Origin of the sequence: Alloalcanivorax mobilis (genome assembly GCF_002864685.1) — a bacterium.
In the GTDB taxonomy this organism is placed as follows: domain Bacteria; phylum Pseudomonadota; class Gammaproteobacteria; order Pseudomonadales; family Alcanivoracaceae; genus Alloalcanivorax; species Alloalcanivorax mobilis.
In genome coordinates this window covers 1-44,521 of the sequence record NZ_NMQZ01000043.1, presented here as the reverse complement: position 1 = coordinate 44,521, position 44,521 = coordinate 1, and the positions used below count along the sequence as shown (strand labels likewise).

The 44,521-nt window shown below is 64.7% G+C and carries 43 protein-coding genes; 19 read left to right on the top strand and 24 right to left on the bottom strand.

The window, feature by feature from the left end; all coding sequences use genetic code 11:
• Positions 1-107: 107 nt before the first annotated feature.
• Both clpA and clpS read right to left on the bottom strand, forming a co-directional pair.
• Positions 108-2,378, bottom strand: coding sequence for an ATP-dependent Clp protease ATP-binding subunit ClpA (gene clpA, locus CGS25_RS16635; protein WP_089032319.1), 2,271 nt, complete (start codon positions 2,376-2,378; stop codon positions 108-110).
• A gap of 24 nt (positions 2,379-2,402) precedes the next feature.
• On the bottom strand, positions 2,403-2,741 hold the full coding sequence (gene clpS / locus CGS25_RS16630) for an ATP-dependent Clp protease adapter ClpS (protein WP_089032320.1): 339 nt from the start codon (positions 2,739-2,741) through the stop codon (positions 2,403-2,405).
• A gap of 328 nt (positions 2,742-3,069) precedes the next feature.
• Between clpS and CGS25_RS16625 the strand changes: the two genes are divergently transcribed.
• Entirely contained in the window at positions 3,070-3,345 is a 276-nt protein-coding gene (locus CGS25_RS16625; protein WP_089032321.1) for a cold-shock protein, read from the top strand.
• 42 nt (positions 3,346-3,387) lie between these two features.
• Here CGS25_RS16625 and icd read toward each other — a convergent pair whose 3' ends face one another.
• Positions 3,388-4,650 (bottom strand): NADP-dependent isocitrate dehydrogenase, encoded by a 1,263-nt coding sequence (gene icd, locus CGS25_RS16620; RefSeq protein ID WP_089032322.1) that lies wholly within the window; start codon positions 4,648-4,650, stop codon positions 3,388-3,390.
• 109 nt (positions 4,651-4,759) lie between these two features.
• Here icd and CGS25_RS16615 point away from each other — a divergent pair, with 109 nt between their 5' ends.
• On the top strand, positions 4,760-5,380 hold the full coding sequence (locus tag CGS25_RS16615; protein WP_101676142.1) for a pseudouridine synthase: 621 nt from the start codon (positions 4,760-4,762) through the stop codon (positions 5,378-5,380).
• Here CGS25_RS16615 and CGS25_RS16610 read toward each other — a convergent pair.
• The 3 genes from CGS25_RS16610 to moaC are packed head-to-tail and all read right to left on the bottom strand — an operon-like array spanning position 5,304 to position 6,459.
• The gene (locus tag CGS25_RS16610; protein WP_089032324.1) at positions 5,304-5,750 is read right to left on the bottom strand and encodes a molybdenum cofactor biosynthesis protein MoaE; all 447 of its coding nucleotides are present in this window, start codon (positions 5,748-5,750) and stop codon (positions 5,304-5,306) included. The two genes, CGS25_RS16615 and CGS25_RS16610, sit on opposite strands and share 77 nt — an antisense overlap.
• Complete coding sequence (locus tag CGS25_RS16605; protein ID WP_089032325.1) at positions 5,747-6,025, bottom strand: MoaD/ThiS family protein; 279 nt, start codon at positions 6,023-6,025, stop codon at positions 5,747-5,749. Before CGS25_RS16605 ends, CGS25_RS16610 begins: the two co-directional genes overlap by 4 nt.
• Positions 6,022-6,459: a cyclic pyranopterin monophosphate synthase MoaC gene (gene moaC, locus CGS25_RS16600; protein ID WP_089034513.1), complete on the bottom strand. Its 438-nt coding sequence runs from the start codon at positions 6,457-6,459 to the stop codon at positions 6,022-6,024. The genes CGS25_RS16605 and moaC overlap by 4 nt, the downstream gene beginning before the upstream one ends.
• Positions 6,460-6,623: 164 nt before the next feature.
• Here moaC and CGS25_RS16595 point away from each other — a divergent pair, with 164 nt between their 5' ends.
• From CGS25_RS16595 to CGS25_RS16570, 6 genes are all read left to right on the top strand, one after another.
• Complete coding sequence (locus tag CGS25_RS16595) at positions 6,624-7,091, top strand: NUDIX hydrolase (RefSeq protein ID WP_089032326.1); 468 nt, start codon at positions 6,624-6,626, stop codon at positions 7,089-7,091.
• 59 nt (positions 7,092-7,150) lie between these two features.
• A complete protein-coding gene (gene mnmA, locus CGS25_RS16590) occupies positions 7,151-8,251 on the top strand; it encodes a tRNA 2-thiouridine(34) synthase MnmA (protein ID WP_101676141.1) in 1,101 nt (366 codons plus the stop codon).
• Complete coding sequence (gene hflD, locus CGS25_RS16585; protein ID WP_101676140.1) at positions 8,248-8,874, top strand: high frequency lysogenization protein HflD; 627 nt, start codon at positions 8,248-8,250, stop codon at positions 8,872-8,874. The genes mnmA and hflD overlap by 4 nt, the downstream gene beginning before the upstream one ends.
• Before the next feature lie 138 nt (positions 8,875-9,012).
• Positions 9,013-10,380, top strand: coding sequence for an adenylosuccinate lyase (purB, locus tag CGS25_RS16580; RefSeq protein WP_089032329.1), 1,368 nt, complete (start codon positions 9,013-9,015; stop codon positions 10,378-10,380).
• 39 nt (positions 10,381-10,419) lie between these two features.
• Positions 10,420-11,553 (top strand): JmjC domain-containing protein, encoded by a 1,134-nt coding sequence (locus CGS25_RS16575; protein ID WP_089032330.1) that lies wholly within the window; start codon positions 10,420-10,422, stop codon positions 11,551-11,553.
• 10 nt (positions 11,554-11,563) lie between these two features.
• Complete coding sequence (locus CGS25_RS16570) at positions 11,564-11,989, top strand: GNAT family N-acetyltransferase (RefSeq protein ID WP_101676139.1); 426 nt, start codon at positions 11,564-11,566, stop codon at positions 11,987-11,989.
• A 159-nt stretch (positions 11,990-12,148) separates the two neighbouring features.
• Here CGS25_RS16570 and CGS25_RS16565 read toward each other — a convergent pair whose 3' ends face one another.
• Complete coding sequence (locus CGS25_RS16565) at positions 12,149-12,838, bottom strand: class I SAM-dependent methyltransferase (protein ID WP_198588832.1); 690 nt, start codon at positions 12,836-12,838, stop codon at positions 12,149-12,151.
• A gap of 318 nt (positions 12,839-13,156) precedes the next feature.
• On the opposite strand from CGS25_RS16565, the gene CGS25_RS16560 reads away from it, so the two are divergent.
• From CGS25_RS16560 to CGS25_RS16550, 3 genes are all read left to right on the top strand, one after another.
• Positions 13,157-15,337: a hypothetical protein gene (locus CGS25_RS16560; protein ID WP_101676138.1), complete on the top strand. Its 2,181-nt coding sequence runs from the start codon at positions 13,157-13,159 to the stop codon at positions 15,335-15,337.
• Entirely contained in the window at positions 15,334-17,004 is a 1,671-nt protein-coding gene (locus CGS25_RS16555) for a toxin-antitoxin system YwqK family antitoxin (RefSeq protein ID WP_101676137.1), read from the top strand. The genes CGS25_RS16560 and CGS25_RS16555 overlap by 4 nt, the downstream gene beginning before the upstream one ends.
• 97 nt (positions 17,005-17,101) lie before the next feature.
• The gene (locus CGS25_RS16550; protein ID WP_101676136.1) at positions 17,102-17,845 is read left to right on the top strand and encodes a hypothetical protein; all 744 of its coding nucleotides are present in this window, start codon (positions 17,102-17,104) and stop codon (positions 17,843-17,845) included.
• A 97-nt stretch (positions 17,846-17,942) separates the two neighbouring features.
• Here CGS25_RS16550 and CGS25_RS16545 read toward each other — a convergent pair whose 3' ends face one another.
• From CGS25_RS16545 to CGS25_RS16535, 3 genes are all read right to left on the bottom strand, one after another.
• Positions 17,943-20,108, bottom strand: coding sequence for a malate synthase G (locus tag CGS25_RS16545; RefSeq protein WP_101676135.1), 2,166 nt, complete (start codon positions 20,106-20,108; stop codon positions 17,943-17,945).
• A 183-nt stretch (positions 20,109-20,291) separates the two neighbouring features.
• The gene (ttcA, locus tag CGS25_RS16540) at positions 20,292-21,149 is read right to left on the bottom strand and encodes a tRNA 2-thiocytidine(32) synthetase TtcA (RefSeq protein ID WP_089032336.1); all 858 of its coding nucleotides are present in this window, start codon (positions 21,147-21,149) and stop codon (positions 20,292-20,294) included.
• 14 nt (positions 21,150-21,163) lie between these two features.
• Positions 21,164-21,961, bottom strand: coding sequence for an SDR family oxidoreductase (locus CGS25_RS16535; RefSeq protein WP_101676134.1), 798 nt, complete (start codon positions 21,959-21,961; stop codon positions 21,164-21,166).
• Between the two features lie 198 nt (positions 21,962-22,159).
• Between CGS25_RS16535 and CGS25_RS16530 the strand changes: the two genes are divergently transcribed.
• Positions 22,160-22,873, top strand: coding sequence for a haloacid dehalogenase type II (locus tag CGS25_RS16530; protein WP_101676133.1), 714 nt, complete (start codon positions 22,160-22,162; stop codon positions 22,871-22,873).
• Positions 22,874-22,909: 36 nt separating this feature from the next.
• On the opposite strand, the gene CGS25_RS16525 is transcribed toward CGS25_RS16530, so the two are convergent.
• Together CGS25_RS16525 and CGS25_RS16520 are read right to left on the bottom strand one after the other, a co-directional pair.
• Positions 22,910-24,121, bottom strand: coding sequence for an acyl-CoA dehydrogenase family protein (locus CGS25_RS16525; protein WP_101676132.1), 1,212 nt, complete (start codon positions 24,119-24,121; stop codon positions 22,910-22,912).
• A 180-nt stretch (positions 24,122-24,301) separates the two neighbouring features.
• Positions 24,302-25,420 carry an acyl-CoA dehydrogenase family protein gene (locus tag CGS25_RS16520; RefSeq protein WP_232802453.1) on the bottom strand — a complete coding sequence of 373 codons (1,119 nt, stop codon included), beginning with the start codon at positions 25,418-25,420 and terminating at the stop codon, positions 24,302-24,304.
• Positions 25,421-25,801: 381 nt separating this feature from the next.
• On the opposite strand from CGS25_RS16520, the gene CGS25_RS16515 reads away from it, so the two are divergent.
• Positions 25,802-26,920 (top strand): GGDEF domain-containing protein, encoded by a 1,119-nt coding sequence (locus tag CGS25_RS16515; protein WP_232802452.1) that lies wholly within the window; start codon positions 25,802-25,804, stop codon positions 26,918-26,920.
• A gap of 83 nt (positions 26,921-27,003) precedes the next feature.
• The gene (locus tag CGS25_RS16510; protein WP_089032340.1) at positions 27,004-27,534 is read left to right on the top strand and encodes a YecA/YgfB family protein; all 531 of its coding nucleotides are present in this window, start codon (positions 27,004-27,006) and stop codon (positions 27,532-27,534) included.
• Positions 27,535-27,703: 169 nt separating this feature from the next.
• Here the strand turns inward: CGS25_RS16510 and CGS25_RS16505 are convergent, their stop codons facing one another.
• Both CGS25_RS16505 and CGS25_RS16500 read right to left on the bottom strand, forming a co-directional pair.
• The gene (locus CGS25_RS16505; protein WP_101676131.1) at positions 27,704-28,243 is read right to left on the bottom strand and encodes a hypothetical protein; all 540 of its coding nucleotides are present in this window, start codon (positions 28,241-28,243) and stop codon (positions 27,704-27,706) included.
• A gap of 21 nt (positions 28,244-28,264) precedes the next feature.
• Positions 28,265-29,833: a GMC oxidoreductase gene (locus tag CGS25_RS16500; RefSeq protein ID WP_101676130.1), complete on the bottom strand. Its 1,569-nt coding sequence runs from the start codon at positions 29,831-29,833 to the stop codon at positions 28,265-28,267.
• A 303-nt stretch (positions 29,834-30,136) separates the two neighbouring features.
• Between CGS25_RS16500 and CGS25_RS16495 the strand changes: the two genes are divergently transcribed.
• On the top strand, positions 30,137-30,376 hold the full coding sequence (locus CGS25_RS16495; protein WP_089034517.1) for a hypothetical protein: 240 nt from the start codon (positions 30,137-30,139) through the stop codon (positions 30,374-30,376).
• Positions 30,377-30,420: 44 nt separating this feature from the next.
• Here the strand turns inward: CGS25_RS16495 and CGS25_RS16490 are convergent, their stop codons facing one another.
• The 3 genes from CGS25_RS16490 to CGS25_RS16480 all read right to left on the bottom strand — a co-directional run bounded on the left by CGS25_RS16490 (position 30,421) and on the right by CGS25_RS16480 (position 33,563).
• Positions 30,421-31,293: a carbon-nitrogen hydrolase family protein gene (locus tag CGS25_RS16490; RefSeq protein WP_101676129.1), complete on the bottom strand. Its 873-nt coding sequence runs from the start codon at positions 31,291-31,293 to the stop codon at positions 30,421-30,423.
• 52 nt (positions 31,294-31,345) lie between these two features.
• Entirely contained in the window at positions 31,346-32,638 is a 1,293-nt protein-coding gene (locus CGS25_RS16485; protein WP_157933856.1) for an MFS transporter, read from the bottom strand.
• 154 nt (positions 32,639-32,792) lie between these two features.
• Positions 32,793-33,563 (bottom strand): nitrilase-related carbon-nitrogen hydrolase, encoded by a 771-nt coding sequence (locus tag CGS25_RS16480; protein ID WP_232802451.1) that lies wholly within the window; start codon positions 33,561-33,563, stop codon positions 32,793-32,795.
• Between CGS25_RS16480 and CGS25_RS16475 the strand changes: the two genes are divergently transcribed.
• Positions 33,475-34,632: a LysR family transcriptional regulator gene (locus tag CGS25_RS16475; RefSeq protein WP_232802449.1), complete on the top strand. Its 1,158-nt coding sequence runs from the start codon at positions 33,475-33,477 to the stop codon at positions 34,630-34,632. The genes CGS25_RS16480 and CGS25_RS16475 overlap by 89 nt on opposite strands.
• A 23-nt stretch (positions 34,633-34,655) precedes the next feature.
• Here the strand turns inward: CGS25_RS16475 and modC are convergent, their stop codons facing one another.
• The 6 genes from modC to CGS25_RS16445 form a co-directional block, all read right to left on the bottom strand.
• Positions 34,656-35,702 carry a molybdenum ABC transporter ATP-binding protein gene (modC, locus tag CGS25_RS16470; protein WP_101676125.1) on the bottom strand — a complete coding sequence of 349 codons (1,047 nt, stop codon included), beginning with the start codon at positions 35,700-35,702 and terminating at the stop codon, positions 34,656-34,658.
• A complete protein-coding gene (gene modB, locus CGS25_RS16465; protein ID WP_408608735.1) occupies positions 35,699-36,373 on the bottom strand; it encodes a molybdate ABC transporter permease subunit in 675 nt (224 codons plus the stop codon). The genes modC and modB overlap by 4 nt, the downstream gene beginning before the upstream one ends.
• Positions 36,373-37,095, bottom strand: a complete 723-nt coding sequence (gene modA, locus CGS25_RS16460; RefSeq protein WP_101676123.1) for a molybdate ABC transporter substrate-binding protein — start codon at positions 37,093-37,095, stop codon at positions 36,373-36,375. The genes modB and modA overlap by 1 nt, the downstream gene beginning before the upstream one ends.
• A 72-nt stretch (positions 37,096-37,167) precedes the next feature.
• Positions 37,168-38,106, bottom strand: coding sequence for an oxygen-dependent tRNA uridine(34) hydroxylase TrhO (gene trhO / locus CGS25_RS16455; protein ID WP_101676122.1), 939 nt, complete (start codon positions 38,104-38,106; stop codon positions 37,168-37,170).
• Positions 38,103-38,435 (bottom strand): BolA family protein, encoded by a 333-nt coding sequence (locus CGS25_RS16450; protein ID WP_101676121.1) that lies wholly within the window; start codon positions 38,433-38,435, stop codon positions 38,103-38,105. The genes trhO and CGS25_RS16450 overlap by 4 nt, the downstream gene beginning before the upstream one ends.
• Positions 38,436-38,699: 264 nt before the next feature.
• On the bottom strand, positions 38,700-40,223 hold the full coding sequence (locus CGS25_RS16445) for a carboxylesterase/lipase family protein (RefSeq protein WP_101676120.1): 1,524 nt from the start codon (positions 40,221-40,223) through the stop codon (positions 38,700-38,702).
• 210 nt (positions 40,224-40,433) lie between these two features.
• Between CGS25_RS16445 and CGS25_RS16440 the strand changes: the two genes are divergently transcribed.
• Both CGS25_RS16440 and CGS25_RS16435 read left to right on the top strand, forming a co-directional pair.
• Positions 40,434-40,745 (top strand): poly(hydroxyalkanoate) granule-associated protein, encoded by a 312-nt coding sequence (locus CGS25_RS16440; RefSeq protein ID WP_089032353.1) that lies wholly within the window; start codon positions 40,434-40,436, stop codon positions 40,743-40,745.
• Positions 40,746-40,919: 174 nt separating this feature from the next.
• Positions 40,920-41,975, top strand: a complete 1,056-nt coding sequence (locus CGS25_RS16435) for an AraC family transcriptional regulator (RefSeq protein ID WP_089032354.1) — start codon at positions 40,920-40,922, stop codon at positions 41,973-41,975.
• On the opposite strand, the gene CGS25_RS16430 is transcribed toward CGS25_RS16435, so the two are convergent.
• On the bottom strand, positions 41,917-43,062 hold the full coding sequence (locus CGS25_RS16430; protein ID WP_089032355.1) for an NAD(P)/FAD-dependent oxidoreductase: 1,146 nt from the start codon (positions 43,060-43,062) through the stop codon (positions 41,917-41,919). The genes CGS25_RS16435 and CGS25_RS16430 overlap by 59 nt on opposite strands.
• 204 nt (positions 43,063-43,266) lie before the next feature.
• Between CGS25_RS16430 and CGS25_RS16425 the strand changes: the two genes are divergently transcribed.
• Complete coding sequence (locus CGS25_RS16425) at positions 43,267-44,247, top strand: malate dehydrogenase (protein ID WP_101676119.1); 981 nt, start codon at positions 43,267-43,269, stop codon at positions 44,245-44,247.
• Positions 44,248-44,521: the final 274 nt, after the last annotated feature.

Sequence of the window (44,521 nt, the reverse complement as noted above, 5' to 3'; positions counted from 1 at the left end):
GGCGATGGGAAATGGATCGGCATTGAGTCAATTCCCGCTATTCCGCAATCAACCAAAAAAAGCCCGGCTTGCGCCGGGCTTCTTTAATAGCGGTTGCAACAACCCGCTTAGCAGGTGGCTTCTTCCGCCGAGGCATCCACGGTCAGCACCAGGCCATCCTCGCCGACGGTGATGTGCACCTGGCCACCGCCGTTGGCGAGTTCACCGAACAGCAGCTTCTCCGCCAGTGGCTTCTTGATCTGCTCCTGGATCAGACGGGCCATGGGGCGAGCGCCCATGTCCTTGTCGTAGCCTTTGTCCGCGAGCCAGTGACGGGCCTGGTCGTCGATGTCCAGGACCACCGCTTTCTCATCCAACTGGGCCTGCAGTTCCACCAGGAACTTGTCGACCACGCCGAGAATCACCTCGGCGCTCAGGGCGTTGAACTGCACCACCCCGTCGAGCCGGTTACGGAACTCCGGAGAGAACATTTTCTTGATCGCCTCGATGCCATCGGTGGACTGATCCTGATCGGTGAAGCCGATGGAGCGCTTGCTGAGCACCTCGGCGCCGGCGTTGGTGGTCATGATCAGGATCACGTTGCGGAAGTCCGCCTTGCGCCCGTTGTTGTCGGTCAGCGAGGCGTTGTCCATCACCTGCAGCAGGATATTGAACACCTCCGGGTGCGCCTTTTCGATCTCATCCAGCAGCAGCACACAGTGTGGCGTCTTGGTGATCGCTTCGGTGAGCAGCCCGCCCTGGTCGTAACCGACGTAGCCCGGGGGCGCGCCGATCAGCCGGCTCACGGTGTGCCGTTCCATGTACTCGGACATGTCGAAGCGCACCAGCTCCACGCCCAGCGCCCGCGCCAATTGCCGGCTGACCTCGGTTTTGCCGACCCCGGTGGGGCCGGCGAACATAAAGGAACCGATCGGCTTGTGGTCCGATTTCAGACCGGCCCGGGACAGCTTGATCGCCGCCGAGATCGCGTCGATGGCTTTCTCCTGGCCGAACACGGTCATCTTCAGATCCCGCTCCAGGTTGCGCAGCACTTCCTTGTCCGACGAGGACACCTGCTTGGGCGGAATGCGAGCGATCTTGGCGACCATCGCTTCCACGTCTTCCTGCTCGATGGTGACCTTGCGCTCATTTTCCGGACGCAGCCGCTGCCAGGCACCGACCTCATCGATCACATCGATGGCCTTGTCGGGCAGGAAACGGTCGTTGATGTAGCGGGCGCTCAACTCGGCGGCGGATTTCAACGCCGCGTCGGTGTACTGCACATTGTGGTGCTTTTCAAAGCGGCTCTTGAGCCCTTTGAGAATGCCCACGGTGTCTTCCACGCTCGGTTCCACCACGTCGATTTTCTGGAAGCGCCGGGACAGCGCCCGGTCCTTCTCGAAGATGGTGCGGTATTCCTGGAACGTGGTGGAGCCCATGCACTTGAGCTCGCCGGACGCCAACAGCGGCTTGAGCAGGTTGGAGGCGTCCATGACGCCACCGGAGGCCGCCCCGGCACCGATGATGGTGTGAATCTCATCGATGAACAGAATGGCGTTGTCTTTCTTGCGCAGCTCCGCGAGCAGATTCTTCAAACGCTTTTCGAAATCGCCCCGGTACTTGGTGCCAGCCAGCAAGGCGCCCAGGTCCAGGGAGTAGACCACCGCGTCCAGCAGCGGCTCGGGCACCTGTTCCTCGACGATCATGCGCGCCAGCCCTTCGGCGATGGCGGTCTTGCCGACCCCCGGTTCGCCCACCAGCAGCGGGTTGTTCTTGCGCCGGCGGCAGAGAATCTGCGCGGCCCGTTCGATCTCGAACGCACGCCCCACCAGCGGGTCGATGCGATCCGCGCGGGCCATTTCGTTGAGGTCGGTGGCGTAGGAATCCAACGCGCTGGCCGGCGTGCCCTCGGCGCTGGCTTCGCCCTCTTCAGCGCGCTGCTCGGCGGCCGGGTCGCTGTCCTGAACCTGGGAGGAAATGCCGTGGGCGATGAAATTGACCACATCCAGACGGTGCACGTCCTGGCTGTTGAGCAGATAAACCGCCTGGCTCTCCTGTTCATTAAAGATCGCCACCAGCACATTGGCGCCGGTGACTTCCTTCTTGCCGGAGGACTGCACGCTGAACACCGCGCGCTGCAGCACGCGCTGGAAGCCCAGCGTCGGTTGGGTATCCCGCTCGCCGTCTTCCGGCAGCAGGGGGGTGGAGTCGTCGATAAACTGAGTCAGGGCCTCGCGCAGTTCCTCCAGATCGGCGGCGCACGCGCGCAGCACTTCCACCGCCGCTTCATTATCAAGCAGCGCCAGCAGCAGATGTTCCACGGTCATGAATTCATGGCGGTGGGTGCGGGCATGATGGAAAGCCTCGTTAAGAGTCAGTTCCAGTTCTTTGCTGAGCATAGGCTACCTCACTGCTGTTGCCCGTCAGGCTTTTTCCACCTGGCACATCAGCGGATGCTGATGCTCGCGGGCGTAATCGACCACTTGCGTGGCCTTGGTCTCGGCGATGTCCTGGGGATACACCCCACACACCGCCTTGCCCCGGGTATGCACCGTGAGCATGACCCGCGTGGCCTGCTCCCGATTCATACTGAAAAAGGTCTCAAGGACCTCGACGACAAAATCCATCGGGGTGTAGTCGTCGTTCATCATCAACACTTTGAACATCGGTGGGCGCTTAAGTCGAGGCTTTGCTTCCTCGACGGTCACCTCACCCTGACGATCGGGGGATTCCGGCTTGTCCGGCCCCGATCGGCTTGCCATCCGTGTCTCCATCAAAGGGAGCGTCAGGTGGTGCTGCCTATTCATAACCTTCTCTAACGGTTGTATACCCGCGGGCGTCAGCGAGCAATGAACAAATGAGGGACATAACGCTGTTTTTCAATCCCGCCGTCCGGCTTGCGGCAAACCGACAGCCGATTAAATCCTGTCGCGATTCATGACGCGAGTCCATGCGACTTGACACCCCGCCGGCCATCAGGAACAGTTGCTCAAAAAGCGATCTATTGTAACCCCGGCCGGGGATCAAAGCTGGGGCCAAGGTAGCGGGAACACAACAACAATCATAGCCAGCGCCCAAGAGGGAAGGACTATGGCGACGGGAACGGTAAAGTGGTTTAACAACGCCAAGGGGTATGGCTTCGTGCGCCCCGATGAAGGCGGCGACGATCTGTTCGTGCATTACTCCTACATTCAGGGGGACGGCTACAAGACCCTGTATGCGGGGCAGAACGTGGAATACGAATGCCTGGAAGCCAGCAAAGGCTATCACGCGGTCAATCTCAAGCCTGGCGACAGCCCCGCCGGCGCCCGGCGGCAAAGGCCGCAGCGGCGACGTGAGCGGGAACGGGAAAGCAGCGCCCTCTGAAACAGAGGGCGCGCATTCCGAACCCAGGTAACGCCGGTCGGGTCAGAGCCCCATGTGTTCGATGACGGCGTCACCAAACTGAGAGCACTTAAGCAGCGTCGCGTCGGGCATCAGACGTTCGAAATCGTACGTCACCGTCTTCGCCGCGATGGCGCCTTCCACGCCCCGGATCACCAGATCCGCCGCGTCTTCCCAATCCATATGGCGCAGCATCATCTCCGCGGAGAGAATCAGTGAACCCGGATTGACCTTATCCTGGCCGGCGTATTTCGGCGCGGTGCCATGGGTGGCCTCGAACAGGGCCACGGAGCCGCCGATGTTGGCGCCCGGCGCGATGCCGATGCCACCCACTTCCGCCGCCAGGGCGTCGGAAATGTAGTCGCCGTTCAGGTTCAGGGTGGCGATCACGCTGTACTCTTCCGGACGCATCAGAATCTGCTGCAGGAAGGCGTCGGCGATCACATCCTTGATGATGATGTCCTTGCCGGTGCGCGGGTTCTTCATCACCATCCACGGGCCGCCGTCCAGCAACTCGGCGTTGAAGCGGTCGCGGGCCATCTGGTAGCCCCAATCCTTAAAGGCCCCCTCGGTGTACTTCATGATGTTGCCTTTGTGCACCAGGGTGACGGAATCCTTGTCGTTATCGATGGCGTACTGGATCGCCTTGCGGACCAGACGCTGGGTCCCCTCGCGGGAGACCGGCTTGATGCCAATGCCACAACCTTCCGGGAAACGGATCTGGGTGACGCCCATTTCCTCACGCAGAAAGCGGATCAGCTTGGTGGCTTCGGGGCCGTCGGCGGGCCACTCGATGCCGGCGTAGATGTCTTCGGAGTTCTCGCGGAAGATCACCATGTCGGTGAGTTCCGGATGACGAACAGGGCTCGGCACGCCTTCGAACCAGCGCACCGGGCGCATGCAGGTATACAGGTCGAGTTCCTGACGCAGGGCCACGTTCAATGAACGGATGCCGCCACCCACCGGGGTGGTCAGCGGGCCCTTGATGCCGACGGTGAATTCCCGCATGGCTTCCAGGGTCTCGTCGGGCAGCCAGACATCGGGCCCGTAGACTTTGGTGGCTTTTTCACCGGCATAGATTTCCATCCAGGTGATGCCACGTTTGGTACCGTAGGCCTTTTCGATGGCCGCGTTCACTACTTTGATCATCACCGGCGAGATATCGACGCCGATGCCGTCCCCTTCGATGTACGGAATAATCGGGTGGTTGGGGACATTCAGGGATAGGTCCGCATTAACGGTGATTTTGTCACCGTCTGCCGGAACCGTGATCTTTTGGTATCCCATCTACACTACTCCCTCTGAGAAAAACCGTAGAATTCGGTTGCCGGGCGAGTATAGCACTCAGGCGTTACCCTTGCTTGGCCTTGATACCCGCTCTAAGGCGAAAAACACCATGTCCCGGCTGATTTTGTTTAACAAACCCTTTCAAGTGCTCTCCCAGTTCACCGACGACCGGGGCCGGCGCACGCTCAAGGATTACATCGACACGCCCGGGGTCTATCCGGCCGGACGGCTGGACTGGGATTCCGAGGGTTTGCTGCTGCTTACCGACGACGGCGCCCTGCAGGCGCGCATTGCCAGCCCCCGCTTTCATCTGCCGAAAACCTATCTGGTGCAGGTCGAAGGCGAACCGGATGAGCAGCGGCTGGATGCCCTGCGCCAGGGGATAACACTCAAGGACGGGCGCTGCCGGCCGGCGCGCGTCAGGCGGGTCGACGCGCCTGATCTCTGGCCGCGCCAACCGCCGGTACGCACGCGGCTCACGGTAGCCGACCGCTGGCTGGAACTCACCATAGACGAAGGTCGCAACCGCCAGGTGCGGCGCATGACCGCGGCCATTGGCCATCCCACCCTGCGCCTGGTGCGCCGCTCAATCGGCGACTGGAACCTGGACGGCCTGGCGCCGGGCCAGTGGCGCGCGATCACCGTGCACGCCCCTAAGGCGCCCTCCAGCGCGCAGCCGCGCGGGCGTCGTCGTCGCGGGCCTCCACCCAGTGCCAAACGCCGCCGCTGAGCACCTTTTTCCACAATGGCACTTCGCTTTTCAGCACGTCCATCAGGAAGGCGCAGGCTTCAAACGCCGCCTGCCGGTGGGCGGCGCACACCGTCACCCGCACAATCTCGTCGCCCACCGCCAGTTCGCCAACCCGATGAATAATTTCTATCAGATTCACAGGCCAGCGCTGTTGCGCCGCCCGGGCGATGTTTTCCATGGCCGCTTCGGTCATGCCCGGGTAGTGCTCCAGGAACAACGCCTGCACCTTGCCCTGCTCATCGCGCACCTGCCCGGAAAACACCACCCGCGCCCCGCTGGCGCCGTCGTCGCCGAGCGCCCGTGCCGGGGCCAGGGGGCACGTTTCGATGGCCACGCGGATCGCGCTCACCCGCCGGTCACCGGCGGAAACAACGCCACCACGTCGCCGTCCCGGAGCGCGCTGTCCATCGTCGCCAGCACCTCGTTGATCGCCACCATGCGCCGTGGCGTGTCGCCCAGGGCGCGGCCCAGTTGCGGGGTCTGCCCGGCCAGCCAGTCACACAGCGCCGCCACCGACACCAGCGCCGGAGCCGGCGGCGTCACCGTCAGCCGGTCAACGCCGGCGCGCTCGCGCAGGGCAGCAAAAAACCGGACCTCGACGGTGGCGGCCGGCGCGGCGCTCATTGCGGCTCCCGGACAAAATCGCCACTGCGCCCGCCACTTTTCTCAAGCAGGCAAACCTGCTCAATGACCATGGCCCGGTCCACCGCCTTGCACATGTCGTAGACCGTCAAGGCCGCCACCGTGACCGCCGTCAGCGCTTCCATCTCCACGCCGGTGCTGCCTTTAAGGCGGCAATGCGCATCCACGCGCAGGGCATCGTCGCCATCCGGTTCCAGTTGCACCTCCACGCCGCCGAGCATCAACGGGTGACAAAGCGGAATCAGCTCCCAGGTTTTTTTCGCCGCCTGAATGCCGGCGATGCGCGCCACCGCCAGCACATCGCCCTTGGGATGCGCCTGATCGAGAATCATCGCCAGCGTGCGCGGCGCCATGCGGATGCGGCCACGAGCGTGGGCGCTGCGGCTGGTCTCCGCTTTGTCGGTGACATCGACCATGCGCGCCCGGCCCCGGGCATCCAGATGGCTGAACGATTCGCTCACGGCTTGTTATCTCCTCGGCAGACCCCACACCGGTCGGCGTGGGGGTGGCTGTCCCGGCGGGCGCCGGTGCGCTACCATCTGGCGCCCTCGCCCGCCATCTCCAATCGTCAGGACAGCGCATGAACAGCTTTGAACCGCACATTACTGTGGCCACCATCGTCGAACAAGAGGGCCGGCTGCTGTTCGTGCGTGAAATGCAGGCCGGCCAGGCGGTGCTCAATCAGCCCGCCGGCCACGCCGAATTCGGCGAGGATCTGCTGCAGGCGGCCTACCGGGAGACCCTGGAAGAGACCGCCTGGCGGGTGGAAATCACCGATCTGCTGGGCTGGTACATCTTTCAGCCGCACAAGGGCGCCGGCGTCTATTACCGCACCTGTTTCGTGGCCCGCCCGCTCGGTCACGATCCCCGCCAGAAGCTGGATCACGGTATTCTGGAGGCGTTGTGGTTGAGCCCCGAGCAGATCCGCGCGCGCCACGCCGAACACCGCGGCCCGCTGGTGAGCCGCTGCGTGGAGGATTATCTGAGCGGCCGGCGGCTGCCTCTGGATGCGATCTACCAGCACCCGTGGCCGCTGCAACAACGCTGATCGCCGCCGTATTGATCGACCCTGTATGGTGCCCGTGGAGACCCTGGCCGAGATGACCAATGCTTGATAAAGCCCCTGCACAGACCCGAGTGATCGTTGGCATGTCCGGCGGCGTGGATTCGTCGGTGGCCGCTGCCCGCCTGATCGACGCTGGTTACCAGGTCGAAGGCCTGTTCATGAAGAACTGGAACGAAGACGACGGCACCGAGTATTGCACCGCCCGCGAGGACCTGATGGACGCCATCCAGGTGGCCGGAGTGCTGGGCATGGAGCTGCACACCGCCAACTTCGCCGGCGAATACTGGGACCGGGTGTTCGAGCACTTTCTCGCCGAATACCGCGCCGGCCGCACCCCCAACCCGGACATCCTCTGCAATAAGGAAATCAAGTTCCGCGCGTTTCTCGACCAGGCCATGACCCTGGGCGCCGACGGCATCGCCACCGGGCATTACGCCCGCGTCGGGCATGGCGGCGACCGCGCCCGGCTGCTGCGCGCGGCGGACACCAACAAAGACCAGACCTATTTTTTGCACGCGGTGGGCGGCGACAAGTTCGCCCGCACCCTGTTTCCCCTCGGCGACATGGAAAAGCCCCAGGTGCGTCAACTGGCCGCCGAACGCGGTTTCCATAACCATAAGAAGAAAGACTCCACCGGCATCTGCTTTATCGGCGAGCGCCGTTTCAAGGATTTCCTGGAAACCTTCCTGCCGGCCCAGCCCGGTGCCATCGAAGACGACCACGGCAAGGTCATTGGCCGCCACCAGGGTCTGATGTATCACACCCTGGGGCAACGCCAGGGGCTCGGCATCGGCGGCCGCGCCGACGCCGGCGATGCGCCCTGGTACGTGGCCGGCAAGGATCTTGAGCGCAATGTACTGATCGCCGTGCAGGGCCAGGACCACCCCCTGTTGTTCAGCCAGGCGCTGACCAGCGCCGTGGTCGACTGGGTGGCGATGGCGCCGCCCGCCCTGCCCGCGCGCCTCACCGCCAAAACCCGCTATCGGCAAGCCGATCAGGCCTGCACCGTGGAAGAAGCTGGCGGGGGCCGGGTGCGGGTACACTTTGACCAACCACAACGGGCGGTGACACCGGGGCAGTCGGTAGTGTTCTATGACGGCGACATCTGCCTCGGCGGCGCCGTGATCGAGGAGACCCGATGACCCCCGAGCAGCAGCAACTCATGGCCCTGGCCGCGGTGTTCCAGGCCGCGGTGCTGGCCGACCAGGTCGCCACCCGTGGCGAATGCGACAACGCCGCCGCGGAAGCCCTGTTTGGCGGCGTCATGGCGATGAACGAGAGCGACTTTCCGGCCATCTATCCGCAACCCGCCCGCCTCCAGGACGGCCTGCGCCTGCTGCGTCGCAGCCTCGGCCGTGAGCAGAGCAAGGAAAACGCCCGCGCCCTCAATCACGCTCTCGCCTTGCTGCATTTGTCCTCGCGGCTGCGCAAGAACAGCGACGTGATCAGCATACTGCGCCACCGCCTGATTGCCCTGGAAGGCCAGCGCGCCCATTTCGACAACCTCGCCAGCAACGCCTTTTGCCACCGCCTGGCGGGCATCTACCTGGACACCCTGGGTACCTTCCGGTTTCGCATCCGGGTGCAGGGTGAGCCCGCCCTGCTGCAAGACGAGGACAACGCCGCCCGCATTCGCGCCCTGTTTCTGGCCGGCGTCCGCGCCGCTTTTTTGTGGCATCAGATGGGCGGGCGCCGCTGGCGCCTTCTGCTCCAACGGAAGCAGCAACTGAAAATTCTTAATAGTATAAAATTCAGTGAGTTATAACATTTTTCTATAAATAGCTTTAAAAGTGCGACGTACCTGAATGGCGCTGACGCCCGGCCACCGGCTGGCGAAGCGCCACCGCCGTCATTTTGCTGTATCATTGCGCCGCCTTCGGATTCCCCAGCAGGAGTTTGCCCCATGTCCAGCCCCAGTTCCCTGACCGCCATTTCTCCGGTGGACGGCCGCTACGCCGGCAAGTGCGACGCGCTGCGCGCCATCACCAGTGAATACGGACTGATCCGTTACCGGGTTCATGTGGAAGTGAGCTGGCTGGAGCAGCTGGCCCATGAAAAAGCGATTCCCGAAGTGCCGCTGATGAGCGGCAAGGCCGCCTGGCATCTGCGCGGCGTCACCCGCGACTTCGAGGAACAGCACGCCGAGCGCATCAAAGAGATCGAGAGCACCACCAACCACGACGTCAAGGCGGTGGAGTACTTCATCAAGGAATGCATGGCCGGCCACGAAGAACTCGACGAAATGACCGAGTTCGTGCATTTCGCCTGCACCAGCGAGGACATCAACAATCTGTCCTACGCCCTGATGCTGCGCGAAGCCCGCGAAGTGATGCTGCCCAAGCTGGATCAGGTGATCAACGCGATCCGCAAACTGGCCCACGCCCAGGCGGACCAGCCGATGCTCTCGCGCACCCACGGCCAATCCGCCTCGCCGACCACCGTGGGCAAGGAAATGGCCAATGTGGTGGCGCGCTTGCAGCGCCAGCGCGAACAGTTCGCCGCGGTGCAGATCCTCGGCAAGATCAACGGTGCCGTGGGCAACTACAACGCCCATTTCGCCGCCTACCCGGAAGTCGACTGGCCGGCCTTCGCCCGCCGCTTCGTGGAAGCGCTGGGGCTGACGTTCAACCCCTTCACCACCCAGATCGAGCCGCACGACTGGATCGCCGAATACTTCCACGCCCTGATGCGCTTCAACACCATCCTGCTGGATTTCGACCGCGACCTGTGGGGCTACATCTCACTGGGCTACTTCAAGCAGCGCACCGTGGAAGGCGAAGTCGGTTCCTCGACCATGCCCCATAAAGTGAACCCCATCGATTTCGAGAATTCCGAGGGCAACCTGGGCCTCGCCAACGCAATCATGGACCACCTGGCCGCCAAGCTGCCGGTGTCGCGCTGGCAGCGCGATCTGACCGATTCCACCGTGCTGCGCAACGTGGGCGTGGGCCTGGCGCACAGCCTGATCGCCTACGAAGCCAGCCTTAAAGGCATCGGCAAGCTGGAGATCAACAGCGCCCGCCTGGACGAGGATCTGGACCAGGCCTGGGAAGTGCTGGCCGAGCCGATTCAGACCGTGATGCGCCGCTACGGCATCGAAAAGCCCTATGAGAAGCTCAAGGCGTTGACCCGGGGCAAGGCGATCACCGAACAGGCGCTGGTCGAATTCATCGACACCCTGGCGATCCCCGAGGAGGCCAAGGAACGCCTCAAGGCACTGACCCCGGCTGGCTATACCGGCAACGCCGGCAAGCAAGCGCGCGCCATCTGACCCACGCCGGGCCAGCGGCCCCGCGTTAACGAGGCTTTCATGCACGACGAATCCGTTCTGCCCCGCTTCAGGCTGCCGATGACGCCGGAGGACTTCCTCCAGCGTTACTGGCAACGCGCCAGCCTGTTCATGCCAGGCAGCGCCAGTGGCCTGGAGCATCCAGACGCGGACACCCTGGCCGGGCTGACCCTGGAGCCGGAGGTGGAATCGCGGCTGATTGAAGGCGCCGGAAACGGCCCCTGGAACCTGCGTCAGGGGCCCTTCGAAGCGGGCGATTTCGCCAGCCTCGGCGAACGGGACTGGACCCTGCTGGTGCAGTCGGTGGACCACTACCTCACCGAAACCTCGCTGTTGCTCGACGATTTCGACTTTCTGCCCGGCTGGCGGATCGAGGACATCATGATCAGCTACGCCGCCGAGGGCGGCAGCGTCGGACCTCATTTCGATCAATACGATGTGTTTCTGATTCAGGCCTCGGGGCGGCGCCATTGGCAGCTCGGCCCACTCTGTGACGATGAAACGCCGCAGCGCAGCGACACGCCGCTGAAGATGCTCGCCGATATGCCGGTCATCGAAGAGCACATCGCCGAACCCGGCGACGTGCTCTATCTGCCGCCGGGCGTGGCCCACCATGGCGTCGCCCTGGACAGCGACTGCGTGACCTGGTCGGTGGGCTTCCGGGCTCCCGATTATCGCGATTTGCTCGCCGAAATGGTCGCCGAAAGCCTGGCTGACGTCGGGCCGGCTTTGTATCAGGACCCCGGGCGCACGCCCACCATCGATGCCGGCCACCTGCAACCCGCCGAGCTGAAAGGCATGCTTGAGCGGGCCTTTGACCTGCTCAACCGCGAGGCCGCCGCCAGCGCCGTGTGCCGCTGGCTAAGCACGCCCCGGCAAAGCGGGCTTGATTTTCTGATCGAGGCGGAGCAGATTCGCGCCGCCGATCCCGACACCGCGCTGGTGCGCCACGGCGGCGCCCGGCTGATCTGTCTGGACAACCTCATCTGGATCAACGGCGAACCCTGGCCATTGAACCCGGACCAGAAACCTCTGGCGAGCCTGCTTGCCCGCAAGCGCCGCTACCAACACGACGAACTGGCCGCCGTACTGACCGAAGGCGGCCGGGCTCTGCTCAACGACTGGATAGACCAGGGCTACTTTGCCGAGCTTTAACGAGAACGCCATGGCCTTTAGCATTATTGAAACCTCCTGGGACCAACACCAGACTGATCTGCGCGCCCTGCGCGAACGCGTCTTTATTGGCGAACAGGGCGTGCCCGAAGAGTTGGAATGGGACGGCGCCGACCCGGCCGCCCGTCACTTTCTGGCCCGTGATGGCGAGCAACGCCCGATTGGCTGCCTGCGCCTGCTGGGCAGTGGGCAAATCAGCCGGTTGTGCGTGCTCGAAACCCACCGCAACACGGGTGTCGGCCGTTCCCTGCTGATCGCCGCCGAGGAAACCGCCCGCGGCGCCGGCATGAACGAAATCTTCCTGTACGCCCAGACCCACGCCACCAGCTTCTATGAATCCGCCGGCTTCTCCGCCTCTGGCGGCGTGTTCATGGATGCCCACATCCCACACCGGCAAATGTTCAAACTGCTGGTCTGATGCCACCGCGCCCGCCCTCGCCGAGCGGATTCTCGCCTGCCGCCGCCGCTTATGGCCGCGGCGGCCGGCACTGGCCCGCCAGTTCGAGCAGCACTGGCAGCGCGCCCACGGCAACCCGGAGAGAGCCGCGCCAAGTGCGTCCGTAGCCGTTCACGCGCTTCAGGGCTGATCCGGCGGCGGCGTCAACGGCGCCACCAGTTCCCAGAGCCGGTGACCGCTGTGCCGATATTTATCCTCGAAATCGGTGAGCGGCTCGCTGCCGTCCTCAAGCACCGCCAACCGTGAAGCTTGCCCGGCCAACGCCAGAGCCTGGGCCATTTCCCGCAGATACAGCTCCCAGTTGCTGCGCAGCCGCAGAGTGCCGCCCAGAGTAAGCAGATCCGGGAACACCGGATGGCCATGCCAGCGGCGTTTCAGATGCGCGCTTTTTGGCCAGGGGTTGGGATAGAGCAGGTAATGCGCCCACGGCCGCCAACCGGCCTGCCCGGCCAGCCGCCAGAAGCCGGCGCAGTCGGTGCGCAGCAGCAACAGATTGTCGGGCAACGGCGAGAACCGCCGCCTGCCCCGCGCCAAGCGATGCTCGGACTGATCCAGCCCGAACACCAGCGCCTCGGGATAACGCAGCGCCAGACACACCGAGGAGCGCGCCGTGCCACACCCGGAATCGAGAATCACCGGACGGTGCGCGCCGCGCGCTTGCCGCCACCGTTGCGCCTCGACGAATGCCGCCCGGTCATGGTCCGCCAGCGGCGCCCGCCAGGGGTTGCGCTGATGCCGGCGCACGATGTTCTCCAGCCCCGGGTGCGGGTCCGTTTGGTTGGAGCTGACTGCCTCGCTGTTGCCGAACACCTTTGCGTCCTCTAGGGCCTGTTCACACTAATTATGATGGTCGCGTTGCTAACCCGAAGGGCCGGGGTCGTTTTCGCGCAATCCCGCGTTGCGGTTCGCTTGTGTGGCGGCCCACACCGCGCTCACCGCGCCTTGGTTTGCGCGAAAACGACCTCCGGCGCGACCATCAAATTAGTGTGAACAGGCCCTAAGCCGATTCACAGTTGTACCGCGCGGCGCCACGGATCATGAAAAAGCGGGCTTTTTCACAATTTTGCCGCCGCGCGCCCCATTCGGCCCGTGTCTTCGTTACACTTCCGCTTTCACGGAGTTGTAAGTATGCGTTTTTTTATCGCCTTTTTCTGCCTTTTTGCCTTGTCCGCCTGCCAGGATGACACCCCGCCCGCCGCCGATTTCGAAGACGAATTCCTGCTGCTCTCCCAGCAAACCATGACCAAGCTGTCCAGTGGCTATGACCAGGACGTGGCGCTCACCGCGCTGGTCCACAACCGGGTCGACGACAGCCAGGACGATGGCCTGTGGATTCGCACCACCCTGCCCTGGCTGCGCCTGGGCAACCTGGGCGAGCTGGATACCCGCCACCTGGAACGCGCCGGCAAACGCGCCGCGCAGATGAGCGAATTCCTCGGCAGCGGCACCCTGAGCCGCATCGAGGACGGCGAGGTCAAGGAAACCCGCATCGCCGACCCGGCGCTTTACAAGCAACTCAAGGAACGTTTCGGCGACAAAGTGGAAACGCTGCTCAATCAGTCCACCGCCACTTCGGTGCCGCTGCCCGACGACCCCCGCCCCGGCGATCATTGGAGCGCCAGCGCGGCGCTCTGGGGGCTGCCGCCGGTGAACGCGGAATACCGCGTTCTCGCCCGGCAGGGCGAGCGGGTGCTGATGGCATTGACCCTCGATGGCGACAACGTGGAGGGCCAGGCCCGCATGATCGCGCGCCTGCCCTCGGGCATGCCCGAGGCGTTGCGGCTGAGCAGCCGCATGACCCTGCCCGAGCAGGAAGTGGAAGTTGAGCAGCGCTTGATGCTGCTCAGCCAGCGGCATTACCCGCTGCCGGTGAACGACTGGGACCTGGACCCGGTGCGCGTGCAAATGTACTCCGATTTCTTTGAACGTCAGCTGCACAGCCCCAACTTCCATGAACCCCGCGACCCGACACGCTGGCGCGACCGCGCCGAGCTGAAGCGGCTGCTCGAGAGCCTTGCCGACAGCCTTTTCTACGAAATCGAGGAGGGCCGGGTGCTGACCCGGGGTGACTGGGTGCTGGCCAGCGAGCTCGGCCAGGTGAACCTGCGTTTCACCGGTTTCCACGGCGATCCCCCCGAGGCGCTGGTGCTCAACCGGTTGGCGGAAAGCGGCGGCCTGTACCGTCTTGCCGAACCGGTGGAAAGTCTCAGCGACCGGGATTTGCTGATTCCCCGCCCCGACACCCAGCCCGCCGCCGATGCCCCCTTTAAAGTCGACGCCATCGCCGAGTTGTGGCTGGCCGGCGAGCCGGTCACCGTGCGACGTGACGGCCAGGGGCTCCCCGAGGGCGTCAGCATCGACGATTGGAAAGACGGCCAGGTTCAGGTGCGGGTCAGCGGCGCGGCGCGGATTGCCGCCCAGCCCCTCGGCGAAGACGGCGAGCCCATCGCCTTCGCCATGGTCTCACGCCCGGCGAAGCAGGGCGACGAGTCGGCGAAGACGTTTGTCGAGCGCCTCACCCTGGGCCTGCCCGAGGAGGTGTTCGTGTACCAGAGCAAATCGCCGATCCGCGCCTTGCGGGTCACGCCGCTGCGCAGCGAAGAGCAACCGCTCACCCTTACCCTGCGGCCCACGCCCGAGCCGGGCAACGCGCAGCCACCGGGGGTGCGTCATGGTCTCTCCTCGATCCCGCCGCTGCCGGACGCCCCGGAGACGTTGATTGAGCAGATGGAAATCAGTGGCCTTCAGGACAACCGCCTGCGCGTCACCGGCCCACCCGGCCTGCGCCTGTGCACCCTGACACCGGAACAGGGCACCGACTACCACGGCACGCCCCTGCACTTTTCCTGGGTGATTGGCGGCGGCGATGATGACGATGCCCGCAGTGGCTTCGAGCTGCGCACCGAAGACGATAAAATCCAGTATTTCTACGGTCGGGACGTGGCCTTCCAAGTCAGTTGCCCGGCCCGGGTGCACACCGTCACCGCCACCCGCGAGCGGCCCGGATGCGTGGAATTCGTGGACCCGCACAGCGTGCGTGTGCCCGAACAATGCAACCTCGCCGGGTCGATCGGCTTCGATGCCCGCGACGCCACCGGGCTGGCTTTGCAGCCGCTGAACGACAGCGGCAACCGCGCTGATGACAACACCGGCGGTGCCGAAAACAGCACCACGGAGAACCGCGATCAAACCCAACCAGAGGCTCCGATTCACCGGTTCTGGGGAACGGTCCAGGAGGTGGTGTTCTTGCGCACCGAAGGCGAACGCACCCGGGAAATGAACGCCACCTTGCCGGGGTTACCACAATGATCGGGTATCGCATCCGCCTGGCCACCGCCGTGCTGCTGCTCGGTGGCGCCGTCTGCGGCCACGCCGACCGCCAGTACTTCAGCGCCTACGACACCCCCACGGAGCGGACTGACAAGGCCCTGTACTATCTGGACCTGCCCTTGCCCGAGAACCCGGATGGCCCCGGCTATCTTTATCGCGCCCATTACCGCGACGGCGATGCCCTGTATGGCGAAGGCGTGCGCGTCAGCGCGGACGGCGACGCGGACGGTGCCTGGCTCGGCGACTGGCGCTACCTGTACCCGAACGGCCAGGTCAAGGAGCGCGGCCACAGCGACGCTCAAGGGCGCCTGCACGGCGACCATGAGATCTTCTACGACAATGGCCAACTGGAACGCAGCGTTCCCTATCGCCATGGCGAGCGGCACGGCGTCGAGGAAATGTTCGACGAACAAGGCGCGAAACTGCTGGATGAGCCCTACCAAAACGGCCAGCGCAACGGCATGCACGTGAGCTATTACCCCGAGAACGGCCAGATCTATGAACAAAGACGTTACCGCGATGGCCGCTACGACCAGTTCTACAACCGCTATGATCGCGACGGCAATCTGATCGGCCATTCCGATTACACCGCCCCGGGGGTGCTGGAATCCTATTCGCGCAACTCCGACGGCGAACTGGTACGCCGCCAAGTCTATTATCACCGCGACGCCCAAGGGCACTATCGCAACGACGCCCCGGTGTGGCTGTACGTCATCGCCGATCACCGCGACGGCCAGGTCAGCCGTGTGGGATTGTCCTACCCCAACCAGGACACCCGCTGGCGGATCGATTTCACCGACGGCCGCGTCAGCGGTTTACGCCACACCGTTGATCGCGTCGAACAGGGCCGCTACGTCGCCACCAACCATCGTGGTGTGCGCCGCGAAGGGCGGATGAAAGACGGCAAGCCGACCGGTGTCTGGCACCAGTATCGCGGCGAGCGCCTGATCGCCGAGTACCACTATCAGGACGGCAGACGCCACGGCGAAGGTCGCGAACGCACCGGCCCCGACCAACAGTGGTGGAAGTACCTGCACTACCAGCGGGGCGAGTACCACGGCGACTGGCGCACCGAGAACGAACAGGGCCAGGTGGTGGAATCCGGCCACTATAAAATGGGCCAGCGCGACGGCGCCTGGCGCACCATTAAAGACGACGGCGTGGTCCACACCGGCCATTACAACAACGGCGAAATGGACGGCGAGCAGATCGACCGCAGCGCCGACGGCGAGCTGCTGGCCCGCCATGTTTACCGCGACGGCAAGCGCGCCGGAGTCTGGGAAGAGTTCAACAGCGACGGCGAGCCGACCCTGAAACTGCGCTTCGAAAACGGCCAGCGCCAGGGCGAAGCGCTACTGAGCGCTCCTTACGACAGCCACCTGATGCAGGTGCGCTTCCGCGACGACAAGCTGGACGGGCGATGGCGGAAAATCAGCCGCGAAGGTTACCCGTTGCTGACCGGCGCCTACCAAAACGGCAAGCGCCAGGGCCGCTTCGTCGAGTACGACGAGCACGGCCGGGTGCAATCGATCATTCCCTACCGCGATGACCGGCGAGAGGGCGAAGGTTACCTGCGTGACCGGGACGGCACGCTGATGCCCATGCGCTGGCACGACAACCAGCACATCGATGGCCCACGCCGCTGACAGGCCGCTCAGCACCGGATGCCCCTCCACCCGGCGGTGCTTACCAGCCACCGGGTGGACGGCTATCATGGGCCATCATCGCCACCGGACCCGCACTATGTCCCGCCTTCGTTCACCACTCGCCCTGCTCTGCCTGAGCCTGTGTCTGGCGCTGGCCACGCCGCTGCAAGCGCAGATGTCGATCCATATTATCCAGCGCAGCGATGCCGCCGCGCTGGTGCCGGTGATCGAACCGCTGGTGCCGGCGGACGGTTACGTCAACGCCTACCAGGGCAAGCTGATCATCCGCACCACCGAAGCCAACTTTGACGAAATTCTCGCCGCCCTGGGCGACATGCCCGACGCACCCCGCACCGTGGTGGTGCATTTTCGCCGCGTCGGCAGCACCGAGAGCAGCGCCGCCCGCGCCGGTATCCAGCAGGGCCGCATCACCCTGGGCGCCACCGGGCAACGCGGTGAACGTCAGGATCATTATCAGATCAGCACCCTCACCGGCCATGCCGCCGGCATCAGCCAGGGCACCCTGGTGGCCCTCTCGGGCACTTATTACCCGGCGCTGGTGAGCCTAAAACAAGGCATCCGCGTGACCCCGCAAATGACCGCCGACGGGCGCGTGCGCCTGAGCATCGAGCAACGCTTCGACGAGCCGCCCGACGCGCGCGGCCACGCCCGTACCCAGGGCAGCACCAGCACCCTGATGCTGACCCCGGGGCAATGGCAGCCGCTCGGCGCGATCAGCGTCAGCGAACGTGACAGCGCCGCCGGGCTCGGCTCGGTGCGCGTACAAACCCGCCAGGCGGAACTGCCTCTGGAGGTCAAGGTGGAGGTCAGGGGGTTGTAAGCTACAAGCTACAGGCTGAGCTTGCGGCTTGCGGCTTGCGGCTTGCTCCCACAAAAAAGCCCGCCGAAGCGGGCTTTTTTGATCACCACCAGAGCGGTTAGCCGCGTAGCGCCTTAAGCTCACGGCGGCGACGGTGCAGGACCGGTTCGGTGTAGCCGTTGGGCTGTTCACGGCCCTTGAACACCAGGTCGCAGCAGGCCTGGAAGGCGATGCTGGCGTCGAAGTCCGGCGCCATCGGCGTGTAGTCCGGGTCGCCGGCGTTTTGCTTGTCGACCACCGCGGCCATGCGCTGCATGGATTCCATCACCTGATCGTCGCTAACGATGCCGTGATGCAGCCAGTTGGCCACGTGCTGGCTGGAAATCCGACAGGTGGCGCGGTCTTCCATCAAGCCCACGTCGTTGATGTCCGGCACCTTGGAGCAACCCACGCCGGCGTCGATCCAGCGCACCACGTAGCCGAGAATCCCCTGCGCGTTGTTGTCCAGCTCCTGCTGGATTTCCTGAGTGCTGAGTTCACGGTCGAGCAACGGAATGGTGAGAATGTCATCCAACGAGGCGCGCTTGCGCTCGGCCAGCTTGTCCTGCACCTGTTGCACGTTCACTTCATGGTAGTGAATGGAATGCAGGGTGGCGGCGGTCGGTGACGGCACCCAGGCGCAGTTGGCGCCGGCTTTCGGGTGACCCGCTTTGTTGGCCATCATTTCGGCCATTTCGTCGGGCTTCGCCCACATGCCTTTACCGATCTGCGCCACGCCCTTAAGGCCGCATTCCAGGCCGATGTCCACGTTCCAGTCTTCGTAGGCGTTGATCCAGGGCATCCCTTTCATGTCGCCCTTACGCGCCATGGCGCCGGCTTCCATGGAGGTGTGCATCTCGTCGCCGGTGCGATCCAGGAAACCGGTGTTGATGAAGATCACCCGCTCACGGGCGACGCGGATGCACTCCTTCAGGTTCACGGTGGTGCGGCGCTCTTCGTCCATGATGCCGATTTTGAGAGTGTTGCGGGCCAGGCCGAGGGCGTCTTCCACGCGCTCGAACAATTCCACCGCGAACGCCACCTCTTCCGGGCCGTGCATTTTCGGCTTCACGATGTACACCGAACCGGCGCGGCTGTTGCGCGCGCCGCTGGTCTTTTTCAGATCGTGCATGGCGGCCAGTACCGTGACCATGGCGTCCATGATGCCTTCGGGGATTTCATCGCCGTTGTGCAGGATCGCCGGGTTGGTCATCAGGTGACCGACGTTGCGCACCAGCAACAGCGAACGGCCCTGCAACGTCAGGGTGGAGCCGTCCAGCGCGGTGTATTCGCGGTCGCTATTGAGATCGCGGGTCAGGCGCTTGCCGCTTTTCTCGAAGCTTTCCTTGAGATCGCCTTTCATCAGGCCGGTCCAGTTGCGGTACACCTCGACCTTGTCTTCGGCGTCCACGGCGGCCACCGAATCCTCGCAGTCCTGAATGGTGGTGACCGCGGATTCCAGCAGCACGTCCTTGACGTTGGCCGGGTCCTCGGCGCCAATCGGATGCTGATCGTCGATCTGAATTTCAGCGTGCAGATTATTGTGCTTGAGCAGCACGCCGGAGGGCCGCGCCGCCTCGCCCAGGAAGCCCTGAAGCTGGTTTTCATCCTTCAGGCCGCTTTCGCCGCCGCTCAGGCGCACCACCAGTTTGCCGTTGTCGATGCGGTAACCGGTGCTGTCCTTGTGCGAACCGCTGGCCAGCGGGAAGTAGCTGTCCAGGAAGTCGCGGGCGTAGGCGATCACTTTATCGCCGCGCTTGGGGTTGTAGGCGCCGCCTTTCTCGGCACCGCCCTCGTCGGAGATCATGTCGGTGCCGTAGAGCGCGTCGTAAAGGCTGCCCCAGCGTGCGTTGGCCGCGTTCAGCGCGAAGCGGGCGTTTTTCACCGGCACCACCAGCTGCGGGCCGGCGATGTGCGCGATCTCGTCGTCCACGTTGTCGGTGGAGACACTGAAGTCGTCGCCTTCGGGCAGCAGGTAGCCCAGTTCGGTGAGGAAGCGCTTGTACTCGCCCAGATCGAGCTGCTTGCCCTTGCGCTCCAGATGCCAGGCGTCGATCCTGGCCTGAATGTCGTCGCGCTTGGCAAGCAGCGCTTTATTGCGCGGCGCCAGATCGGCGAGGATCTTTTCCAGCTGCGCCCAGAAGTGCTCCGGGTCCACGCCGGTGCCCGGCGCGATCTCGTTGGCCACCAGATCATGGAGTTCGGCGGCGATTTCCAGGCCGCCCTTCTTAATGCGATCGGTCATGTGCTCCTACCCTTCTGGTCGAGTCAAAAACAAGGCCCCGGGCCCACTGCAGCCTGGCTGGCCGGAAAGCGCCGGTATTTTACCGGAAACGTCGCCGTGAATCATGTGATTGGCATGGAAAAGGCACCGGCAAAAACGGTACCGGGGACCTGGCTGAAGTGACGCGGCGGTCACACCGGGCGATCAGCCGAACAGGTTCAGCACGTCCAGCCGGTGCGCGTCCACGCCGCCCCGGTTGACACCCTCTTCCAGGCTCTCGAAATCGAACAGGCGGGTGTCGGCGAGCTGCGAGGGAGCGATGTTCTGTACCGCCGAGAAAATATTCTCCACCCGGCCGGGGAATTCCCGATCCCAGCGGTTGAGCATTTCCTTGATGTTCTGGCGCTGCAGGTTTTCCTGGGAGCCGCACAAATTGCAGGGAATGATCGGGAAACGCTTATACGCCGAGAAGCGGATGATGTCCTTTTCCCGGCAATACGCCAGGGGCCGGATCACCACGTTGCGGTTGTCGTCGCTGCGCAGTTTGGGCGGCATCGCCTTCATCTTGCCACCGAAGAACATATTCAGGAAAAGCGTCTCGATGATGTCGTCGCGGTGATGCCCCAGAGCGATCTTGTTGGCACCGATTTCCTCGGCGAACCCGTACAGGCTGCCGCGCCGCAGGCGTGAACACAGCCCGCAGGTGGTCTTGCCCTCGGGCACCTTCTCTTTGACGATCGAATAGGTGTCTTTCTCGAGGATGTGATAGGCGACGCCCTCGCGCTCCAGATATTCCGGCAGCACGTGCTCGGGAAAACCGGGCTGCTTCTGATCCAGGTTCACCGCCACCAGTTCGAAATCCACCGGCGCGGAATGCTGAAGATTGCGCAGAATCTCCAGCATGGTGTAGGAATCCTTGCCCCCGGACAGGCACACCATCACCTTGTCGCCATCGCTGATCATATTGAAGTCGGCGATTGCCCGCCCCACTTCCCGCCGCAGCTTCTTCTGCAGCTTGTTGTAGCGGATACGGTGCTTGTCCTGGGTGTCGGTGCTGTTCATAGAAGGATCAGGGCTCAGGTGACTTTGATCTTGCGAATCAGGCGGCGGTACAGGCCCGGCGCCCAGCGCTTGAGATAGATGCCGGCGCCTTCGCGGCCCGCGATGATAACCTGATCGCGGCCACGCTGCACGGCCTCCACCAGACGCCGGGCGCACTCCGCCGGGTCCATGCCGTTGGCCTGAACGTCGTCCATGGCGCCGTGAGCCTGGCCCTCGCCGGTCAGCGCATTGACCGACACCTGGGTGCGCACGAAGCCGGGCAGCACCATGGTGACGCGCACCCCGGCCTGATGTTCCTCCGCCCGCAATGCCTCGAAGAAACCGTGCAGCGCATGTTTGCTGGCGCTGTAGGCGGAGCGTTTCGGCGTGGGCAGCTCCCCCACCAGCGACGAGATCACCACGAAGCCGCCGGCGCCCTGCTGGCGGAACGTGGGCAGCACCGCCTTGGTCAGCGCCACGGCGCCGAAAAAGTTGACCTCCATGATGCGCCGGTCCACCGCCAACGCGGTGTCCCGGGCCAGGGCCCGCTGGGTGATGCCGCCGTTGTGCACCACCCGGTCGATGCGCCCGAAACGGGCCAGCACCTGCTCCACCGCCGCGGGCATCGCCTCGCTGTCGGTGAGATCCAGCGGCAGCACCAGGTGCTCGTCGGCGTTCACCAGGTTCTCGCGCACCCGCTCAAGCTGCTCCCGGCGCCGCGCCGAGAGCACCAGCCGGGCGCCGTAGCGGGCGTATTCCGCCGCGACCGCCTCGCCAATCCCGGACGACGCCCCGGTAATCCAGACGACGTTATCGGCCAGGGAATCGGACATAACGGTGTTCTCCCACGGGCTTTTGATTGAGCGTTGATGCTAGCAGATTTTCGCGGGTATTCTTATTGGTCCGGGTGCGCTCGAAGGGAGACGAAGAGTCCGCTGCGCGCGGTGCCCGTTCCCAGAGCTCAGTGAGGCCGACAACCTCCCAATGTGCCCCTTTTCCATGCCCCCTTTTCACAATAACCGGAGTCCTCCATGAGCCTTCCGAAAGCACTGGCATTCGACATTTTCGGAACGGTGGTCGACTGGCATTCGAGCATCTCGCGTGAAACCCGCTCGTTTCTCTCGGAGTACCTGCCGGACCTTCCACCCTCGGACTTCGCGTTGCAATGGCGCGAGCTGTATCAGCCGGCGATGCGTGAATGCGTTGGCACCCAGCGGGGCTTCGTTTCGCTGGACACCCTGCACCATGAAACCCTGCTGAAGTTGCTGGAAGCCCACCGGGTGGATGTCAGTCTGATCGACCCCGATATCCTATCGGCTCTCGCCCATGCCTGGCGCCGGCTGGACCCCTGGCCCGACGTGGTGCCTGGCATGAATCAACTTCGCCAGCGCTTTCCGTTAGTGACTTTGTCCAATGCCAATGTGGAGTTAATGGTCGCGTTGAACCGCTATGGCGGTCTGCAGTGGGACGCCATTCTCGGCGCCGAGTTTGCCAGGACCTACAAGCCGGACCCGGTGGCTTATGTCTCCACCGCCCAGGCGCTGGGCCTTGAGCCAGGGCAGCTGTGTCTAGTGGCCGGCCATCACAGCGATCTGGCCGGCGCCCGCGCCAGTGGTTTGATGACCGCCTATATCGACAGGCCAATGGAATACGGCGGAGCGCCAGCGCCGGACCAATCCTTCGCCCAACGCTGGGATTGGCAAGCGGACAGCTTGACCGACCTTGCTTCTCAGTTGCTGAATTAGCCGGTTAGCGGACAACCACCCTTGGGATCTGCCTCCCTACTTGAGCTCCCGTGATGACAACCCGAGCAGATGGCGCGCCACGATCAGTTGCTGAATTTGCTGGGTGCCCTCGAAGATGTCGATGATCTTGGAATCGCGCGCCAGCTTCTCCAACAGGTGGCGCTCGGAATAACCCGCCTCGCCGCACAGCGCCACGCATTTCAGGGTTACTTCGTTGCCCATGCGCCCGGCCTTGGCCTTGCACATCGAGGCCTCCTTGGAATTGGCCTGGCCGTTGTCGGCCATCCAGGCGGCTTTGTAGGTCATCAGCCGCGCCGCCTCCAGGTCGGCTTCCAGGCGATACAGCTCCAGTTCGGTGGCGGTTGAATTATAAGGTGATTTCGAGAAGTCGGCTTTAACACCTTCTTTTTCAAGAATTTCACGGGTGATTTCCAGTGCCGCCCTGGCCACGCCCAACGCCATCGCCGCCACCTGCGGGCGGGTGTTGTCGAAGGTCTGCATCACGCCCCCGAACGCCTTCTTGCGGGCCGCTTCGGTGTCGGCGATCTCCGCCGAGCCCAGCACATGGTCGGCGGGAATCCGGCACTCATTGAAGGCCAGCGCGGCGGTGTCGGAGATGCGCAGGCCCATTTTGTCTTCCACCCGCACCAGACTCATGCCCGGGTTATCCCGCGGCACGATGAACGACTTGATCGCCGCCTTGCCCAACGCTTTGTCCAGGGTCGCCCACACCACCACCGCGTCGCAGCGCTGGCCGCCGGTGCAATAGATTTTTTCGCCGTTAAGCACCCATTCGTCGCCGTCGCGACGGGCGGTGGTGGTGATCGCCGCGGAATCGGAACCGGCGCCGGGTTCGGTGATCGCCATGGCGCAATACAGCTTGCCGTATTGCTGCTTCTGCTCGGCGCTGCCCACCGCCTGAATGGCGGCGTTGCCCAGCCCCGCCGCCGGCAGCGACAGCATCAGACCGACGTCCCCCCAGCACATCTCTTCAACACTGACGATGCCGATCAGATTGGCGCCATTCTTGACCGCGTCCGGGTCCGCGCCGTCAGCGCCCTCCCCGGCCTTGCGCCCGCGCGGCCGGGCCGCGGCGATCATCTGCGCCAGCGGCTTCAGCTCGGCGGGCGTGTCACCGTGCTCAATGCGGTCGTATTTCCGCGAAATCGGCCGAAACCCCTGCTCCGCGAGCTGATGGGTCATGGCCTGGATGTTTCTCAATGCCTTGGGCAGTTCGAGATTGATCATGGGATTCCTTGTTTTTTAGCCTGACGCCGGACGCTGGACGCCGGACGCTTAAACCCGCTCGCTTCGGACGTTTGTCCGTACGCAAAGCTGTAATGCGAAGACGCAAGACCTGTTTTGATCCTAGCGTCCGGCGTCCGGCGTCCGGCGTCTAGCGTCTAGCGTCTAGCGTCTAGCGCAAAATCAAACCATCACCGCGCCGTGCAGGGCGCTCAGGCCGCGCAGGTTGCGGTAGTACATTTCCAGGGGGTAATCGCGCACGAAGCCGGCGCCGCCGAACACTTGCACGCCATTGGTGCCGATTTCCATCGCCTTCTCGGTGGCTTGCAGCGCCGCCAGGTAGGCTTGCCGATGGAAAGAAAGCCCCTGCTCGGCGCGGCTGGCGGCGCGCCAGACCAACAAGCGCATGCCTTCGATCTCGATGCCCATGTTGGCGATCATGAACGCCACCGACTGGCGCTGGGCAATCGGCTCCCCGAACGCCTTGCGCTCCAGGGCATAGGGCACGCATTGCTCCAGCACCGCCTGGCAGCAACCCACCGCCAGGGCCGCCTGACCCAGGCGCGCCAGTGCCACCAGCCGGGTCAGGTCGAAGTGTTCCAGGCGATGGCCGGCGGGCACGGTCACGTCCTCCAATATCAGGCTGCCCGGCTCGGCGGCCCGCAGGCCCATGTAGTCACGCCGTTGCCGGCTCATGCCAGCGCGATCCGCTTCCACTAGAAACGCCGCCGGGCCGTCCTCGGCGACGGCGATCACCAGAAACAGTTCACAGCGCTCCACCAGAGGAATCAGGCTCTTTTCCCCGTTCAGCAGGTAGTCCTCGCCCTGGCGGCGGGCGGTGGTCGCCGGCGCGCCGGGATCGAAAGTCGCACGCGGCTCGCCCAGCGCCACCGCGGCCGGCACCAGCGTCTCGCTGGCGAAGCGCGGCAACCAGGCCTCCTGCTGGGCGTCGCTGGCGAAATCGATCAACGCGTTGACCAGCCCCAGTGGCTGCAGCGCGGCCAGTGCCTGGCTCATGTCGCCCTGGCCCAGATCTTCGCAGGCCAGCACGTTGCCCAACGGCGAGCGCGGCAGACCGGCGCCACCGAGGGCTTCCGGCATGCTCATCAACGGCAGGCCAAAGCCGGCCACCGCGTCCAACACCGCCGCCTGAGCGGTGCCTGCCTCGTCCGCCGAGCGCGCCAGCGGTGCCAGGTCACGGGCCACGAAACGGCGCATCCCTTCGCGGCTGATGCGCTGCTCCTCGGTAAGGCGCAGATCGAGAGGCGGATCGGCCAGCGCCGCTCCTTGAGTGTCATCCATCGCTTCCATCCCTTGCTGGCCGTGGCCGCCCTGGCAGCCCGGCTTTGAGTCATTGCGCGGGCCACCTGTTCGAGGAACGGCGGGCCGGCATTCAAACGTTCGTTTAACAGCCTGAGTCTGTCATCGAGTGGTCTGACCGGCAAGTCATAGCGTTGATTTAAATCGCCGCGCCGCTACTCTTGGACGGCCATGGCATTTTGCCATGTCGGGACGGGCCGATACGTTGACCGGACCGGGCATGGCAACCCGCGGGCCGAGTCAGGTACGGCCGCGGGTTGGGACGCAGGCAGCACGTGGGGCGGGCTTTTGCCCTGGCGGAACACGTGCTCGCGCCCGTGCGGAGCGTGCGGAGAGTGGGGGGCGACCACTGAGGATCGGGCATTGAGCACTGAATTTTTCCTGTTTGCGGATCATCGTCCCGAGCGCGCGCTGCGCCTGCGGCGACTGATGATGGCCATCTATTCGTACGCGTTGATGTGGCTGGGCACCTGGCTGGGCGCCGAATTGTCGATTCTCGACCCGCGCACCCCGCATTTGTTGATTTTCGGCACCCTGTGCGCTCTGAACGGGCTGTTCTTTATCGCGATTCGCACCGGTTTCAGCGAGCGCTTCCACGACCCCAGCTTGACCATGGTGCAGATGCTCGCCGGCATCGTCGTGATCACCCTGCTTCTTCATCACGCCCGCGAGCTGCGCGGCGCCATGCTCAGCCTCTATCTGATGATGATGACCTTCGGGGTGTTCTCACTGAACCGCCGCCAGCAGGTGCTGATGGCGGCCACCGCCCAGGTCGCCTTCACCGGGCTGTTGATTTACGAATGGTTGCGCACGCCACTGCAGCAGATTCTCACCCTGTCCCTGAGCCAGTGGAGCATTCTGTTGCTGATTCTGTGCTGGTTCGTGTTCATGGGCGGCTACATTCATAACCTGCAGCAGCAGTTTCGAGCCCAGCGCGTATCGCTGCGCCAGGCCCACGACCGGCTGGCCCGCATCGCGGTGCGCGATGAGCTCACCGGCCTGTTCAACCGCCGTCACTTTCTGGAACGCCTGGACGAAGAGTTAATGCGCCACGACCGCGGTGGCCCGCCGGTGCATCTGGCGCTGATCGATCTGGATCATTTCAAGCGCATCAACGACAACTACGGCCACCGCGCCGGCGATCAGGTGCTGCAACGCTTCGCCACGGTGGCGGGCCAGTGCCTGCGCCGTTCCGATGTGCTGGCCCGCTACGGCGGCGAAGAGTTCGTGATATTGTTCCCACAGGCGGATTATGCGGATTGCGAGGCCGCCATCACCCGGCTGCGTGAACGCTTCGCCGCCGAGCCCTACCGGTTCGATACGGGTTTGCGGGTCACCCTGTCTTGCGGCCTCGCCGGGCACCAGCGCCAGGAGTCCGCCGCCACCTTCATTGACCGGGCCGACAAAGCCCTCTATCAGGCCAAGGCCGGCGGGCGGAACACCCTGCGGCGGGCAACGCCGGCGCCGGACCATTTCGGATGACCCCGCAAGCCGGTATGCTGGCGCCGCCCGCGCGTCATACCGGGCCAGAAACCTCGGAATAACGCCGCCAACAGGAGAACCACGTGAGCGCCATCAGCAACCCGAAATTGAAACAGACGGTGGAAAGCTACTTCGCCGGGCAAGACGACGACGCCCCCACCTGGGTGGAACTGCACGGCCTGATCTGCGCGCTCGCCGTGGGCCCCTGCGACGGCCCCGGCGACTTCGCCGCCGCCCTCGAGATGGAACTCGATGAGCCGGTCACCCAGGCTCTCGAAGAGCTGCGCGCGCGCACCATCACCGACATGCTCTCCGGCGAACGGGTGATGCTGCCTTGCCTGCTCGACCCCTACCGGGAAGAAGACGGCGCCGACCTGGCGTCCTGGTGCGCGGGCTTTCTCAGCGGCATGATTCTTCACGAAGAGCGCTGGTACGGCGAGCAGGAAGAAGACGTGGCGATGATGCTGCTGCCGGTGATGCTGATCTCCGGGCTCGACGACGACCCGGCCCTCGACGAACTGTGGAACGACACCGCCCTGGTGCGGCAAATGGCCAACGGCCTCCCCGATCTCCTCGAAGAACTGCTGCTGCATTTTCAAGGGCCGGAAGGCTGAGCGCGGTAGCCAACAAACGGCCCCGGCCTGCTCGTCTGAGGCACAAACCATCAGGTTCGGGGCAAAACGGCCGCGCCATTCGGCCAACACATTTCGCGATCAAGGATCGCTCCCACAGCGGCTCCGTAGCAGGCCCGAGCTGCATCCTGAATCCTGTAGCCCCTTCCCTTTATTCCTCGCGCAACGACAAATGACTGATGTCCGGCGCCGCCGGTGGGGTGTCATCGCGCAGCGTCTCCAGCTCGGCGCCAGGCTCGGCGATTGAAAGGTGTTGGGTGTCGGGCATCGCTGGCGGCGGCGGGCGCCGCCGGGTGTCCAGGTCACTGCCGGGCGCCGCCACTTCGAATCGGCCGGTAAAACCGGTGCCACCGGTGCGCAGTGTGCCCACGGTTTGCAGATCGGCGTGATCGGTGTCGGCGGCCGCCGCGCTTTGCCGGGGCTGCGGAGCGACGGGCGGCGGCGTGGCGGCGGCGCTCAACGGGCGCAGCTCGCAACGCGCCCCGGCCTGGCGCAGCGCCACCTGGAACTTGCGCGCGGTGCTCTCGTCGGCGTTCTTCTTGACCACCAGCGGCTTGCCGGCGAGCAATGCCCGGGCCTTGTCCGGTGGCATTTTGAACAGGCGCGCCAGCGTTGCCGCCACCTGATCCGGGTCGGCGCCGGCCAGGGTGTCACCGGTCAACGCCACGTCGAAGCGAGGCTCGGGATTCATCTCGTTCTCCTTAAAGCAAGCTCAACGCCATTCGCCGGCGGCGTGCTCGGCCAGCGCGGCAATGGTACGCGACGGATTCAGCCCCAGTGAGCGCGGCACGGTGGCGCCGTCGATCACGTACAGGCCAGGGTAATTGAACACCGCGCCGGCGTGATCGACCACTCCCTGCTCCTGGCTGTCGGCCATGTTGCAGCCGCCCAACGGATGGGGCGTGACCAGATTCTTGAACCAGCGCCAGGTGGCCGGGGTCATCGCCCTGCCCCCGGTGGCCTGGGTTAATGCCAAATGGCGATCGGCCAACCCCTGCACCGCCTTGCGCGCCTTGCGGTAATCCCATTTCAAACGCAGGCGGTCCCGCTTCCAGGGCGCGTACCAGCGCCGTCCCAGGGAAAAGCGACCGCCGGGGTCGTCCATCGCCTGGCCGAACCAGGGCATCATGCGCGCGAACGGGCTGCTGTCCTGGCCGTACTCCAACAGCGCCGCACCCAGGCGGGTCTTGCTGAGCCTGGGGTGATGGGCGGCGTGTTCGAGCAGGTTGCCGAGAAAATCCGGCAAGCCGCCGTCTTCCACGAAATAACGCGCTCCGTTTTCATCGCCGTCCAGATAGTCGATGGCCGAGGTAATGGTGGGCCCACGGGTGGGATCGATGTGGCGTTCGTCATAGAACGCCGGGGTAAAGAAATCACCGTTGCTGCTCCAACGCCGGCCCAGGGCACGGCTCAGTTTCGGCAGCGTCTTGTACTGATCCCGACAGCGCAGCAGCAGCTCGGTGGAACCGACGCTGCCGGCGGCCACGATCACCCGGTCGGCGTGCAGCCGCCGCCAGGCACGCGCGTCCAGATCGCGCACGCCCACCTCAAAACCGCCGCCCTGCAGCGGCCGCACCCAGCGCACATGATGCAGGGCGCGCACCTCGGCGCCGTGTTGCTCAGCCTGCGCCAGGTAGTTGAGATCCAGGGTATTCTTGGCCTGCACCGGGCAGCCGATGTCACAATTGCCGCAGTGCACGCAGGTGCCCTGTTGTTGCCCCTGATCGTTAATCCAAGGCTTGCTGTGACCATAGCCGTAGGCGTTGTCGAGCCCCGCGTGCCAGTCCGGGTCGAAGGTGATCGCCTGGGGCACCACGCGAAAGCGCTCGCCGTCGCCCAGGGCCACGGCGGCGTCGTGCATCAGCCGGGTGCGCGGCGTCCATTGGGTGTCCGGCAGGTTCTGCACGTTGAGCATCTTGCCCACGGTGCGGTAATGATCGCGCAGCGTGTGGTAGCGGATCGCCTCCGGCCAGCCCTGCTCGAACACCTCGGGGTGGGCCTCCACGCTGACGTTGGCGTAGATCAACGAGCCGCCGCCAACGCCGGCCCCCAGGGCAATGCTCATGTCGCCGAAATAACGGAAATCGAGCCAGCCGTTTTGCGTTTCCGGCTCGTCTTCATCCCACAGCCAATGGCTCTGGCTGACGCTGGGGTAGTCCGCCGGCAGCCAGCGCCGGCCGCGCTCCAGCACCAGCACCTTCTCGCCGCGCTCCGCCAGCCGGCAGGCCATCACCGAGCCGCCAAAGCCACTGCCGATAATCAGTGTGTTCACCCGTTCCATGGTGGTTTCCTTTTGTTTTTTTGAGGGCCATAACCGGCGCTACGCCGCTGGCGATCCACCCCGGAGAAAGCATCGCGGCGACGCAACAACCCTTTGCGCTGGCGTGTCAGCGCGTTGCGTGAACCCGTGCCCGCCAATGGTGGCACGGTCCGGGCCACCTTTCTTATCAACCACTTGCACCATAATGTGAAAGTAAAATCCTGTCCATTCAGCGGCCTATCCAGTATCCTTGCCGGCCGTTTTTATGTCGCTTCCCCACGTCTTCGTGGAACAGCCCGCCCCGGCGTGGATCAGATGGAAAACATGGAACAGATCGACTTCGTTGACCAGCAGCACAGCCGCCCCGCCCCGACCTCGCGAACCCGGGGCCGCAAACCGGGCAAATCCGGCGGCGCCCGCGACGGCCACCGGCGCCTCACCGCCGACATCCCCAGCGACCTGCACAAACGGCTGAAGATGCAGGCGCTGATGGAAGACCGTTCGGTGACCGAGCTGGTGGTGCAGGCGGCGGAGTATTACCTGAGAAGAACCCAGCAACGCTGATCACCGGCGGCGCTCACCCGCTTTGTTGTCTCAGCCCTGTTGTCTCAGCTATTGCGATCCGCTTCGGACAGCCCGCTGACAATCCGGCCGTAGAGATCGGGCCGCCGCTGCTCAAGCAGGGGGTAGCGGTTGCGCATGGTGTCAATCAGCGTCAAATCCAACTGCGCGGTCACCACCCCTTCCACGTCCGATGCCGTCGCCACCACCGTGCCCCAGGGGTCGGCGATCATCGAGCGGCCGACAAAACCAATGCCGCTCACCGGCTCGCTGCCGACCTGTCCCGAGGCCACCAGGAACACCTGATTCTCGGCGGCGCGGGCGCGAATGAAAAATTCCCAGTGATCAAGCCGCGGGCTGAGAAAAGCGGAGGCGCAAACGATGATGCGCGCGCCTCCCAAGGTCAGCACCCGATACACTTCCGGAAACCTCAAGTCCGAGCAAACCGTGACACCCAACGGGCCAAGCGCGGTCTCGAAAACCGGCAGGTCGTTACCGGCCTCGACTTTATCCGACTCGCGAATGCCTCCGGAAATGTCCACCCGGTTGGGCGCATCGAACAGGTGCGTTTTGACATAAGAGCCGAGGATTTCCCCATTCGGAGCAATCACCGGCGTCAGGTTCTGGTACCTGCCTTGCGGTGTTCGCGCATACATTGAGCCAATAATGTGCAGCCCGTGCTCACGGGCTTTTTCACTGAGCAGCGCGGTGGTGGGGCCCGGCACCGGCTCCGCGATGTCTTTATAGAGGGTGTCGGAGGAATAGCCCAGCCCGGTCCATACCTCCGGCAGCACCACAAGCTGTGCGCCCTGGGCGGCGGCGCGGTCGATCAGGGCGAGGCAGGTCTTGATGGTGCCGTCCTTGTCATCGTCGCGGGCCGTGAACTGAACACAGGACACCGTTACCGTGGAAGTCGTCATGGAAATATCTCCTGTCTGTCGTTATAGGGTGCTCCCGGACCAAGGCATGTGGTTAAAGCGGGCGCCGGTAAGTCTCCGGCATGCGCATCACCGCGAAAAACACGCAGGCGGCGAGAACCGCCATGTACACCGCCGGCGCCAGCAGGCTGCCCGTGGCGGCGACCAGCCAGGTACTGAACAGCGGCGCGGTGCCGCCAAAAATCAGATAGGCGCCGTTATAGCCGATCGAAGAACCGCTATAGCGAACGTGGGTCGGAAACAACTCCAGAATGGCAATGCCAAAGGGCCCGAAAAAGACGCCAAGGGTTAATGCCAGCACACTTTGCCCGGCCACGGCACCGCCCAACGAGCCGGTGCCGGCGAGCAGATAAGCCGGCACCGCCACCAGGGCGCTGGCCGCGGCGCTCCACATCATCACCCGCCGGCGCCCGATGTGATCGGAGACCCAGCCGCCCAAAGGCATGGCGAAAAACGCCACGGTCAGAGCGATGCTGTTGGAAATCAGCGCGGCGTTGGAACTGAGCCCCACGGATTCGCGCAGATACGTGGAGAAGTAACCGGTGAGGGTATAAAAGCCCAGCCCCGCCAGCGAGGACATGGCGAAGGCGAACACCATCGATTGCCGGTACTCCTGCACTGCCTCGCGCAGCGGCGAGCGCGATACGCCCTGCTCCGCGCGGGTGCTCTCGAAAACCGGCGACTCGGCGATGCGGCTGCGAATATACAGCCCGACCAGGGAAAACACCCCGCCAAGCAGGAACGGAATCCGCCAGCCCCACCCCTGGTAATCCTCGGGGCTGAGCACATTGGTCAGCAGCAGAATAAACAGGGCCGCGAAAATCGCCGGCAGATTGGCGAATGAGTAGGTGAAACCCACGTAGCTGCCGCGCCGGTCACTGGGTGCGTATTCCGCCACCAGAGCGTTCGAACCCATTGCTTCGCCGCCCGCCGACAGGCCCTGGATAAGCCGGAACACGATCAGCAGGATCGGCGCCAGCACGCCGGCGCTCTGGAAGGTGGGCAGCAAGCCGATCGCGCCGGTGGCGCCGCCCATCAGCAGAATCACCACGGCCAGAACGCTGCGCCGACCCAGGCGGTCACCGATATGACCAAACAACAGGCCACCCAGCGGGCGCATTAAGAACGACACCGCGTACACCGAGAACGTCGCCAACAAAGAAACCGCGCGGTTCTCGTCTGGGAAAAAGAGTGTGGCGATCAGCGACGCGGTATAGGCGTAAACAACGAAGTCGTACCATTCGACAAACTGGCCAATCGCCGCCGACGTGACCACTTTGCGCCGGTCGGAATGCGGTTTCTTATTTTGCGGCTTATCATCACTCATGTGTTTCTCCTGCGCCGGCACCACCAGCATGGTGTCGCCGGCTCAATGTTTTTTTAATAATGGTTTTCGGCGAATCCGGTGGAAGCGTGCTGCCCATCCGCCTGGCTCGCCGACAAAGGCGTTCTATCGATTCACAACGCTCGGGCAAGCGGCATCACGGTGCCGGCTGAACGATTCGGTAGCGGCGATGTTCAAGACAGGGCAACACGTCTCGCACCGCCGCCAGGCGATCGGCATCCAGCGTCGCCAGGGCGAGGCCATCGCCGTCCGGCACCGCGCCGATGGGGATGCCAGTGGGGTCCAGCACCATGCTCAGGCCCACGGACAAGGGCGCCGGCTGACACGAGGCGGCAACGAAGCAGGTGTTCTCGATGGCGCGGGCCTTGATCAGGGTTTCCCAGTGAAATGCTTTCGACGGCCCGGCCACCCAGGCGGACGCGACCAGCAGAATTTCGGCGCCCTGGTCGACAAGCAGACGGGCGATTTCCGGAAAACGCAGGTCATAGCAGTTCAGCAGGCCGAAGCGGAAGCCGCCCAGTTCGAAGGTGGTCAGTTCGCCGAAATCCGGCGCCAGCGGCGCGCTCTCATTCTTTAGCGATTCCTTGTAATCGAAGGCGTCGTACAAATGCAGTTTCTGATACTGTCCCAGCAGATCGCCGCGCGGGCCGACCGCGATCAGCATATTGCGGGCCAGGCGCGCCGCCCCGGAGCGGTAGGTGCCGATCACGATGGCAATGCCCTGCTCGGCGGCGATCTCGGAAATACGCGCTTCAAAGGCCTCGCCGTACTGATCGGCGGCCGTGGCGATCTGTTCCGCGGAGGCGGAAAAATCGTACATGGTGGCCTCGGGAAAAAGGATCAGGCTGGCGCCCCTGGCCGCTGCCTGCGCCGCCATTCGTTTTACCGCGCTAATATTGTTGTCCACGTTCGCGGTGCCGGCGATCTGGGCAACCGCCACCGTTATCGTCTTCGTTGTCATGAATTCTCCCGCGTTGACGCACTCCCGGGATTTGACAACAATGACAAAATCACGTCCAAGACCAATTCTGGCGGATTTGATAACACACGGGCATCAATGCATGAGCTCCCTCAATCTCAGCAGGCTGCGTTACTTCGTCACGGTCGCGGACACATTGAATTTTCGGCAAGCGTCAGAAATTTTGAATGTGGCGCAACCGGCGATCAGCCGCTCGATCCAAATGCTCGAAACGGACCTGGGATTCAAATTACTGGATCGCACCACCAGGCGGGTGAACTTAACCGTGGCCGGCGCCGCGCTGGCCGACGACGCCAGAGAAGCCCTGCAACTGCTTGAGCGCTCGGTTCGCCATTCACGCCGGCTGGCATCGGGCCAGGCCGGTGAGGTGATCCTGGCCTATTCGGCACAGGCGGCACAGGGGCCCATGGCCGACCTGGTGGTCGAGTTTCGCCATTCCCACCCCGGTACCGCCGTCAGCCTTTATCAGATGTCTTCCGATGAGCAGAGCAAGGCGCTGAAAGCCGGGCAAATCGATCTCGGCCTGATGCTTTCGGCGGCCTGCGATGCCTCGATGAACCATCTTCTGGTTTGCCACGAGCCGTTCGTGGCGCTGGTGCCCGAGAGCCATCCGCTTGCCCACCGCGACGCCATCGCTCTCCGGGAATTGCAGGGCCTGGACTTCGTCGCCGGCACACCCAAGCGCTGGAGCACGTTTCTGTCATTGCTGAATGAGGTCTGTCAGGGGGCCGGCTTTTTACCGACCGTCGTGGAAGAAGCCAGCGACGTGCCGGTGCTTATTCGCCTGATCGCCCAGGGTCGCGGCGTCACTTTGTACGGCGCGTCGATCACCACCATGCTGCCGCCCGGGGTGGTGGCCGTCCCCATCAGCGACCGGCATGCGTTCTTCGATATCGGCGTGGTCTGGGACAACAAGCACATCTCGCCGCTGGCCGGGGAGTTCGTGGCGTTTTTGAATACCATGGTCGGGGCACGGCGTGCCGCCGATTGCCCATAGAAACCCTCTCCAGAGCGCGCCGGCTACACCAGCGCCGCGGCTTTGATCTGAGCGAACACCCCCACCCCCGGCGCCAGCGCCAGCCGTTCACAGGAATAACGGGTCACGCGCGCCAGCAGCCACTGCTGCTCGCACAACAGACGCACCAGGCATTGGCCCTGCCCCAGATCACGCACGCTTTCCACGCTGGCGGGCAGGATGTTGAGCACGCTGGAATCCTCCGCCGCGCTCAGTGACAGGCTCACATCGCGGGCCGCCACCCGTAATCGCGGGGCCTCACCACGCGGACCGGTCGCCGGGATACGCAGGCTCTGTTCGCCAATGCGCAGCTCCAGCAGATGATGCTCGCGGTGAAACGCCACTTCCCGGGTGCGCAATACCACGGCGGCGTCCTGGTGTTGCGCCAGCGGGCTGTCCGGCCCGGCCAGCGCATCGGCGAGCGTTCCCTGGGCACGCAGCCGGCCCTCTTCGAGCCACCACAGATGCTCGCCCAGGGTGATCACCTCATCGAGCTGATGCGTCACGTACAGCACCGGGATGCGCTCGGCGATTTCACTGATCACCGTCATCAGCGCCTGACGGCGGGCCTGATCCAGCGCCGCCAGGGGCTCATCCAGCAACAGCAGCTGCGGGTCACTGAGCAGGGTGCGGCCCAGGGCCACGCGGCTCGCCTCACCGCCGGACAACTCCCGCACCGAACGCCGCAGTAACCCGCCCAGCTCCAGCCGGCCCACCACCCGGCGCCACAGAGCCTGGTCGGCGCCGGCGCGGCGCGCGGCGAAACGCAGATTGCCGGCCACATCCAGGTGCGGAAACAGGGTCGGCTTTTGCAGCATCAGCCCCACCGGGCGCTGGTGCGCGGGCAAGCTGTGTTGTTCGTCCTGCCAGAGGGTGTCGCCGAAACGGATCAGCCCGCGCGACGGCGCCAGCCCGGCCATCGCTCGCAACAGCGTGCTTTTGCCAGCACCGGACGCGCCGAACAGAATGGTCACGCCACGGCGCGGCAAGGCGGCGTTGGCGCTCAGATGAAAGGCGCCGCGCTGTAGGCGCAGATCCACGGTCAGGCTCACAACGGGCTCCCCGGCCGGCGCTGCCAGCGAAACACCGCCCACAACAACGCCACCGAAAGCACCACCAGCACCATCGCCAGCCGCCCGGCGCTGGCGTAATCGCCGGCTTCCACGTGCTCATAAAGCGCCACCGAGGCAACCCGCGTCTCGCCGGAGAGGCTGCCACCGATCATCAGCACCACGCCGAATTCCCCCAGGGTATGGGCGAAGCCGAGCACGGCGGCGGAAAAATAGCCCGGCCGGGCCAATGGCAGCACCACGTTGATAAAGCGATCCCGGGGAGACGCGCCCAACGATGCCGCCATGTCCAGGGTGTCCCTGTCGATCGCGGCGAAGGCGTTCTTGAGCGGCTGCAGCACAAAGGGCAACGAGTACAGCACCGAGCCGATCACCAGGCCGCTGAAGGTGAACGCCAGGCTGTGCGCATTCCCCAGCCCGGCCAGCGCCCCACCGGGCCCGCGCGGGCCCAGTGCCAGCAACAGGTAAAAGCCCAGCACCGTGGGCGGCAGCACCAGTGGCAACGCCAGCAGTGCTTCAAGCAACGCCTGGCCGCGCCGGCGATGACGGGCCAGCCACCAGGCCAACGGCGTGCACAGAGCCAGCAGCACCACCGTGGAGATCAGCGCCAGCTTGACGCTGACCCACAGCGCCAGCCAGTCCGCGCTCGGCATCAATCGCCGTCCACCGCGTAACCGGCGCGGCGAATACTCTCCCGCGCCGACGCACTGAACAGATAGCGATAAAAGCGTGCCGCGTCCGGGCTGTCGGTCAGCCGTACCGCTTGCTGGATGATCGGCTCATACAAGCGCGCTGGCGGCAACCACAGGCTGCCGCCCTGCCCCAGCACCTGGCTGTAGGCCACGAAGGCGGCCTGGGCGGCGCCGCTGTCGGCGAAGTGGAAGGTTTGCGCCACGTTCTCGCCACGCACCAGGGTCACGCTGTCGGGCAGCGCCAGGGTGGCGATCACCGCCTCGGCGGCCACGCCGTAGGGCGCGGTGCGGGCATTGGCCAGGGCCAACGGCGACAATTGGCCGCTGTTCAACAGCTCTGGCCCGAGGTCCAGATTCGCCTTGCGGCTCCACAGCGCCAGCCGGCCCAACGCGTAGGTTTGCCGCGACCCGGCCTGCGCCAGGCCTTCGTTCTCCAGCTCTTCGGGGCGGCGCTGGTCCGCCGCCAGAAACAGATCAAAGGGGGCGCCCTGGCGGATCTGCGCCGCCAGCTTGCCGGTGGAAGCCACCGTGACCTGGATGTCCGCCTGGGGGTGGTCGTGGCGGTAGGCGCTGACCAGTGCCCGCAACGGCACCGCGAAGTTGGCCGCCACCGCCACCCGCACGGGCGCGGCACAAGCCAGGGATTGCAGCAGCAACAGCGCCGCCGCGAACAGGTATCGCATCGTCGTCCGCCTTGTTTCTGACATCATCGGGCAGCGGCCCCGAGCCGCCATACGGCAGGGAGCCGGCGCGATTTAGCCCGGCTCCCTGGGGTCTTGCCCGCGGTGCGCCTCGCCACGCTGGCGGGCCAGATCGATTTGCTTTTGCCGTTCGGCGAAGCGCGCCTTCTGCTCGGCGCTGGATTCATCGTGGCAGCGCGGGCAGGACACTCCCTGGCGATACAGAGGCGAGGCCTTGTCCTGCTCGGAAATCGGCCGCCGGCAGGCATGGCATTGATCGTAGCCGCCCGGGCGCAGGTGGTGGTCCACCGTGACCCGCTCGTCGAACACGAAGCACTCGCCGCGCCACAGGGACGTCTCCGGTGGCGTCTGCTCCAGGTATTTGAGGATGCCGCCCTTGAGGTGGTAGACCTCGTCAAACCCCTGGGCTTTCAGATAGGCGGTGGATTTCTCGCAGCGGATACCGCCGGTGCAGAACATCGCCACCCGCTTGTGCTTGTCCGGGTCCAGGTGGTGTTTCACGTACTCGGGAAACTCCCGAAACGTCTTGGTATCCGGGTTGACCGCGCCTTCGAAGGTCCCCACTTCGTACTCATAGTCGTTGCGGGTATCGATCACCAGTGTTTGCGGATCGGCGATCACCGCGTTCCACTGTTCCGGCTCCAGATAGGTGCCGCGCTCTCCGTGCGGGTCCAGGTCTTCCACGCCCATGGTGACGATCTCTTTCTTCAACTTCACCTTGGTGCGCAGAAACGGGTGCTCGTCAACAAACGATTCCTTGTATTCCAAGCCCTCGAAGCGGCCATCTTCACGCAGCCAGGCAAGCACCGCGTCGATGCCTTCGCGCACTCCGGAAATGGTGCCGTTGATGCCCTCGCGGGCCAGCAGCAGGGTGCCGTGCACATCGTTGTTGAGCATCCGCGACAGCAGTGGCTCGCGCAGGGCTTCGATGTCGTCCAGACGGGTGAAGCGATACAACGCCGCCACCACGATCGAACCCGGTGCCGTGCTCATCGGCCAAACTCCGCATCGTGTTTGCTACCACCCAGGCAATCCGGCGAATCGGCCACCTCACCACCGCGGGCACGCCATTCCGTCACCGTGAACGGGTGCAACGCCAGCGCATGAACCGGCCCGGCCAGTTCCTCCGCCAGCACCTCGTAGAGACGCTGATGGCGACGCACCGGCATCAGGCCCTGGAACGCCTCGGACACCACCACCAGCTTAAAGTGGGTCTCCGAGTTGGCCGGCACACTGTGCTTATGGCTCTCGTTCTCCAGTTCCAGATGCGCCACGGGCAACGCCGTGCGGACTTTGCGCTCAATGGCCTCGGCCACGGACATAACGGACTCCGATTGGGATTCAGGCCGCTATTTTAGGAGGGTTGGCGGGGGGAAGCCAGGGGTGGGCGGGTGGATTCGGAGGCCCGACATGGCACAGGTGGAGGGGGCAGCGAGCGCCGTGCTGCGTGGAGAGGATCGCAAGCTACAAGCCGCAAGCTACAAGGGAAGCTACGTAGCCCGCCTGTAGCTTGAAGCTTGAGGCTTGCAACCCATCGCGACGGCGCCCGTCGATATCCGCGCCCCACCACCCTGCGATTTTACGCCTCAAGCCTTCGGAATCACCGCCTCCCAAAGCCGCTCGGCGTCGTCGTCGAGCAGCCGCGCCATTTCTCCACCGGGGCCGAACTGGTGTACCTGGCGTTGTTCGCTCCAGGCCGGCCAGTCGGCGCCACGGCCGTGGGCGAAATCGCCCCACACCTGCTGGACCCGCTCTGCCAGCGCGCGCGCCTGGTCGGTGCCGCCGGTGAAGAACTGACCCACCGGGGTGTCGGTGATGCCAAACACGAACGGCACGTCGACCACGTGGCAAGCGCCCATCGGCACCCCGAACTGGGTGCTTTCGAAGGTGAACTGGTAGCCGCGAGTGTCCGCCGGGCGGTGCCGGGCCTGGGCGTCGAGCAGTCGAACCGTGGGCACCCGGAACAGGCGATCGGTTTCCATGGCGGAAAACCAGTCCATGTTGCTGCGCTCGGCGTGCGGCGTCACGGTGGCGCGGTAGTACGCCAGCATGCGCTCGCCGTGGCCCGGCAGGGCCCGCTCGAAGCGGCGCAGAATCTCTTCATCGTCGAAGGCGCGCAGCTCATCCAGGGAGGGAAAGCCGGCCATCGGCCCGGCGTACTGAAAGAAGTTCCACTCATCCCGGCAGGCGCCAGCGAGCAGCTCGATGTCGCGCGCCTCGCCGGCGGCAATGGCGTCCACTGGCACCCGGGGCAGCAGATCGCCGTCGACGGTGGGCAGAAACACCATGGAAAACTGCGGCGTAGTGTCGCGCAGGCCGCGCGCGGCAAGCATCCGCTGGGCCTTGGCCTGCGCCGCCAGCCAGGCTTTCGGGTCGGCCTGGCGGATGCGCTCGGCGGCGCCGCCCTCGCCCGGCAGGGCCTCCACGAACGCTTCGGTAATGCGGCGCGACTCCTCGGGCGCGAGCACGAAGTCGCCGCCCCCGGATTGTACGATGGCGCGCTGGAATAGTGGCCGTGCCCGCGGCGTGGCCATCAACGAGGCAACGCTGAAACCGCCCGCGGACTCGCCGAAAATAGTGACCTGATCGGCGCGGCCAGCGAACGCCTCGATATGACGGTTGACCCACTCCAGGGCGGCGATCTGATCGCGCAAACCCAGGTTGGTGTCCGCCTGCAGTTCCGGCGCGATGGCGGAGAAGTCGGCGAAACCGTGGGCGCCCAGCCGATAGGCGGCGTGCACCACCACCACCTTCCGCGTGGCCGCCAGCCGGGCGCCGTTATAGAGCGCCTGGGACACCGAACCGGCGGTATAGCCGCCGCCGTGATACCACAGCATCACCGGAAACGGCCCCTCGCCCTCCGGCACCCAGAGGTTCATGTACAGGCAGTCTTCCCCGGAATCCTCCACCCCCATCAGCGGGTTGCGCGGCTGCACCGACGGCAGTGGGTAGCGGTCGGCGCGCTGCTGATCGCTGCTCGGCGGCAACGGTTGCGGCGCCTTGAAACGGCGCTCCGCCAACGGCGGCAAGGCGTAGGGCACACCTCGGAATTCGCTGACGCCGTTGGCGGACAGCCCTTGATACGCCCCCTGGGGGATCACTACCTTCATTTCCACTCTCCTGCCGGCCGGCCTCGCGGGCCATAAGCCTTGTTTAATTGTTAGACAAGCAACACGAACAAACCGTCAAGCGGGTCTAGTATTCAGGGTGTCCCGCGCTCCACCGGTCATCTGTTGCGTGCGGGATACACCGTAGCTCTGCATACGTTCCATACGTTCCACAGGTTCCACAGGACCCGCAGCGAAAGGAGGCCCTCACCCATGAGTGAAGCCGCAGCGAAAAAGAACGCCGATAATACCTTGATCAACGAACTGAACCAGACCGCCGGCAAGCTTAACAAAGCCGCCCGCGGCGCGCTGGTGCGCCTCAGCGACTCCGGTCAGCAGATCCTGGACGAATTGGTGAAATCCGGCCAGCGCTTCAAGCGCGAAAGCGGCAATGGCGACGGCTGGCGCACCCGCCTGGCCGGCCTTCTGGGTCTGCCGACCCGCGAGGAAATGCACAGCCTGGACAAGAAACTGGACCGCATCAGCCGCAAGGTGAACAAGCTGGCCCGGGAACAAAAGGCCTGATCCCGGCTCACCGCCGGGCGCCCGCCCGGCGTTTCCAGGCCACCCTGACCGGGCCGTCCTGGCCGGTCACTCCGCGTCATTGACTCCCCTGGCCCAGTGACGTTTGCTTATGTGCCGAGCGCCCGATGTGTTTTCTTTTCTTCTTAACGGGCCGCCGCGAACACCAGGGAAGCCATGACACACACCGCCGCCACGCCATTTGCGTCGCTCACCGTTGCCTCATTCTGGATCGAGTACCTGCTCGATGCGGCCTTGCGGGCCGGTGTCGATCTGAGCGATGCGCTGGTGCGGCTGGGGGTCAGCGAGCACGACCTGGAAGCGCCCGGGGCGCGCATTCCCCTGCGGATCGAAGACCGCCTGTTGCAACTCGCCCTTGAGGGCAGCGACGATCCTCTGTTCGGCTTGCACATGGGCGAGTGCATCCGCCCGCGCTTCATGGGCGAGCTCGGCTACGCGAGCATGTCCAGCGCCACCCTGCGTGACGCCATTGAGCTGATGATTCCTTTTGCCCGGGTGACCAGCGAATTCGCCGAGCTGCGCTTCGAATGGCAAGGCCACGACCTGTGGCTGATCTGGGAAACACCGTTCCATGACAGGGTCACCAGCCGCCATCGGTTGGAGGCCTTCTTCGCTGGCGCGGTAGTATTCGGCCGCTGGATTCTGGGCGCCGATAAGGACCCGCTGGCGGTGCACCTGCGCCACCCGCCCCCCGGCGGGGAGCAGGAATACCAGCGCCTGTTCCGCTGCCCGGTGCGATTCAATCAGCCCGACAATGCCCTGGTGATCGACGAAGCGCTGCTGGACTTGCCCCTGCGCGACGCCGACCCGGAGGTCAACCGCCTTTCTCGCTCGCGCATGCAACGCGCGCTCACCCAGTATCTGGCCCGCGACAACCTGCTCGAACAGGTGCGTCTGGAAATCCAGCGGCGGCTGGTGGACGGCGTGCCGCAGCTGGAACGGATCGCCGAGCGGCTGGGCGTCAAACCCTGGACGCTGCGGCGCCGTCTGCGCGCCGAGCAAGCGGACTTTTCCACCCTGCTTGAAGAGGAGCGGCAACGCCTGGCCTGCGACTGGCTGCTGCACAGCGACCGCTCGGTGAATCAGATCGCCCTGGATCTGGGCTATTCCGAGCAGAGCGCCTTCAACCGTGCCTTCAAGCGCTGGTTCGCGGTTACCCCCCTGGCTTACCGTGATCAAGGTCGTGAAAAGGGCCGCCATCAGGGTCTCTAGGAGCGCCACCAGGGGTGGCACCCCGCCAGGCTCGCTTGGTCTGCCCCAGCGTCCAGCCACGGGCGTAACCGCGCAATAGCGTAGGCGCCAGCCCATGGCGCAGCAGCATGCATCCGACTGGCGCCGACCGGTAAAACACCTGAGTCAGCCGTTCCACCTGGCGCAGCTCATCCCGCCAGCGCGCCAGCAGCAGCGGATAGTCTTGAGCACGCCCGGCCAGAATCGCGCTGGCGGCCAGCTGGCCGCTGACCAGCGCGCCATAGATCCCTTCGCCGAGCAGAGCTTCGGTGGCGCCGGCGGCATCGCCGACGAACAGCACCCGCCCGCACAGCGGCGCGCGGCGGGTCAGCCAGGTTCCCAACGGATAGCCGCCGACGTCATCAAGCCGGTCGCAGCCCAGGCTGCGTCGGGCGTAATCGCGCAACGCCTGCAGCGTCGGCCGGGCCCGCTCACGCCGCCATACGTACAGCCCGACATTGACGTGATCGCCCTTCGGAAACAACCAGCCATAGCCCTGGCGGATGGCCCCAAAATCCAGGGTCATGGGCGGATAATGTCGGAGCCGCTCGCGCGGCACGTGCGCTTCCAACGCCAGCGCCCCGGCCCCCGCCTGGCTGCCCTGCAACAGGCGCCGCAACGGGCTGTGCGCGCCATCGGCGGCAATCAGGTAAGCGGCGCGGTAGCGGCGGCCGTCACGCAACTCCAGGACCACGCCCGCGGCGCTCTGGCGCACCGCGCGCACGCCGTTGGCCTGCGTCCAATCGGCGCCCCGTTCACCGGCCCGCTCACGGCACAGAGCGTCCAGCTCACGGCGGTGGGTCATCACGCAGAAGGGCTCGCCCACGGCAATCCGGGTATCGCCACCCGGGCCAGGCAGGTTGAGGGTGCTGACGGTCTCGCGAATCACGCTATCCAGAGCGAACCGGTAGCGGCGCAGCGCCTTGATGGTGAGCCCGCCCGCGCAGGGCTTTTCCCGGCCCTCGCCGGTGTGAATCAGCAGCACCCGGGCGCCGCCAGCGGCCAGATCCCAGGCGGCCGCGCAGCCCGCCTGGCCGGCGCCCGCCACGATCACGTCCCAATGATCCATTGTCTTCCCTTTTCCAATACGCATCGATCCGTGCGCTTGTCGACCACCTACACTATAATGCGCGCCGTCCTCGGAACGTCTGCCCGCCGCTACCCGCGCCAGGCGGCGATCCGGTCCGGGAGCCTGCGTGTCCCGTTATTCCCCGTTATCCGGGGCTGCCCAGGCAACCCTGAGCTCTCCCGACGACTCCAAGGAGATTTTTTCATGAAAGCACCTGTACGCGTTGCTGTCACCGGCGCCGCTGGCCAAATCAGCTACTCCCTGCTGTTCCGCATCGCCTCCGGCGACATGCTTGGCAAAGACCAGCCGGTTATTCTGCAACTGCTGGAGATCACCCCGGCCCTGGAAGCCCTGAAAGGCGTGGCGATGGAGCTGGAAGACTGTGCCTTCCCGCTGGTCGCTGGCATCGTGCAAACCGACGACGCCAAGGTGGCGTTCAAGGACGCCGACTACGCTTTGCTGGTGGGCGCCCGTCCCCGTGGCCCGGGCATGGAGCGTAAGGACCTGCTGGAAGCCAACGCGGCGATCTTCTCCGCCCAGGGCAAAGCGATCAACGACGTCGCCAGCCGCGACATCAAAGTGCTGGTGGTCGGCAACCCGGCCAACACCAACGCCCTGATCGCGCAACGCAACGCCCCGGACATCAACCCCCGCCAGTTCACCGCCATGACCCGCCTGGATCACAACCGCGCCATGGCCCAGCTCGGCGAGAAGCTCGGCAAGAGCATCAACGATGTCAAGAAAATGACCATCTGGGGCAACCACTCCTCCACCCAGTATCCGGATCTGCACCACTGCGTGGTGGACGGCAAAGCCGCCATCGACCAGGTCGAGCAGGACTGGTACGAGAATGATTACATCCCCACCGTGCAACAGCGTGGCGCCGCCATCATCAAGGCACGCGGTGCGTCCTCCGCCGCCTCCGCCGCCAACGCCGCGATCGATCACATGCGCTCCTGGGCGCTCGGCAGCGACGACGGTGACTGGGTCTCCATGGGCATCTACAGCGATGGCTCCTACGACATCCAGGAAGGCCTGATCTACTCCTATCCGTGCGTGTGCAAAAACGGCGACTGGGAAATCGTTCAGGGTCTGGACGTCAACGAGTTCTCCCGCGCTCGTATGCAAGCCACCGAGAAAGAGCTCGCCGAAGAACGCGACGCGGTCAAGCACCTGCTGCCGTAAGCCGATTCGGAAAAAAAAAAGGCGTCCGATGGGCGCCTTTTTTTTGGTTCTTCGCGGATTGGAGGGAATCTGACCGCCAGGGAACATGTCCCATCGCCATTGACGCCCCCTTGGGTGTTCCACTTGATTTGTGGCGTTGCCACTCACCCGGGCCCGCCTTCGACGTTCCAGCCGCAAGCGGCTGGTCTTGCCTGGTTCATGTCAGATTCACACCACTGAGCAACGAAGCCGCTGTGGGAGCGATCCTTGATCGCGAACCGGCGCAGCCGGACGG

Coding starts and splice junctions, on each gene's coding strand:
- clpA (WP_089032319.1), bottom strand. CDS start 2,378: ATGCTCAGCAAAGAACTGGAACTGACTCTTAACGAGGCTTTCCATCAT.
- clpS (WP_089032320.1), bottom strand. CDS start 2,741: ATGGCAAGCCGATCGGGGCCGGACAAGCCGGAATCCCCCGATCGTCAG.
- CGS25_RS16625 (WP_089032321.1), top strand. CDS start 3,070: ATGGCGACGGGAACGGTAAAGTGGTTTAACAACGCCAAGGGGTATGGC.
- icd (WP_089032322.1), bottom strand. CDS start 4,650: ATGGGATACCAAAAGATCACGGTTCCGGCAGACGGTGACAAAATCACC.
- CGS25_RS16615 (WP_101676142.1), top strand. CDS start 4,760: ATGTCCCGGCTGATTTTGTTTAACAAACCCTTTCAAGTGCTCTCCCAG.
- CGS25_RS16605 (WP_089032325.1), bottom strand. CDS start 6,025: ATGAGCGCCGCGCCGGCCGCCACCGTCGAGGTCCGGTTTTTTGCTGCC.
- moaC (WP_089034513.1), bottom strand. CDS start 6,459: ATGGTCGATGTCACCGACAAAGCGGAGACCAGCCGCAGCGCCCACGCT.
- CGS25_RS16595 (WP_089032326.1), top strand. CDS start 6,624: ATGAACAGCTTTGAACCGCACATTACTGTGGCCACCATCGTCGAACAA.
- mnmA (WP_101676141.1), top strand. CDS start 7,151: ATGCTTGATAAAGCCCCTGCACAGACCCGAGTGATCGTTGGCATGTCC.
- hflD (WP_101676140.1), top strand. CDS start 8,248: ATGACCCCCGAGCAGCAGCAACTCATGGCCCTGGCCGCGGTGTTCCAG.
- purB (WP_089032329.1), top strand. CDS start 9,013: ATGTCCAGCCCCAGTTCCCTGACCGCCATTTCTCCGGTGGACGGCCGC.
- CGS25_RS16575 (WP_089032330.1), top strand. CDS start 10,420: ATGCACGACGAATCCGTTCTGCCCCGCTTCAGGCTGCCGATGACGCCG.
- CGS25_RS16570 (WP_101676139.1), top strand. CDS start 11,564: ATGGCCTTTAGCATTATTGAAACCTCCTGGGACCAACACCAGACTGAT.
- CGS25_RS16560 (WP_101676138.1), top strand. CDS start 13,157: ATGCGTTTTTTTATCGCCTTTTTCTGCCTTTTTGCCTTGTCCGCCTGC.
- CGS25_RS16555 (WP_101676137.1), top strand. CDS start 15,334: ATGATCGGGTATCGCATCCGCCTGGCCACCGCCGTGCTGCTGCTCGGT.
- CGS25_RS16550 (WP_101676136.1), top strand. CDS start 17,102: ATGTCCCGCCTTCGTTCACCACTCGCCCTGCTCTGCCTGAGCCTGTGT.
- CGS25_RS16545 (WP_101676135.1), bottom strand. CDS start 20,108: ATGACCGATCGCATTAAGAAGGGCGGCCTGGAAATCGCCGCCGAACTC.
- ttcA (WP_089032336.1), bottom strand. CDS start 21,149: ATGAACAGCACCGACACCCAGGACAAGCACCGTATCCGCTACAACAAG.
- CGS25_RS16535 (WP_101676134.1), bottom strand. CDS start 21,961: ATGTCCGATTCCCTGGCCGATAACGTCGTCTGGATTACCGGGGCGTCG.
- CGS25_RS16530 (WP_101676133.1), top strand. CDS start 22,160: ATGAGCCTTCCGAAAGCACTGGCATTCGACATTTTCGGAACGGTGGTC.
- CGS25_RS16525 (WP_101676132.1), bottom strand. CDS start 24,121: ATGATCAATCTCGAACTGCCCAAGGCATTGAGAAACATCCAGGCCATG.
- CGS25_RS16520 (WP_232802453.1), bottom strand. CDS start 25,420: ATGGATGACACTCAAGGAGCGGCGCTGGCCGATCCGCCTCTCGATCTG.
- CGS25_RS16505 (WP_101676131.1), bottom strand. CDS start 28,243: ATGAATCCCGAGCCTCGCTTCGACGTGGCGTTGACCGGTGACACCCTG.
- CGS25_RS16500 (WP_101676130.1), bottom strand. CDS start 29,833: ATGGAACGGGTGAACACACTGATTATCGGCAGTGGCTTTGGCGGCTCG.
- CGS25_RS16495 (WP_089034517.1), top strand. CDS start 30,137: ATGGAACAGATCGACTTCGTTGACCAGCAGCACAGCCGCCCCGCCCCG.
- CGS25_RS16490 (WP_101676129.1), bottom strand. CDS start 31,293: ATGACGACTTCCACGGTAACGGTGTCCTGTGTTCAGTTCACGGCCCGC.
- CGS25_RS16485 (WP_157933856.1), bottom strand. CDS start 32,638: ATGAGTGATGATAAGCCGCAAAATAAGAAACCGCATTCCGACCGGCGC.
- CGS25_RS16475 (WP_232802449.1), top strand. CDS start 33,475: ATGGTGGCCTCGGGAAAAAGGATCAGGCTGGCGCCCCTGGCCGCTGCC.
- modB (WP_408608735.1), bottom strand. CDS start 36,373: ATGCCGAGCGCGGACTGGCTGGCGCTGTGGGTCAGCGTCAAGCTGGCG.
- modA (WP_101676123.1), bottom strand. CDS start 37,095: ATGCGATACCTGTTCGCGGCGGCGCTGTTGCTGCTGCAATCCCTGGCT.
- trhO (WP_101676122.1), bottom strand. CDS start 38,106: ATGAGCACGGCACCGGGTTCGATCGTGGTGGCGGCGTTGTATCGCTTC.
- CGS25_RS16450 (WP_101676121.1), bottom strand. CDS start 38,435: ATGTCCGTGGCCGAGGCCATTGAGCGCAAAGTCCGCACGGCGTTGCCC.
- CGS25_RS16445 (WP_101676120.1), bottom strand. CDS start 40,223: ATGAAGGTAGTGATCCCCCAGGGGGCGTATCAAGGGCTGTCCGCCAAC.
- CGS25_RS16440 (WP_089032353.1), top strand. CDS start 40,434: ATGAGTGAAGCCGCAGCGAAAAAGAACGCCGATAATACCTTGATCAAC.
- CGS25_RS16435 (WP_089032354.1), top strand. CDS start 40,920: ATGACACACACCGCCGCCACGCCATTTGCGTCGCTCACCGTTGCCTCA.
- CGS25_RS16430 (WP_089032355.1), bottom strand. CDS start 43,062: ATGGATCATTGGGACGTGATCGTGGCGGGCGCCGGCCAGGCGGGCTGC.
- CGS25_RS16425 (WP_101676119.1), top strand. CDS start 43,267: ATGAAAGCACCTGTACGCGTTGCTGTCACCGGCGCCGCTGGCCAAATC.